The 55,589-nt window shown below is 60.8% G+C and carries 60 protein-coding genes and 2 tRNA genes (2 of these 62 cut by a window edge); 26 read left to right on the top strand and 36 right to left on the bottom strand.

Translation table 11 applies throughout. From position 1 onward, the window contains the following. The 7 genes from MGEO_RS06140 to tgt form a co-directional block, all read right to left on the bottom strand. Positions 1-473: the beginning of an aspartate aminotransferase family protein gene (locus MGEO_RS06140; RefSeq protein WP_085635825.1), read on the bottom strand. It extends 895 nt beyond the left edge of the window; 473 of the gene's 1,368 nt are visible here — the first part of the coding sequence; its start codon is at positions 471-473; the stop codon falls past the left edge of the window. A gap of 140 nt (positions 474-613) precedes the next feature. Further along, positions 614-689: transfer RNA gene (locus MGEO_RS06135), tRNA-Val, on the bottom strand. A 115-nt stretch (positions 690-804) separates the two neighbouring features. Next, positions 805-879, bottom strand: a tRNA-Val gene (locus MGEO_RS06130). Between the two features lie 19 nt (positions 880-898). Then, positions 899-1,285 (bottom strand): HU family DNA-binding protein, encoded by a 387-nt coding sequence (locus tag MGEO_RS06125; RefSeq protein ID WP_233139700.1) that lies wholly within the window; start codon positions 1,283-1,285, stop codon positions 899-901. A gap of 190 nt (positions 1,286-1,475) precedes the next feature. Then, positions 1,476-3,881 (bottom strand): endopeptidase La, encoded by a 2,406-nt coding sequence (lon, locus tag MGEO_RS06120; RefSeq protein ID WP_085635824.1) that lies wholly within the window; start codon positions 3,879-3,881, stop codon positions 1,476-1,478. A gap of 204 nt (positions 3,882-4,085) precedes the next feature. After that, positions 4,086-4,640: a hypothetical protein gene (locus MGEO_RS06115; RefSeq protein ID WP_233139691.1), complete on the bottom strand. Its 555-nt coding sequence runs from the start codon at positions 4,638-4,640 to the stop codon at positions 4,086-4,088. Positions 4,641-4,775: 135 nt separating this feature from the next. Next, positions 4,776-5,906 carry a tRNA guanosine(34) transglycosylase Tgt gene (gene tgt / locus MGEO_RS06110; RefSeq protein WP_085635823.1) on the bottom strand — a complete coding sequence of 377 codons (1,131 nt, stop codon included), beginning with the start codon at positions 5,904-5,906 and terminating at the stop codon, positions 4,776-4,778. A 71-nt stretch (positions 5,907-5,977) separates the two neighbouring features. On the opposite strand from tgt, the gene rimK reads away from it, so the two are divergent. The 4 genes from rimK (at position 5,978) to MGEO_RS06090 (ending at position 8,625) form a co-directional block, all read left to right on the top strand. Then, positions 5,978-7,426 (top strand): 30S ribosomal protein S6--L-glutamate ligase, encoded by a 1,449-nt coding sequence (gene rimK, locus MGEO_RS06105; protein ID WP_085635822.1) that lies wholly within the window; start codon positions 5,978-5,980, stop codon positions 7,424-7,426. 72 nt (positions 7,427-7,498) lie between these two features. After that, on the top strand, positions 7,499-7,861 hold the full coding sequence (locus MGEO_RS06100) for an SUF system Fe-S cluster assembly protein (protein WP_085635821.1): 363 nt from the start codon (positions 7,499-7,501) through the stop codon (positions 7,859-7,861). A gap of 3 nt (positions 7,862-7,864) precedes the next feature. Continuing rightward, positions 7,865-8,191 carry a TfoX/Sxy family protein gene (locus MGEO_RS06095; protein WP_085635820.1) on the top strand — a complete coding sequence of 109 codons (327 nt, stop codon included), beginning with the start codon at positions 7,865-7,867 and terminating at the stop codon, positions 8,189-8,191. Between the two features lie 35 nt (positions 8,192-8,226). Next, positions 8,227-8,625 carry a HesB/IscA family protein gene (locus MGEO_RS06090; RefSeq protein WP_085635819.1) on the top strand — a complete coding sequence of 133 codons (399 nt, stop codon included), beginning with the start codon at positions 8,227-8,229 and terminating at the stop codon, positions 8,623-8,625. A gap of 29 nt (positions 8,626-8,654) precedes the next feature. On the opposite strand, the gene MGEO_RS06085 is transcribed toward MGEO_RS06090, so the two are convergent. Further along, the gene (locus tag MGEO_RS06085; protein WP_085635927.1) at positions 8,655-9,572 is read right to left on the bottom strand and encodes an isopenicillin N synthase family dioxygenase; all 918 of its coding nucleotides are present in this window, start codon (positions 9,570-9,572) and stop codon (positions 8,655-8,657) included. 129 nt (positions 9,573-9,701) lie between these two features. Between MGEO_RS06085 and tpiA the strand changes: the two genes are divergently transcribed. Continuing rightward, on the top strand, positions 9,702-10,439 hold the full coding sequence (gene tpiA / locus MGEO_RS06080) for a triose-phosphate isomerase (RefSeq protein ID WP_085635818.1): 738 nt from the start codon (positions 9,702-9,704) through the stop codon (positions 10,437-10,439). A 17-nt stretch (positions 10,440-10,456) separates the two neighbouring features. Continuing rightward, on the top strand, positions 10,457-11,626 hold the full coding sequence (locus MGEO_RS06075; protein ID WP_085635817.1) for a cytochrome P450: 1,170 nt from the start codon (positions 10,457-10,459) through the stop codon (positions 11,624-11,626). Positions 11,627-11,762: 136 nt separating this feature from the next. On the opposite strand, the gene MGEO_RS06070 is transcribed toward MGEO_RS06075, so the two are convergent. Continuing rightward, positions 11,763-12,218: an Lrp/AsnC family transcriptional regulator gene (locus tag MGEO_RS06070; protein ID WP_085635926.1), complete on the bottom strand. Its 456-nt coding sequence runs from the start codon at positions 12,216-12,218 to the stop codon at positions 11,763-11,765. Between the two features lie 150 nt (positions 12,219-12,368). Between MGEO_RS06070 and cobA the strand changes: the two genes are divergently transcribed. The 7 genes from cobA (at position 12,369) to infC (ending at position 18,108) form a co-directional block, all read left to right on the top strand. Next, the gene (cobA, locus tag MGEO_RS06065) at positions 12,369-13,145 is read left to right on the top strand and encodes a uroporphyrinogen-III C-methyltransferase (protein ID WP_332908306.1); all 777 of its coding nucleotides are present in this window, start codon (positions 12,369-12,371) and stop codon (positions 13,143-13,145) included. Beyond that, a complete protein-coding gene (locus MGEO_RS06060) occupies positions 13,145-13,447 on the top strand; it encodes a DUF2849 domain-containing protein (RefSeq protein ID WP_085635816.1) in 303 nt (100 codons plus the stop codon). Before cobA ends, MGEO_RS06060 begins: the two co-directional genes overlap by 1 nt. After that, entirely contained in the window at positions 13,447-15,120 is a 1,674-nt protein-coding gene (locus MGEO_RS06055) for a nitrite/sulfite reductase (protein WP_085635815.1), read from the top strand. Before MGEO_RS06060 ends, MGEO_RS06055 begins: the two co-directional genes overlap by 1 nt. After that, positions 15,120-15,890: a phosphoadenylyl-sulfate reductase gene (locus tag MGEO_RS06050; protein ID WP_085635814.1), complete on the top strand. Its 771-nt coding sequence runs from the start codon at positions 15,120-15,122 to the stop codon at positions 15,888-15,890. Before MGEO_RS06055 ends, MGEO_RS06050 begins: the two co-directional genes overlap by 1 nt. After that, the gene (locus MGEO_RS06045; protein ID WP_085635813.1) at positions 15,887-16,282 is read left to right on the top strand and encodes a DUF934 domain-containing protein; all 396 of its coding nucleotides are present in this window, start codon (positions 15,887-15,889) and stop codon (positions 16,280-16,282) included. Before MGEO_RS06050 ends, MGEO_RS06045 begins: the two co-directional genes overlap by 4 nt. A gap of 116 nt (positions 16,283-16,398) precedes the next feature. After that, positions 16,399-17,256 (top strand): ferredoxin--NADP reductase, encoded by an 858-nt coding sequence (locus MGEO_RS06040; RefSeq protein ID WP_085635812.1) that lies wholly within the window; start codon positions 16,399-16,401, stop codon positions 17,254-17,256. Between the two features lie 285 nt (positions 17,257-17,541). Next, positions 17,542-18,108, top strand: coding sequence for a translation initiation factor IF-3 (infC, locus tag MGEO_RS06035; RefSeq protein WP_332908309.1), 567 nt, complete (start codon positions 17,542-17,544; stop codon positions 18,106-18,108). Positions 18,109-18,165: 57 nt separating this feature from the next. On the opposite strand, the gene MGEO_RS06030 is transcribed toward infC, so the two are convergent. The 5 genes from MGEO_RS06030 to dksA form a co-directional block, all read right to left on the bottom strand. Then, positions 18,166-18,582 carry an Hsp20/alpha crystallin family protein gene (locus MGEO_RS06030; RefSeq protein ID WP_085635810.1) on the bottom strand — a complete coding sequence of 139 codons (417 nt, stop codon included), beginning with the start codon at positions 18,580-18,582 and terminating at the stop codon, positions 18,166-18,168. Between the two features lie 97 nt (positions 18,583-18,679). Beyond that, positions 18,680-19,678: a molybdopterin-binding protein gene (locus MGEO_RS06025; RefSeq protein WP_085635809.1), complete on the bottom strand. Its 999-nt coding sequence runs from the start codon at positions 19,676-19,678 to the stop codon at positions 18,680-18,682. Continuing rightward, a complete protein-coding gene (locus MGEO_RS06020; RefSeq protein ID WP_085635808.1) occupies positions 19,675-20,643 on the bottom strand; it encodes an XdhC family protein in 969 nt (322 codons plus the stop codon). Before MGEO_RS06020 ends, MGEO_RS06025 begins: the two co-directional genes overlap by 4 nt. Positions 20,644-20,721: 78 nt before the next feature. Further along, complete coding sequence (locus MGEO_RS06015) at positions 20,722-21,903, bottom strand: FAD-dependent oxidoreductase (RefSeq protein ID WP_233139689.1); 1,182 nt, start codon at positions 21,901-21,903, stop codon at positions 20,722-20,724. 71 nt (positions 21,904-21,974) lie between these two features. Beyond that, positions 21,975-22,397, bottom strand: coding sequence for an RNA polymerase-binding protein DksA (gene dksA, locus MGEO_RS06010; protein ID WP_085635923.1), 423 nt, complete (start codon positions 22,395-22,397; stop codon positions 21,975-21,977). A 167-nt stretch (positions 22,398-22,564) separates the two neighbouring features. On the opposite strand from dksA, the gene MGEO_RS06005 reads away from it, so the two are divergent. After that, a complete protein-coding gene (locus tag MGEO_RS06005) occupies positions 22,565-23,407 on the top strand; it encodes an AAA family ATPase (protein ID WP_085635807.1) in 843 nt (280 codons plus the stop codon). Positions 23,408-23,460: 53 nt separating this feature from the next. Here the strand turns inward: MGEO_RS06005 and MGEO_RS06000 are convergent, their stop codons facing one another. Further along, entirely contained in the window at positions 23,461-24,579 is a 1,119-nt protein-coding gene (locus MGEO_RS06000) for a THUMP domain-containing class I SAM-dependent RNA methyltransferase (protein ID WP_085635806.1), read from the bottom strand. Between the two features lie 286 nt (positions 24,580-24,865). Here MGEO_RS06000 and MGEO_RS05995 point away from each other — a divergent pair, with 286 nt between their 5' ends. The 8 genes from MGEO_RS05995 (at position 24,866) to MGEO_RS05960 (ending at position 30,322) form a co-directional block, all read left to right on the top strand. Beyond that, positions 24,866-25,318 (top strand): GNAT family N-acetyltransferase, encoded by a 453-nt coding sequence (locus MGEO_RS05995; RefSeq protein WP_085635805.1) that lies wholly within the window; start codon positions 24,866-24,868, stop codon positions 25,316-25,318. 3 nt (positions 25,319-25,321) lie between these two features. Beyond that, positions 25,322-26,692, top strand: a complete 1,371-nt coding sequence (locus MGEO_RS05990) for a DUF2927 domain-containing protein (protein ID WP_085635804.1) — start codon at positions 25,322-25,324, stop codon at positions 26,690-26,692. Beyond that, positions 26,689-26,856, top strand: coding sequence for an apolipoprotein acyltransferase (locus MGEO_RS05985; RefSeq protein WP_085635803.1), 168 nt, complete (start codon positions 26,689-26,691; stop codon positions 26,854-26,856). The genes MGEO_RS05990 and MGEO_RS05985 overlap by 4 nt, the downstream gene beginning before the upstream one ends. A 49-nt stretch (positions 26,857-26,905) precedes the next feature. Beyond that, a complete protein-coding gene (locus MGEO_RS05980) occupies positions 26,906-28,090 on the top strand; it encodes a vWA domain-containing protein (RefSeq protein ID WP_085635802.1) in 1,185 nt (394 codons plus the stop codon). Positions 28,091-28,107: 17 nt separating this feature from the next. Continuing rightward, a complete protein-coding gene (locus MGEO_RS05975; protein ID WP_143746236.1) occupies positions 28,108-28,446 on the top strand; it encodes a hypothetical protein in 339 nt (112 codons plus the stop codon). Then, positions 28,443-29,039 (top strand): DedA family protein, encoded by a 597-nt coding sequence (locus MGEO_RS05970; RefSeq protein WP_085635800.1) that lies wholly within the window; start codon positions 28,443-28,445, stop codon positions 29,037-29,039. Before MGEO_RS05975 ends, MGEO_RS05970 begins: the two co-directional genes overlap by 4 nt. Before the next feature lie 74 nt (positions 29,040-29,113). Further along, the gene (locus MGEO_RS05965; RefSeq protein WP_085635799.1) at positions 29,114-29,545 is read left to right on the top strand and encodes an OsmC family protein; all 432 of its coding nucleotides are present in this window, start codon (positions 29,114-29,116) and stop codon (positions 29,543-29,545) included. An 84-nt stretch (positions 29,546-29,629) separates the two neighbouring features. Further along, positions 29,630-30,322: a M48 family metalloprotease gene (locus tag MGEO_RS05960; protein ID WP_085635798.1), complete on the top strand. Its 693-nt coding sequence runs from the start codon at positions 29,630-29,632 to the stop codon at positions 30,320-30,322. Between the two features lie 45 nt (positions 30,323-30,367). On the opposite strand, the gene MGEO_RS05955 is transcribed toward MGEO_RS05960, so the two are convergent. Beyond that, entirely contained in the window at positions 30,368-31,510 is a 1,143-nt protein-coding gene (locus MGEO_RS05955; protein ID WP_085635797.1) for a hypothetical protein, read from the bottom strand. A 3-nt stretch (positions 31,511-31,513) separates the two neighbouring features. After that, positions 31,514-32,293 carry an SDR family oxidoreductase gene (locus MGEO_RS05950; RefSeq protein WP_085635796.1) on the bottom strand — a complete coding sequence of 260 codons (780 nt, stop codon included), beginning with the start codon at positions 32,291-32,293 and terminating at the stop codon, positions 31,514-31,516. A 138-nt stretch (positions 32,294-32,431) separates the two neighbouring features. Between MGEO_RS05950 and MGEO_RS05945 the strand changes: the two genes are divergently transcribed. From MGEO_RS05945 to MGEO_RS05930, 4 genes are all read left to right on the top strand, one after another. Next, positions 32,432-32,905, top strand: coding sequence for a hypothetical protein (locus MGEO_RS05945; RefSeq protein WP_085635795.1), 474 nt, complete (start codon positions 32,432-32,434; stop codon positions 32,903-32,905). A 70-nt stretch (positions 32,906-32,975) separates the two neighbouring features. Beyond that, a complete protein-coding gene (locus MGEO_RS05940) occupies positions 32,976-34,583 on the top strand; it encodes a peptide chain release factor 3 (protein ID WP_085635794.1) in 1,608 nt (535 codons plus the stop codon). 82 nt (positions 34,584-34,665) lie between these two features. Further along, on the top strand, positions 34,666-36,420 hold the full coding sequence (locus tag MGEO_RS05935; RefSeq protein ID WP_085635793.1) for a glycosyltransferase family 2 protein: 1,755 nt from the start codon (positions 34,666-34,668) through the stop codon (positions 36,418-36,420). A 226-nt stretch (positions 36,421-36,646) separates the two neighbouring features. Then, positions 36,647-38,125 (top strand): DEAD/DEAH box helicase, encoded by a 1,479-nt coding sequence (locus tag MGEO_RS05930; RefSeq protein WP_085635792.1) that lies wholly within the window; start codon positions 36,647-36,649, stop codon positions 38,123-38,125. Positions 38,126-38,173: 48 nt separating this feature from the next. On the opposite strand, the gene gph is transcribed toward MGEO_RS05930, so the two are convergent. The 19 genes from gph to MGEO_RS05835 form a co-directional block, all read right to left on the bottom strand. Then, on the bottom strand, positions 38,174-38,830 hold the full coding sequence (gph, locus tag MGEO_RS05925; RefSeq protein WP_085635791.1) for a phosphoglycolate phosphatase: 657 nt from the start codon (positions 38,828-38,830) through the stop codon (positions 38,174-38,176). Continuing rightward, the gene (locus MGEO_RS05920; protein ID WP_085635790.1) at positions 38,827-40,494 is read right to left on the bottom strand and encodes a ribonuclease J; all 1,668 of its coding nucleotides are present in this window, start codon (positions 40,492-40,494) and stop codon (positions 38,827-38,829) included. The genes gph and MGEO_RS05920 overlap by 4 nt, the downstream gene beginning before the upstream one ends. Positions 40,495-40,497: 3 nt before the next feature. After that, a complete protein-coding gene (locus tag MGEO_RS05915; RefSeq protein ID WP_085635789.1) occupies positions 40,498-41,271 on the bottom strand; it encodes a type III pantothenate kinase in 774 nt (257 codons plus the stop codon). An 11-nt stretch (positions 41,272-41,282) separates the two neighbouring features. Further along, a complete protein-coding gene (locus MGEO_RS05910; protein ID WP_233139687.1) occupies positions 41,283-42,017 on the bottom strand; it encodes a biotin--[acetyl-CoA-carboxylase] ligase in 735 nt (244 codons plus the stop codon). Between the two features lie 125 nt (positions 42,018-42,142). Next, positions 42,143-43,585 (bottom strand): NADH-quinone oxidoreductase subunit NuoN, encoded by a 1,443-nt coding sequence (gene nuoN, locus MGEO_RS05905; protein ID WP_085635787.1) that lies wholly within the window; start codon positions 43,583-43,585, stop codon positions 42,143-42,145. 12 nt (positions 43,586-43,597) lie between these two features. Beyond that, positions 43,598-45,142 carry an NADH-quinone oxidoreductase subunit M gene (locus tag MGEO_RS05900; RefSeq protein WP_085635786.1) on the bottom strand — a complete coding sequence of 515 codons (1,545 nt, stop codon included), beginning with the start codon at positions 45,140-45,142 and terminating at the stop codon, positions 43,598-43,600. After that, the gene (gene nuoL, locus MGEO_RS05895; protein ID WP_085635785.1) at positions 45,142-47,277 is read right to left on the bottom strand and encodes an NADH-quinone oxidoreductase subunit L; all 2,136 of its coding nucleotides are present in this window, start codon (positions 47,275-47,277) and stop codon (positions 45,142-45,144) included. Before nuoL ends, MGEO_RS05900 begins: the two co-directional genes overlap by 1 nt. 5 nt (positions 47,278-47,282) lie before the next feature. Next, positions 47,283-47,588: an NADH-quinone oxidoreductase subunit NuoK gene (nuoK, locus tag MGEO_RS05890; protein WP_072777106.1), complete on the bottom strand. Its 306-nt coding sequence runs from the start codon at positions 47,586-47,588 to the stop codon at positions 47,283-47,285. 71 nt (positions 47,589-47,659) lie between these two features. Next, on the bottom strand, positions 47,660-48,262 hold the full coding sequence (locus tag MGEO_RS05885) for an NADH-quinone oxidoreductase subunit J (RefSeq protein ID WP_085635784.1): 603 nt from the start codon (positions 48,260-48,262) through the stop codon (positions 47,660-47,662). Beyond that, a complete protein-coding gene (locus MGEO_RS05880; protein ID WP_085635783.1) occupies positions 48,259-48,669 on the bottom strand; it encodes a carboxymuconolactone decarboxylase family protein in 411 nt (136 codons plus the stop codon). The genes MGEO_RS05885 and MGEO_RS05880 overlap by 4 nt, the downstream gene beginning before the upstream one ends. Next, positions 48,666-49,160 carry an NADH-quinone oxidoreductase subunit NuoI gene (gene nuoI, locus MGEO_RS05875; RefSeq protein ID WP_085635782.1) on the bottom strand — a complete coding sequence of 165 codons (495 nt, stop codon included), beginning with the start codon at positions 49,158-49,160 and terminating at the stop codon, positions 48,666-48,668. The genes MGEO_RS05880 and nuoI overlap by 4 nt, the downstream gene beginning before the upstream one ends. A gap of 12 nt (positions 49,161-49,172) precedes the next feature. Next, positions 49,173-50,201 (bottom strand): NADH-quinone oxidoreductase subunit NuoH, encoded by a 1,029-nt coding sequence (gene nuoH / locus MGEO_RS05870; protein ID WP_085635781.1) that lies wholly within the window; start codon positions 50,199-50,201, stop codon positions 49,173-49,175. Between the two features lie 7 nt (positions 50,202-50,208). Further along, a complete protein-coding gene (locus MGEO_RS05865) occupies positions 50,209-50,610 on the bottom strand; it encodes a hypothetical protein (protein ID WP_106299115.1) in 402 nt (133 codons plus the stop codon). A 5-nt stretch (positions 50,611-50,615) separates the two neighbouring features. Further along, complete coding sequence (gene nuoG, locus MGEO_RS05860) at positions 50,616-52,634, bottom strand: NADH-quinone oxidoreductase subunit NuoG (RefSeq protein ID WP_085635779.1); 2,019 nt, start codon at positions 52,632-52,634, stop codon at positions 50,616-50,618. A gap of 196 nt (positions 52,635-52,830) precedes the next feature. Further along, positions 52,831-53,226, bottom strand: a complete 396-nt coding sequence (locus MGEO_RS05855; RefSeq protein WP_085635778.1) for a DUF5333 domain-containing protein — start codon at positions 53,224-53,226, stop codon at positions 52,831-52,833. Between the two features lie 91 nt (positions 53,227-53,317). Then, positions 53,318-53,650, bottom strand: a complete 333-nt coding sequence (locus MGEO_RS05850) for a hypothetical protein (RefSeq protein ID WP_085635777.1) — start codon at positions 53,648-53,650, stop codon at positions 53,318-53,320. Between the two features lie 190 nt (positions 53,651-53,840). Next, positions 53,841-55,139: an NADH-quinone oxidoreductase subunit NuoF gene (gene nuoF, locus MGEO_RS05845; protein WP_085635776.1), complete on the bottom strand. Its 1,299-nt coding sequence runs from the start codon at positions 55,137-55,139 to the stop codon at positions 53,841-53,843. A gap of 3 nt (positions 55,140-55,142) precedes the next feature. Beyond that, positions 55,143-55,361: a DUF5337 domain-containing protein gene (locus MGEO_RS05840; protein WP_085635775.1), complete on the bottom strand. Its 219-nt coding sequence runs from the start codon at positions 55,359-55,361 to the stop codon at positions 55,143-55,145. A gap of 19 nt (positions 55,362-55,380) precedes the next feature. Beyond that, positions 55,381-55,589, bottom strand: partial view of a hypothetical protein gene (locus MGEO_RS05835; RefSeq protein ID WP_085635774.1) — the final stretch only. The gene runs 709 nt beyond the window's last position; 209 of the gene's 918 nt are visible here — the last part of the coding sequence; its start codon lies off the right edge, out of view; it ends in the stop codon at positions 55,381-55,383.

The raw sequence follows: 55,589 nt of genomic DNA, 5'->3' as shown, positions 1-55,589 counted from the left end.
GAGGCAATCGTCACTCCGTGGTAGCCCCGGATGCGCGAGATCACTTTCTTCTTCTCGGGTTTGCCAAGGCTGTTTGAGCGATACCAGAGCATCTTGAGAATCGTATCATTCGCCTCTGACCCGGAATTGGTGAAGAACACCTTGCTCATTGGCACCGGGGCCATGCTGATCAGCTTCTCCGCCAGATCAATCGCCGGTCCGTGCGAGCGGTGCGCGAAGTTGTGGTAATACGGCAGCTTTTGCATCTGGCGGGTCGCCGCATCGATCAAACGCTGTTCGTTGAAACCGACCGCGACGCTCCAGAGACCGGACATGCCCTCGATATACTTGTTGCCGTGGTTGTCGAACACATGCACCCCGTCGCCCCGGTCCATGATCAGCGGTCCCACCTGCTCGTGCACGCGGGCGTTGGTGTAGCTGTGGAAGTGATAGGCGATATCGCGGGCTTCGTCGGAATTCGGGCGCAGGTCCATGGGACGTGTCTTTCGCTATGTCGGTGAGTCTTTCTCAACAGCTATCGGGTGCAGGGATACGGTGGCAAGGGGGTTTCCGCACAAACGCAGAAACGCCACGCGCTAAGCACATGAACACAGTCCGCTAACTGTCTGAAAAATGGTGGGTGATGAGAGACTCGAACTCCCGACATCTTCGGTGTAAACGAAGCGCTCTACCAACTGAGCTAATCACCCGCTGGCGTGTCGTTTAGCCAAGCCCTCGGCCGCGCGCAAGCGCTTTTTCCCATTCTGTGGCGCGGGCTTCAAACGAAAAACACGCAGCCCAATCTGGACTGCGTGTCGGAAATCATGGTGGGTGATAAGAGATTCGAACTCCTGACATCTTCGATGTGAACGAAGCGCTCTACCACTGAGCTAATCACCCGTTGGGGCGCGTCTTAGCGTCACTCAGCAGCCTGTGCAAGAGGGTCCGGGGCGTCCTCTGTTGAGGTTTGATCGTTCCGGCGCAAACGGGTCGTGATGATCTGCGCTTTGGTTGTCTTCTTCATCCGTGTGATCTTGAGCTTGCCCATCGGCGCAAGGTTCATCTCGCGACCATCCGCAATGGTCTCGCCCAGAATGGCCAGCATCGCTTCGACAACCGGTTTGGCATCGCGCTTTTTCACGCCGCTGCGCGCCACTACCGTGTCGATCAATTCCTTCTTCTTCAGTTCAGGAGCCGTCACCTTCGGCGTCTCATTCACGACCACCTCCGGATCAGGCGCTTTGGCCGCAGTCTTGCGGAGTGTCGTTTTGTTGCGCGTGGTCATCGACTTCTTACTCGTCGCCATCAGTGTCACCCTTCGTCTGCTCGATCTTCATTCTTGGCGAATATGGGCGCAGCATAACAGGGATGAGGACATTATCCAGTGTTTCGACGCGAAAGGCGCACAATATGAGCGATTGACCAAGCCTTCGAAGGACCAAAAGAAAATCGCCGCCCCGAACGGGACGGCGATTTCAAGGTTCGATACAGATTGGTCAGTGTGCGATCGCAGAGGCGCCGCCGCTTTCCTTGGCCAACGCCTGCGCCGCCGCTTCTTCTGCAGCCTCGTCCCATTCGATGGGCTCCGGCTGTTCGACCAGCGCAAGTTTCAGAACGTCCGATACGTGCTCGACCGGAATGATTTCCAACCCGGTTTTCACATTGTCCGGCAGTTCGGCCAGATCCTTCTCATTCTCCTTCGGGATCAGCACCGTTTTGATGCCGCCCCGCAGCGCTGCGAGCAGTTTCTCTTTCAGACCGCCAATCGGCATCGCGTTCCCACGAAGCGACACCTCACCCGTCATGGCGATGTCGCGCCGCACCGGGATCCCGGTCAGGACCGACACAATGGACGTCACCATAGCCAGACCGGCAGACGGACCATCCTTGGGCGTTGCACCGTCGGGCACGTGAACGTGGATGTCCATCTTGTCGAACTTCGGCGGCTTCACTCCGATCTGAGGAGAAATCGACCGGACATAGCTCGCTGCCGCATCGATGGATTCCTTCATCACGTCGCCCAGCTTGCCGGTGGTCTTCATCCGACCCTTGCCCGGCAGTTTAAGCGCCTCGATGTGCAGGAGATCGCCCCCGACCGAGGTATAGGCCAAACCCGTCACAACGCCGACCTGGTTCTCGTCTTCGGCCAGGCCATAGCGGTACTTCCGAACACCAAGGAAATCTCCGAGGTTATCGGAGGTGACGACCACCTTCTCCTCTTCCTTCTTGACGATCTTGGTCACTGCCTTGCGCGCGAGCTTTGAGATTTCACGCTCAAGGTTCCGCACGCCCGCTTCGCGGGTGTAGTAACGGATCACATCGGTGAGCGCCTCGTCCGTCAGTTCGAACTCGCCCTTCTTCAAGCCGTGGTTCTTGACCTGTTTCGACACGAGGTGACGTTTGGCGATCTCTGCCTTTTCGTCCTCGGTATAGCCGGCAAGCGGAATAATCTCCATCCGGTCAAGCAGCGGCCCAGGCATGTTGTAGCTGTTGGCCGTGGTCAGGAACATGACGTTCGACAGGTCGTATTCCACCTCAAGATAGTGGTCCACGAAGGTCGAGTTCTGTTCCGGATCGAGCACTTCGAGCATCGCAGACGCCGGGTCGCCCCGGAAATCCTGACCCATCTTGTCGATCTCATCGAGCAGGATCAGCGGGTTCGTCGTCTTGGCCTTTTTCAGCGCCTGAATGATCTTGCCGGGCATAGAGCCGATATAGGTCCGGCGGTGGCCGCGAATCTCGGACTCGTCACGAACGCCACCCAGCGAAATGCGGATGAACTCGCGGCCCGTCGCCTTCGCCACCGACTTGCCCAGCGAGGTCTTGCCGACGCCCGGAGGGCCGACAAGGCACATGATCGGGCCCTTCAGCTTTTTCGAGCGCTGCTGAACCGCCAGATATTCGACGATCCGTTCCTTGACCTTCTCAAGACCATAGTGATCCGCATCGAGGATCTTTTCGGCATTGCCGAGATCCTTTTTCACGCGCGACTTCACGCCCCATGGGATCGACAGCATCCAGTCGAGGTAATTGCGCACGACGGTCGCTTCGGCGCTCATCGGGCTCATGTTCTTGAGCTTCTTGATCTCAGCGTCGGCCTTTTCACGGGCTTCCTTGGACAGCTTGGTCTCGTTGACCTTCGCTTCAAGCTCCGCCACTTCGTTCTGGCCGTCCTCGCCGTCACCGAGCTCCTTCTGAATGGCCTTCATCTGCTCATTCAGATAGTACTCGCGCTGCGTCCGCTCCATCTGGGATTTGACGCGCGTCTTGATCTTCTTCTCGACCTGCAGAACGCTCATCTCGCCCTGCATCAGGCCATAGACTTTTTCAAGACGCTCACTGATCGAGAGTGTCTCCAGAAGCTCCTGCTTCTGCCCGACTTCGATACCCAGATGACCGGCTACGAGATCGGCCAGCTTGGCAGGCTCGTCCGCGTCGGAAACGGCGCCAAGCGCCTCTTCCGGGATGTTCTTCTTGACCTTGGCATAGCGCTCGAATTCTTCGGCCACCGTCCGAACAAGCGCTTCGATCGCGGCAGGATCGCCCGGCATCTCGGTCAGGTATTCCGCACTCGCTTCGAAGAAGTCAGGATTTTCTAGGTATTCGGTGATCCGTACACGCCGCTGACCTTCGACCAGCACCTTCACCGTGCCGTCCGGCAGTTTCAGCAGCTGGAGAACATTGGCCAGAACACCGGCGCGGTAAATTCCGTCGGTTTGCGGATCATCCTCCGCAGGGTCCATCTGGCTGGCAAGCAGGATCTGCTTGTCGTCCGCCATCACCTCTTCCAGCGCGCGCACCGATTTATCGCGCCCGACGAAAAGCGGCACGATCATATGCGGGAACACGACGATGTCCCGCAACGGAAGCACTGGGTAGGAGGCGTTGAGAAGCTCTTGCATGCTCGTATCCTTATCGTTGGCAAGATGGCACCGGCCCCGCTCGGCGGCAGCTCTGACCATCTCCGTTCAGGAGCATAAGGTGGGTCTCGACCCCTGAGGTTTCAACCTCGCTCCGTGTACCGACACCATATCTTGATGGCGCGCACCTGCAAGATGACAATTCGGGACAGGGTGAAGACCCGCAGTCGATCGGCATGACGCCGATCAGTTGCTCACGCGCTCCTGCATCATCATGTGAACGGCGTGCATCCCCTGTTCGACCATCGCACTGACCTCGGCGGCGTGCTTGTGCATCGCGGCAACCACCTCGGGATCGTCGGACGTCTGGATCACGATCAGTCCTTCGTCGGTCACGTCGATTTCTGACAGGATGCGCTCACCCCGTGCGAAAAATATGTCGAGCGTCGGACTTTGGATAAAGATCTTTGGATCGTCCTTCTGGCCAACCCGGTCGATCATGCCGACCGCATGGCTGACCAGTGCCTCCATGACCTCCGGATCGCTTGAGCGCGTTACGGTCCGAATGCCGTTGGGCAGGTTTTCGACCTCGCGGCTCATCGTCTGGAACCGCTGGAACATCAGCGCAAGCTCAGCGCTTTCTTCGGGCGTCGCATTTTCACCCTGCAGACCCGGCATGTTTGCCATGTCGTGGCCCATCCCACCGGCCCCGTGCATATGCCCGTGACCATGCATCTGCGCCAACAGAGGTGCCGAGAGCATCATTCCACCCAACAGCACCGCACCAAAAACCCGCCGCATCTCAGACCTCACAATTGTTGCTTGTCGAAACATATTCCACCGGCGAAATATGGCCAAGCGCCAAAAGCGCGCGGCCCATGGCTTGCGCGGGTCTGCGCCGGGGATCTCAGACGCCCATGGCCCCAGTTCCACCGATCACACGGGCTCAATGTCCCCTTCAGCCCGCAAGGCATGAAACTGGGCTTCGAAGGCCGCAAAAGTTCCGGAAGAAATGGCGTCCCGCATCGCCTGCATCAGTTCCTGATAGTAGTGGAGGTTGTGCCAGGTCAGGAGCATCCCCGAGATCATTTCCTGCGCCCGGAACACATGATGCAGATAGGCCCGGCTGTAATTCCGACACGCCGGACAAGTGCAGTTTTCGTCCAATGGGCGCGGATCGTCCTGATGACGCGCGTTCTTGATGTTGACCTGTCCGCGCCGAGTCCACGCCTGCCCGGTCCGACCGGATCGGGATGGCAGCACGCAATCCATCATGTCGATCCCGCGACGGACGGCCCCCACGATATCATCGGGTTTGCCAACGCCCATCAGATAGCGCGGTTTGTCCTGCGGCAGTTGTCCGGGCGCAAAGTCCAGACATTGGAACATCGCGGCCTGCCCTTCGCCAACGGCAAGTCCACCCACAGCATACCCATCGAATCCGATCGCTTTAAGCGCTTCAGCCGATTCTTCGCGGAAATCCTGCTCCAACCCGCCCTGCTGAATACCGAAAAGCATGTGCCCCGGACGGTCACCAAACGCGTCTTTGGACCGTTCGGCCCATCGCATCGACAACCGCATCGACTCTGCGATGCGGTCGCGGTCTGCCGGCAATGCGGGGCACTCATCGAAACACATCACGATGTCCGACCCCAGCAGGCGCTGGATTTCCATCGACCGTTCCGGCGTCAGTTCGTGTTTCGATCCGTCGATATGCGATTTGAAGGTAACGCCTTTCTCGGTCAGTTTGCGCAGATCAGACAAGCTCATCACCTGAAACCCACCCGAATCCGTCAGGATCGGCTTTGACCAGTTCATGAACCTGTGCAGCCCGCCCAGACGCGCAATGCGCTCCGCCGTCGGTCGCAGCATCAGGTGGTAGGTGTTGCCCAACAGAATGTCCGCCCCCGTAGCTGCCACGCTCTCGGGCATCATCGCTTTGACCGTCGCGGCCGTCCCCACCGGCATGAAGGCAGGTGTACGGATCGCTCCGCGGGGCGTCTCGATGACCCCGGTTCGTGCAGTGCCATCGGTGGCGTGCAGGGTGAAGAAAGAAGAAACTGTCATGGTCGGGCCTTACTTGCAGAGCGCGCCCTTGTGCGCCAAATCACCCGCATTGCCAAGGAGGCGCGATTCCAATGTCTGATAGCACATACTCCGATCCCGCGCGCAGGGGCGCGGGACCGAAAAGCGACGACACGCTGACATTTGGCTGGGAAGAATGGGTCAGCCTGCCGGATCTGGGCCTGCCCGCCATCCGCGCCAAGGTGGATACCGGCGCACGCACATCGGCACTGCACGCTGCGGACATCGAGGTTTTCGGCTCGGCCAGCAAACCGCGTGTCCGTTTCGCCGTCTATCCCATTCCCGGCCGCGATGATTTGATCATCCCCTGCTCCGCTCCGATCGTGGACCGTCGCGATGTGACTTCATCCAACGGTGAAACCGAAAGCCGTTACGTGATCTCGTCGCGACTGTCCGTAGGCAGCAAAGAATGGAACATCGAAATCACGCTGACAGACCGCGGCACCATGAGCAATCGCATGCTGCTGGGGCGTCAGGCGCTGAAGGATCATGTCAATATCGTTCCGAGCGAACGTTTTCAGCAGCCCGAGCTTGATTTCGACGTCTATCACACACCGAAAGTCCGGAGCATCGCTCCGAACCGCGCCCTTCGCATCGCGGTTCTGAGCCGCGAGAACAATTACTCGACAACGCGTCTGGTCGAGGAAGGCGAGAAACGCGGACACTCGGTCGAAGTGATCGACACGGCCCGCTGCTATATGGCCATCAATGCCATGGCGCCCGAAGTCTACTACGATGGAAAACGGCTGCCCCGCTACGATGCGGTCATCCCACGCATCGGTGCCTCCATCACTCCATACGGGACAGCCGTGGTCCGTCAGTTCGAATCCATCGGTACATTCGTCGTCAATGGCAGCGTAGGAATCACATCAAGCCGGGACAAACTGCACGCCCATCAGATCCTCGCCCGCCACCGGATCGGAATGCCGCCGACCGCGTTTGCCAATTCTCCCAAGGACACCTCCAACCTGATCGGTCTGGTCGGCACAGCGCCCCTGATCGTCAAGCTCCTCGAATCCACTCAGGGCAAAGGCGTTGTCTTGGCGGAAACCAAGAAAGCTGCTGAATCCGTTATCGACGCGTTCCGGGGTCTGAAAGCCAACTTCCTGGTTCAGGATTTCGTAAAGGAAGCAGCCGGCGAGGACATCCGTTGCCTTGTCGTGAACGGGAAAGTGGTCGCCTCTATGAAACGCACCGGGGTCGAGGGCGATTTCAGGTCCAACCTGCACCGGGGCGGAACCGCCGCCAAGGTGCGTATCAGCAAGGAAGAGCGTGACACAGCCGTGAGGGCCGCGCGTGTGTTCGGGCTTGGTTTGGCGGGTGTCGATCTTTTGCGTTCCAACAGCGGACCAAAGGTGCTCGAGGTCAATTCATCACCCGGACTGGAAGGAATCGAGGTCGCCAGCGGCAAGAATATTGCCGGTCTCCTCTACGACGCGATCGAGGAAAAAGTGCGCCCCGCACCTGTCCCGCGCCGTAAGGCGACGCGCAAGCGCGCCTGAGCATTTCCGCCCCTTTACCCCTTCAGACCCTTTCCCTATATATTTGGTCAGGAACCCACGGGAAGGACCGACATGAACGACGCCAGCCCCAAAATCGAAGGTGCGCCCCTCATTGCACCCTCCAGCACGGATCACCCGCTCTATGATCAGGTGGTCGAAGCGTGCCGGTCTGTGTACGACCCGGAAATTCCGGTCAACATCTACGACCTTGGGCTTGTCTACACGCTTGATATCAATGATGAAAACGAAGTCCGCGTGATCATGACACTGACTGCTCCGGGCTGCCCTGTGGCCGGTGAAATGCCGGGTTGGGTTGCCGAGGCGATTGAACCGATCCCGGGCGTCAAACAGGTCGATGTCGACCTGACATGGGAGCCGCCCTGGGGCATGGACATGATGTCCGACGAGGCCCGGCTGGAACTGGGCTTCATGTGAGCCATGGCGGTCAGCGACGAACAGATCGCGTTTGTCCATGACCTCTTCCGGGGGCTTCCCGGCATTACCACACGCAAGATGTTCGGCGGCTTGGGTATCTACAGCGAAGGCACCATATTTGCGGTCATCGGACCCGAAGAAACCCTTCTTCTGAAAGCACGCGGCACCTTGGCAGACGATCTGGCTTCGGAAGGTTCTGAGCAATGGTCCTATGAAGGCAAGTCGGGCAAAGCGTCCCGTATGCCTTACTGGACATTTCCCGATGCCGCGCTGGACGATCCTGAGGAAGCCTGCGCCTGGGCACGACGATCCTTGGCAGAAGCCACCTGAACGCCTACCTTAGAGGGAACGAAAGGACGATCCTCATGTTTGGCATCCCCGGCAAACAAGCCGTCACCCTGACCCCCAAAGCTGTCGCGCAGGTGCGCAAGCTGATGGAATCGAAAGGTCATGCGGGCCTGCGCATCGGCGTCAAGAAGGGCGGTTGCGCGGGCATGGAATACACGATGGATTACGTCGACACGCCCGATCCCCATGACGAGGTCGTCAAACAGGATGGCGCGGTGGTGATGATCGCACCGATGGCACAGATGTTCCTCTTCGGGACCGAGATCGACTACCAGACCTCGCTGCTCGAATCCGGTTTCCACTTCAACAACCCCAACGTCGCCGACGCCTGCGGCTGCGGTGAGTCGATCAAGTTCAAGGACGTCGAAGAACTTGCGGCAGAGCATGAAGGCGGCGTGCCGAACCTGAAGGCATGATCCGGCACTGACGTTACCCGCCCCGAGCACTAACCGGTCTGGGTACCCTGCAAGTGAACATAGGTTTCAGCGTAACGCTTTGACAGATGATCCCCGGCACGGATCACCTTTCCAGAACCTATGGGCGCGACATTGGTCTCTACATTCGGATTGAAGAACAGAGGGACGGAAATCCGTTCCTCCGGACCACCCCTGACCCGGTGCAGCGTCGCGACCACCCGCCCCGCTGTCCACATCTCGAGCATCTCGCCGAAGTTGATGATGAACTCTCCCGGAGGCGCCTGCACCGGCAGCCAGTCACTGTGCCCGCGTGGTTGCACCTCTAGGCCCGGCTGACCATCCGTCGCCAACAACGTCAGGCATCCGTAGTCGGTGTGCGCGCCAATTCCGAAGTCCTTCTCACCTGCCCAGTCCGGACGCGGCGGATAATAGTTGCCGCGCAAGAGCGCCATCGGACAATCGAACTTGTCTTCGAAGAAATCCGCATCCGAACCGATCGACATGGCAATTCCGCGCAGGATGCCGCGGGCGACGTCCAACGCATCACTGTAATAAGCGCGGATCACCTGCTCAAAACCTGCGGGCCGATCCGGCCAATGGTTTGGCGCGTAGACCGAGAGGGCCACACGCGGATCGCCATCGCGAAGCGTGTACCCGCAATCGAATACTTCTTTGTAATCGGGGTTCGCGTTCGGATCGACCTGCTCGGACTTCGGTGCGCCCCAACCGCGGTTGGATCCGGTACGGGCCATGTTCACCTTGTCCTTGATCTCGAACGGCAAGGCAAAGAACGCACGGTAGGCCGCCAGTACGAACCGCATCCGTGCCGAGGTGAAGACCGTGTTGTAAACGGTGGCAAAGCCCACCTCCTCAGCCGCCACGCGCATTTGCGCCAGTGCCTCAGGTTCACCTGCCGACAGGGCCGCCGCATCCAGTCTGGGGATCATATCCATACCCTCATGCACAAGTTTCGCGGCGTTTTGGCACCCTGCCCGCCACTTCGCAACCGGCCTTGACGTCGCTCCCCGTGCCGCGATGATGCGCGCAGCGGAAACCGCAGGAAAAGGAGCCTTCAGATGCGTCGCAAACTTGCCGCCGGAAACTGGAAGATGAACGGAACCACCGCCGCGCTGGAGGAGCTTGATGCATTGCAGGAGGTCGCCGAAGGCGCAGCCGAAGTCCTGATCTGCCCGCCATCCACACTGATCGCCCAGGCCGCCGTTCGGTCGGGCAAAGTGGCCATTGGTGGACAGGATTGTCATTCCGCCGCCTCGGGCGCACATACCGGCGACATTTCGGCACTGATGCTGCGCGATGCGGGCGCAACCCATGTGATCCTCGGCCACTCTGAACGCCGCGCCGACCACGGTGAGTCCGACGCGCTGGTGGCCTACAAAGCGCTGGCCGCGTGGGACGCCGGGCTGACCGCGATTGTGTGCGTCGGCGAGACGCTGGAGCAGCGCGAAAGCGGCAAGACCCTCGATGTGATCGGTAAACAACTCGCGGGGTCGCTGCCCGACGACGTCACCGCTTCGAACACCGTCATCGCCTACGAACCCGTCTGGGCCATCGGCACCGGCAAAGTGCCCACAACCGACCAGATTGCCGAGGTCCACACCTTCATGCGCGCGACGCTGGTGCAACGTTTCGGCAACGAAACCGCCACAGGCATCCGCCTGCTTTATGGCGGCAGCGTCAAAGCCACGAACGCGACCGAGATTTTTGCTGTGGTGGACGTTGACGGCGCGCTGGTGGGCGGCGCGAGCCTCAAGGCTTCCGACTTTGCTCCCATCGTCACCGCATTGAACGGGTGATCCCGGCGCCCCGAGACATGCAGCGCTTCCATCAATCCCCGACCGATCCGGAGTTCGTCCAGAACCCCTACCCGTTCTATGACCGCCTCTGCGCGGCAGGTGATCTGGCGTGGTGGGACGACTACGCCATGCCCTGCGCCGCCAGCCACCGCGCGGTACACGCCATTCTGCGCGACCGCCGCTTTGGCCGCGAGGTGCCGCCCGAAATGGCCCCCGCGATCCCCGATCACCTTGCCCCGTTCTACGCGGTCGAGGCCCATTCGATGCTTGAGCTGGAGCCCCCCCGCCACACCCGCCTGCGCGGCCTTGTCCTGCGCGCCTTCACCTCGCGCCGGATCAAGGCGCTGGAACCTGAAATAACAGCTCTAACCTACGAGAAAATCGACGCCTTCCCATCGGACACCCCCTTCGACATCCTCACCGCATTCTGCCAGCCGATCCCGGTGATCGTCATCGCGCGCCTGCTCGGAGTTCCCGACGACATGGCCCCGCAGCTCCTGCGCTGGTCGAACGCCATGGTCGCCATGTATCAGGCCAGCCGCACCCGAGCGACCGAGGATGCTGCAGCCCAGGCCGCCGCCGAGTTCTCAGACTTCCTGCGCCGCTACATCGACACCCGCCGCACGGATCCCCGCGATGACCTGATCACCCATCTGATCGCCGCCGAAGAGGAAGGTGAAAAGCTCTCCACCGACGAACTGATCACCACCTGCATCCTGCTCCTCAACGCAGGCCACGAGGCGACCGTCCACACGCTGGGCAACGGCATCAAAACACTTCTGGAGACCGGCACAGACAGGATCGACGAAAACGCGGTCGAGGAAATCCTCCGCTACGATCCGCCCCTGCATATGTTCACGCGCCATGCCTATGAAGAGGTCACGATCTACGGCCACACGTTCCAGCGCGGCGATCAGGTGGCGCTGCTGCTCGCATCAGCCAATCGCGACCCGGATCAATGGCCCGAGGCGCATCACTTCGACACATCCCGCCCGGTCACCCAGAACACCAGCTTCGGCGGTGGGCTGCATTTCTGCGTCGGCGCGCCGCTGGCTCGGCTGGAACTGCAGATCGCCCTCCCGATCCTCTGGGATCGATGCCCAAAGCTGCGCATTGCGGAACCGCCCGTCTACGCCAACACTTACCATTTCCACGGGCTGGAACGCCTGATGGTGCAACTCGACTGAGACGCGTAGCGGACACCGAAGCGCATGCATATTTTTGAAAAGAAGAAGCAGGATTCAGCACACCACCCGCTGCCTCTTCTCTTTGAAAATACGCAATGAAATTGCCCAAGGGTGCGCACGGCCCGACAGAGACACCTTACAGCGGCAGCGCCGTGGTCGACTTGATCTCTTCCATTGACAGAAGCGCCGTCACGTTGTGCACTTTCACCTCAGCGATCAGCGCCTGGTAAAACGCATCATAGGCCCGCGCGTTCTTCACACGCACTTTGAGGATGTAGTCGATATCCCCCGCCAGCCGGTGCGCCTCCTGCACCTCGGGTCGATCCTGCAACGCTTTGAGGAACGCGCGCTGCCAAGTCGCATCATGCTCGCTGGTGCGGATCAGGACAAAGAAACACGCCTCGAATCCCAGCGCATCAGCATCGAGCTGCACCACCTGAGCGCCGATGATTCCGGCCTCCTTCATCTTGCGAATCCGGTTCCACACAGGCGTCTTCGATGACCCCACCTTGCGGGCGATATCGTCCAAAGACTGCGCCGCATCCGTCTGCAACTCGACAAGAATTTTCCGGTCCGTGTCGTCAATCTTCATCGTCGTTCTGCTTTCTTCGTGTTTCGAGGACTCCCTGCCCCCGTTCGGCCACCACATAGAACATCTTTCCTTATTTTCGCAAGGCACTAGCAGAATACCGGAACAAAATTTTATTTTAGAGCCAAGAAACGCGGTGAAGAGGACAACCCGATGCCACGCGACCTGCACATGACCCAGACCCTGCCCGTCGCCTTTGTCGGTGCCGGCCCCGGCGATCCCGATCTGCTGACGGTCAAGGCCCTGCGCGCGTTGCAGGAGGCCGACGTGGTGATCCATGACCGTCTCGTCAGCGCCGAGATCCTCGCACTTGTCGGCTCGCAGACCCGACTGCGCAATGCAGGCAAGGAAGGCTTCGGCCCGTCAGTGACCCAAACCGACATCAACGCGATGATCGTCGAGGAAGCTCTGACCGGCGCGCGTGTCGTTCGCCTCAAATCCGGGGACCCGACCGTTTTTGGCCGTCTGGACGAAGAGCTGGATGCGGTAATCTTGGCGGGCCTCGACTATACCATCGTGCCGGGGCTCACCTCCGCCTCCGCCGCTGTCGCAGCCCTCGGCCAGTCGCTCACCAAACGTGGGCGCAACACCGCCGTGCGGCTGATCACCGGGCATGACATGCAGGGTTACGCCGATCACGACTGGCGCGCGCTGGCCCGCGAGGACGGGGTCGCCGCGATCTACATGGCCAAGAAAGCCGCGCGGTTCATTCAGGGCCGCCTGCTCATGCACGGCGCAACCCCGTCCACGCCCGTCACCATCGTCGAAAACGCCTCGCGCCCGGACCAGCGCATAGTCAGCGCCACACTGGCGACACTGCCGGCGGTTCTGGCGGAGTCCGGGTTCACCGGCCCCGCTTTGCTCATGTACGGGCTTGAACCGCGCGATGCGGTCGCCCATGCCCTGCCCCAAGTTCAGGAGTTGATCTGATGCCCGCGATCTTCACGCCGAAAGTCATCACCGCCAACGCGCTGCTCGAAGGCGATGTGGTGTACCTGACCCAGGACGATACATGGTCGCGGCACCTGAAGGATGCCGACGTCCTGACCGACGAGGCCGACGCGCAGATCCGCCTGATCGACGCCAGCGCCCGCACCTCCGAAGTGGTCGGCGTCTATCTGGCCGATGTGTCCGCTGACGCGAAAGGTCCTAAACCCACCCATTTCCGCGAGGCGTTCCGCATGCGCGGCCCCTCCAACTATCCCCACGGCAAACAGTCCGAGGTGTTCTGATGTACCGCTATACCGATTTCGACGCCGCCTTCGTGGCCGAGCGCAACGCCCAGTTCCGCGCACAGGTCGAACGCCGCATCGACGGCAGCCTGACCGAAGACGAATTCAAGCCGCTGCGCCTGATGAACGGGCTTTATCTGCAACTGCACGCCTACATGCTGCGCGTGGCGATCCCCTATGGCACGCTGTCGAGCGCCCAGATGCGGCAACTGGCCTATATCGCCGAGCGGTGGGACAAGGGCTACGGCCATTTCACCACCCGCCAGAACATCCAGTTCAACTGGCCGCAACTGCGTGATGTGCCCGATATGCTCGACGCGCTGGCCGAGGTGCAGATGCACGCGATCCAGACCTCCGGCAACACGATCCGCAACGTGACCGCCGACCATTTCGCCGGCGCTGCGGCGGACGAGATCGCCGATCCCCGTCCGGTGGCCGAGCTGATCCGGCAGTGGTCCACCGACCACCCGGAATTCCAGTTCCTGCCGCGCAAGTTCAAGATCGCCGTCACTGGATCCCCCAATGATCGCGCCGTGACCAAGGCTCACGACATCGGCCTGCGCATGGTGCGCAACGATGCGGGCGAACCGGGGTTCGAAGTGATCGTCGGCGGGGGCCTTGGCCGTACCCCGATGATCGGCAAGGTCGTCCGTGACTTCCTGCCCGAAGCGGACCTGCTGCCCTATCTCGAAGCCGTCGTCAGCGTCTGGAACCTGCTGGGCCGTCGCGACAACAAGTACAAGAGCCGCATCAAGATCACCGTGCATGAGCATGGCATCGACGACATCCGCGCGCGGGTCGAAGAGCGGTTCGCGCTTCTGCGCCCCGCCTTCATCGGTGTGGATCAGCAGCTTTTTGCGCAGATCAAACCCGACTTCGCGCCGCCCGCATTCAAGGATCGCGACACAGCGCCTTTCGATCAGGCCTATTCCAATGACCCCGTGTTCCGGTCCTGGGCCGACACCAATCTCAGCGCCCACCGCGCGCCGGGCCATGCCATCGCACAGATCAGCCTCAAGGCGCATGGCGCAACACCGGGTGACGCCACCGCTGATCAAATGCGCGTGATGGCCGATCTGGCCGAGCGCTACGGCTATGACGAATTGCGCATCAGCCACGAACAGAACGTCGTGCTGCCTCATGTGCACAAGGCCGACCTGCCCGCGATCCATGCGGCATTGAAGGCGGCGGGCCTCGCCACCGCCAATATCGGCAAAATCAGCGACATCATCGCCTGCCCCGGCATGGATTACTGCGCGCTCGCCACTGCGCGCTCGATCCCCATCGCGCAGGAGATCGCCACGCGGTTCGACCAGCTTAAGCTGGAACACGAGGTCGGCGACCTGAAGATCAAGATCTCGGGCTGCATCAACGCCTGCGGGCATCACCATGTCGGCCATATCGGTATCCTCGGCCTCGACCGTGCTGGGGTGGAGAACTACCAGATCACGCTGGGTGGCGATCACACGGAAACCGCAGCCATCGGTCAGCGGACCGGTCCCGGCTTTTCGGCCGACGAGATCGTGCCCGCCATCGAACGGATCGTGGATACCTACCTGTCCGAACGCGACAGCGCGGACGAGGCGTTCATAGACACGTTCCGCCGCGTTGGCATGACGCCGTTCAAGACCGCGCTCTATGGCGAAAGCGACAAGAAGCAAAAGGCTGCCTGATGCTGGACCTGTCACATCCCAGCCGCGCCACTGGCACGGTCCCGCTTGACGAGCGGATGGACGCGCAGGATCGCGTCGCCGATCTGAACGCGCGCTACCGGCATTTCGGCACGTCCTACCTGCTCGAAGCCGTTCTGACGCGCGGCCACTTCGACCGTGTTGCAATGGTATCGAGCTTTGGCGCGGATTCGGCGGTCCTTCTGCACCTCATCGCGCAGATCGACCGCACCCTGCCCGTGCTCTTCATCGACACGGCGCTTCTGTTTGAAGAAACGCTGGCCTACCAGCAGGACCTGGCCGACCATCTGGGCCTGACCAATGTTCAGGTGATCCGCGCGCCCAAGCGTACGGTTGACGCGGTCGATCCGTACGGTGCGCTGCGCTTCAGCAACCCGGACGCCTGCTGCGACCTGCGCAAGACACAGCCGCTCAACGCGGCGCTCACCGGCTATGACGCGTGGATCACCGGACGCAAACGGCATCAGGCGCAGACCCGTCAGGGATTGCGGTATTTCGACCTCGACGAAGGCACCGCCCGGATCAAGATCAACCCGCTGATCGACTGGAAACCCGCCCGCATCGCGGCGCATCTCGACATACACAACCTGCCCCGCCACCCGCTGGTGGCAAAGGGCTACCCGTCCATCGGCTGCGCTCCCTGCACCACCCGCGTGGCCGAAGGTGAAGATGCCCGCGCAGGCCGTTGGCGCGGAATGGAAAAAACCGAATGCGGCCTGCACCAGTCAGCCGCCAAAGGAGAGGCAGAATGACCGTACTCATCGACGACACCGGCTTTCTGACCGATGATCCGGCCCGCTGGGTCGATCCTGAGGCGCGCATCGACCTGCCCTCCGACACCGATCCAGTGCGGCTCAAATGCCTGCTGATCGGCAAGGAACTTGTGCGCATCGACTTCCCCAGCTTTGCCGACGGCCGCGGCTTCACCCTCGCCCGCCTGATCCGACAGCTGGGCTTCAAAGGCCGCCTGCGCGCTCAGGGACACGTCATTGCCGACCAGTACGCCATGGCCCGCCGCTCGGGCTTCGACGACGTGGAAATCAGTGACGACCTCGCGGCACGTCAGCCCGAAGACCAATGGTTGGCCCGTGCCGACTGGCGCGCGCATGACTACCAGTCGCGCCTGCGCGGCCTCGCCGCCTGACCAAAACTGCGACCGCAAGACCACCCGCCCGGTCCGTGCGACCATGGGCGGGTTTCGTCTGATGTAAATCAAAGATAAATGTAAGGGACCGGTTTACAAGAACCGGTAAGCAAAAGATGACAGAGTTGACACCCGTGACCGAAGCCACAGCCACCAAAGCGCCCGCCAAGACCCTTGCCGTACCCGACGCGCAGACCGTGACATCGGTCAAGCACTGGACAGACCGCCTGTTCTCGTTCCGCGTCACCCGGCCTGCATCGCTGCGGTTCCGCTCGGGCGAGTTTGTGATGATCGGTCTCATGCAGACGGACGAAAAGACGGGCAAGGAAAAGCCCTTGCTGCGCGCCTACTCCATCGCCTCGCCTGCCTGGGACGAGGAACTCGAATTCTATTCGATCAAGGTTCAGGACGGTCCTCTCACCAGCCGTCTCCAGCACATCCAGCCAGGCGATCAGATCATCCTGCGGCCAAAACCTGTGGGCACGCTGGTGCATGACGCGCTGCTTCCGGGCAAGCGGCTCTGGCTCTTTGCCACCGGCACCGGCATCGCGCCCTTCGCGTCGCTCCTGCGCGAGCCTCAGACCTACGAGGATTACGATGAGGTGATCCTCACCCACACCTGCCGCGAAGTCGGCGAACTGCAGTACGGCAAGGAGTTGATCGACACCATTCGGTCGGATGAATTGCTCGCCGAACTCATGGGCGAAGGGTTCCACGAAAAGCTGCGCTATTACCCGACCACAACCCGCGAAGAGAGTCCCAAGATGGGCCGGATCACCGACTTGATGCGCTCGGGCGACGTGTTCCGCGACCTCGGCGTGCCGGAGCTGTCCCCTGAAACCGACCGCGCGATGGTTTGCGGCAACCTCGCCTTCAACCTTGAAATCAAGGACATGCTCGAAGGCTACGGGCTCGAAGAAGGTGCGAACTCCGATCCTAAACAATACGTCGTGGAAAAGGCATTCCTCGACTGACCTTATCCCAACGTCAAAGACATCATCTTGGGGCTCTGGCCACGTAGCCGGACGGCCCCATTCTGACGATGCTGACAACCACAGGTTCGATGCGGTTTTCTTCGAATACCTGCCCCAGGCACCGTGCGGATGTCCATCCAGCGACAGCGGAGCGGGCGTCTGCACCGCACATGTAACCGCTGCAGCGCGGCAACACGGGGGAAACACACGATATTAGGCATCGTAGCGCTGAAATGCGGGTTGAAGCGAAACGGTATCGCGTTTACTTTACACGCCTGATTTGAACTGCATCAAAGGAGCAAAACCATAGCCCGCAGACCTCACAACGCGCCTCCAACGCGCGATACCGGCCCCCGTGTCAACGACCGCATTCGTTCCGCAGAAATCCGTCTGATCGGTCCGGACGGCGAAAATGTCGGGGTAGTCACACCAGAACGCGGCATGATGCTCGCCGAAGAAGCTGGCCTTGATCTTGTTGAGATTTCGCCCAACGCAAACCCGCCGGTTTGCAAGATCATGGATTTCGGCAAATTCAAATACGAACAGCAAAAGCGCGAATCCGAAGCGCGCAAGAAGCAGAAAATCATCGAGGTGAAAGAGGTCAAATTCCGGCCCAACACCGACACGCACGACTATGACGTCAAGATGCGCAACGTGTTCAAATTCCTCGAGAACGGCGACAAGGTAAAAGTGACCTTGCGCTTCCGCGGACGCGAAATGGCGCACCAGAACCTTGGTCGCGAACTGCTCGAACGCGTGGCCAATGACGTCCAGAACATCGGCAAGGTGGAAAACATGCCAAAGATGGAAGGCCGTCAGATGGTGATGATGATTGGACCCGTGTCCAAGTAAACCGGCGCCCTTTGCGGATACACGAAAGCGGCCTTTTGGGCCGCTTTCTTTTTTTCGTCAGGCTTTCCTGACCGGGATCGACTTTGCCGACCCGGTATCGGGCTTCTTGCGCGGAACCGAGATTTCCAGAACCCCGTCCTTCATATGCGCAACGATGCCGCCGTCATCGGCATCCGCAGGAAGCCGAAATGACCGCCGAAATGACCCGTACTGACGTTCCGAGAAGTACCAGGTGTCGCCCTTGTCTTCCCGTTCGGAAGACTTTTCTCCCGAAACGACGAGCGTACCCGCTTCTGCGGTCACGTTGATATCGGTCTCCGACACCCCCGGCAGTTCCATGGAAATCCGGTAGGCATCCTCGTCCGACGAAGCATCCGACGCCGGGGACAGCCAATCCGCGATGCGGCTGCCAACCCCGCGCAGCGGAGCGTAAAGGCTGGGCCAGAAGCCCGATGTCTGGTTCGTTTCCACCATGTCAACTCCTCCTGTTGCTGTAAGGCAGGAACAGAGCGACTCTAGGCGCAGAAAGTGATCAGCGCCTTGATACATCTCAAATCTGGCATTTGTTACGTCAGGATTCCCGGGGTCGCGGACGGCTGGGCGGTTCTTTCAGCAAACCGCCAACGCCCATTCCCATGATGTCTCCGGGGGACACGGGCACGTCGCACAGCATCCGCTCAAGCACCCAATCCGCACCGTTCATCGCCGGCGAGCGGGCACATCCCGGAAGTCCGATCACGGGTACGCCGTCCAGATGCCCCCAGAACAGCAGGTTTCCCGGATCCACAGGCATCCCGTAATGCACCACCTCCCCACCCGCAGCACGCAACGCCTGCGGCGCAACGTCGTACAGGTCAGAGGTGGCCGACCCAGTCAGGATGCACAGGATGTCATGATCCGGGCGGGCGGCAGCCAACGCATCACGCAACGCCTCAATCCGATGCGGGACAACAGTTTGATCATTCAGCGTGACACCCATGCGGTCAAACCGCATCGACATAGCCCGCACGCCCTTGTCTCCGACATCCTGCCCTCCCACGCTGGTCTGAATAAGAACCGTGCGTTTGCGCGTGACAGGGCGCAGGGCCAGCGCGTTCTGACCGACAGAGAAGGTCTGTTCGAGCGCTTCGCCCGGTGCCGCATAGGAAATGATCTTGACCGTGGCGACCATCCCGCGCGCGGCCATCCGTTGCCATTCCGGAACGGTGGCCACCGTGATCATCGGATGAACGGCATTGACCGCGTTGATCTTGTCTGCGTCGATTTCCGCAACACCATTGCCCGTGGAATATATATTGACCCGTCCGGTGCTGGCCGGGGCCACGCGAAGATTGACCGCCTTGGGATCCGGCACCAACGCTTGCGCCAGCCGTTCCGCCGCGCGGTCTTCATGCACGTCGCCGGGTTCCAGCCGTGCAACGGTGATTTCCTCGACCCCGGCCTTGCGCAGCTTCTCAAGTGCAGCTGCATCCAAAGCCAGCCCCTTGCGCAACCGCCCCTTGGGAAGTGCGACCGAATGCGCAAGGATCGCGCCTTCTGCCGCATCGAGTGTGACCGGCCCGAACTTCATGCGCCCTTCCGCAGAATGCGGGTCATTTCGGCAAGGATCGAAACGGCAATCTCTGCCGGACCAGAGGCGCCGATGTCGAGCCCAATGGGTCCATGGATCCTGGCGATCTCGCCTTCGGTGAAGCCGGACGCCGTAAGCCTGTCCACCCGTTTTGCATGGGTGCGGGTCGAGCCGAGTGCTCCGATGTAGAAACAGTTCGCCCGCAGCGCCTGTTCGAGCGCGGGATCGTCCAGTTTCGGGTCATGGGTCAGCAGCACCAGTGCAGTCCGCGTGTCCAGCCCCAGCTTCTGAACCGCTTCATCAGGCCAGTCATGCAGGATGGTTTCTCCGGGAAAGCGGCTGTCCGAGCCGAACGCTTCACGCGGATCGATCAGGGTCGGATCATAACCTGCGATCCGTGCCATCGGTACCAGCGCCTGCGCGATATGCACCGCCCCGACGATGATCAGGCGCAGGGGGGGATTGTGGATGGCCACAAAAGTCCGGCTGTCCTCCTTGAACCCCGAGCGGTCCATGCGAAAGGCATGCTCATGGCCGCTCTGATCAAGACGGCGTTCCCCGCTGTCGAGATCGACGACATAGGCAGCCGGGGTCCGCGCCATCCGAAATTTTACCAATTGGTCCAAAATGTCTTCCGACAGGACGGACCCAACCGGTTCGACCAGAATCCGGATCGTACCGCCGCAAGCCAGACCGACTGCAAACGCATCCTGATCGCTGACCCCGAATTCCAGCTCGCGCGGTTTTCCATCGGCCAGCGCGTCCATCGCTTCGACCACCACAGCGCCTTCGACACAGCCACCCGAGACCGAGCCTTCGATTTCGCCCTCGCCCGAAATGGCCAACTGCGATCCGACACGCCGCGGCGCGCTGCCCCAGGTTTCTATCACCGTCGCAAGGACCGCGCCCTTGCCGGCACGGTGCCAGTCGAGCGCTGTTTCAGGACACCTGTCGAACCGCTCCATAGTGATGACCTCCTCCCATCCTCGGGGCAACTCTAGCACGCGCGGCAGCGGTGTCGCCCCCTGCGATGGTGCTACATCTCAGACGGCCGCGGCGGCCGTCACATCATGACCATAAAGCCAGTCGAACCGCCGCAGCATCTGCCCCGGCGATACGCGGCTGAGCAGACCCAATGCGGTATGGGCGACAAACCGGAATGGACCCGGGGACAGGTGGTAATTCCGCGCGTTTTTGCTGGCCGCGTCGATCACGCGCGTCACGCGCGCCCGTCGCCGCTGCTGGTAGCTGGCCAATCCAGTCTGCAGGTCTGGCGCGGAAGCAAGGGAATCGGCCAGCACCCACGCATCCTCCATGGCCATGTTGGCCCCCTGCGCCAGAAACGGCAGCGTCGGGTGGGCCGAATCCCCAAGGATCGCGAGCCCCGGCCCGTGCCATGTCGCAGCGACCGGATGGCGGAACAGGCCCCAGACGCCCGGTGACTCGGCCTGCGACAGGATCTGATGAACCTCGGCATCGAATCCGGCAAAAGCCTTCCGCAGATTGTCGGCATCGTCGGTCTGGGACCAGCTTTCTGCCGCCCACTCAGAGCGCTCTTCGACGGCAACCACATTCAACACCGATCCATCACGCAGAGGATAGGTCACCATGTGCCGACCCGGCCCCATATGCACCCGGGCATGGGCAGGATGGCCCGTGACGTTCGGAACGATGCAGCGCCACGCGACCTGCCCGGTAAAGAAAGGTTTTTGCGCGGCATTGAGGACAGGGCGTACTGCAGAATGAATCCCATCGGCTCCGATGGCGAGGTCCGTGTCCCGGAAATCGCCTGTCGCCAACCGGATGCGCGGACGCTCGTTCGGCGTGACGGTGTCAACCCGCTGAAGCAGTCGGATGCACACACCCTGCGCACGTGCCGTCGCTGACAGAAGATCAACGAGATCGGCGCGATGAACGAAGAAATAGCGTTGCTCGGAAGACAGACGTGTGAGGTCCAGCCGCGCCACTTCGGCGCCGGTGCTGCCATTGCGCAAGGAAACCGCCCGCGCCTGGACCGACGCTGCGGCCAGTCCATCACCCAGCCCCAGCGCTTCAATGACCCGCAATCCGTTCGGGGACACCTGTATTCCGGCGCCAACCTCGGTGATGGCTTCGGCCTGTTCCAGTACCGTCACCTGCGCGCCGCGCTGCCGCAAGGCAAGAGCGCAGGTCAAACCGCCGATCCCGCCACCGATTACCGTAATGTCCAGAGCACCCAGGTCCACAGCCACCCCCTCAAAACAAACGCGCCAGAGCTGTTGCCCCGGCGCGTCCTGTCTTTTCGATACCTCGCGCGTCAGTCGTCGCGATGCACCTTTTCGCGCCGCTCATGGCGCTCCTGCGCCTCGAGGCTCAGCGTGGTCGTGGGACGCGCTACCAGCCGCTTGAGGGAGATCGGTTCACCCGTCGCCTGGCAGTAGCCGAACTCTCCTTCGTCGATCCGGCGCAGCGCCGCGTCGATCTTGGCCACGAGCTTGCGCTGCCGGTCACGGATTCGCAGCTCAAGCGCCCGATCTGTTTCCTCGGACGCGCGGTCGGCCACATCCGGAATGTTGCGTGTGCCGTCCTGCAGACCTGCGATTGTGGATTTACTGTCATTCAGAAGTTCGCTGCGCTGCTCAAGCAGTTCCCGACGGAACCACTCCAGCTGGCGTTCGTTCATGAAGGGCTCATCCTCAGCGGGCCTGTAATCATCGGGCAGGAAAGTTTCAGCTTTCATCTTGGTCCCCTTGTCTACGCCAGTATCTGTCATAGAAATTCCTTTAGATATCTGGCACCCCTACGCGCAGCACTTAACTGAAGGCCCAAGGGTTGTCACTACCGAATAGCAGCACAAAACAGTGATTTCCTTGCGTTGGAACAAAGACAGACGAAAGCAGGACACATATGAAATTTGAAGGCACGGACAGCTATGTGGCGACCGACGATCTGACGATTGCGGTGAACGCCGCCGTGACCCTTGAACGCCCCCTTCTGGTGAAAGGCGAACCCGGAACCGGAAAGACGGAACTGGCCCGTCAGGTGGCCGCCGGTCTGGGCCTGCGGATGATCGAATGGAACATCAAGTCCACCACCAAGGCGCAGCAGGGTCTCTATGAATATGACGCCGTGAGCCGCTTGCGGGACAGCCAGCTGGGCGACGAGCGTGTCAATGACGTGAAGAATTACATCCGCAAGGGCAAGCTGTGGCAGGCGTTCGAGGCGGATGAGAAAGTGGTGCTGCTGATCGACGAGATCGACAAGGCGGATATCGAGTTCCCGAACGACCTGTTGCAGGAGCTCGATAAGATGGAGTTCCATGTCTACGAGACCGGCGAGACCATTCGCGCCCGCCAGCGTCCCATCGTGATCATCACATCGAACAACGAAAAAGAGCTGCCCGACGCGTTCCTGCGGCGGTGTTTCTTCCACTACATCCGCTTCCCCGACCCGGACACGCTGCGCCAGATCGTCGAGGTGCATCATCCCGGCCTGAAAGAGGCGCTGCTGACCACCGCTCTGACCCAATTCTACGAGCTGCGCGAACAACCCGGGTTGAAGAAGAAGCCGTCGACATCCGAAGTGCTGGATTGGCTGAAGCTTTTGCTGGCCGAGGATATGACCGCAGACGACCTGAAGCGTGACGGAGTGAATGCCCTGCCGAAGCTGCATGGCGCACTGCTCAAGAACGAGCAGGATGTGCACCTGTTTGAACGGCTGGCCTTTATGGCGCGGCGCGAACGGCGGTAGATTTGGGCGTCAGATGCGTCGACGCATCTGCCCTTTTCCGTTGACGGAAGCGGTTATTTCAGCGGGTCGGTCTGGAACAGCTGAACCTTGAGCCCGCCATGGGGAATCGGCGCGCTGACATTTCGGAAGTGCAGCCCGGTGGCGCGGGCCAGCCCCTTGTCGGAGGTGACGATGCCCACGCGCCAGCCCTTGAACCGTTCCTTCATCACCGTGCCGAACGCCCCGTGAAGCGCAAAGAGCAGTTTCCGGTTGCCGATCCGCGCGCCATAGGGCGGGTTGACGATGACAAGACCCGGAGGGCCATCGGGCGGCGTCAGATCGGCCACCGCCTGATGGGTGAACGTCGTCATCTCTGCCACCCCAGCCCGTTCGGCGTTTGCTGTGGCATTGGCAACGGCACCGGCGTCGCGATCCGAGCCGAAAAAGCGCAGGCCGGTCTGGTTTGGTTCTGGCAGGTCGGACTTGAGAGCCGCCCAGGCATCCGCATCAAAGGAGGCGAGATCCTCGAACCCGAAGCGGCGGGCGCGACCGGGGGCGAGGCCAAGCGCCATCTCGGCAGCTTCGATCACGAAAGTTCCGGAGCCGCACATCGGATCGAGCACCGGCTCTGACCCGTCATAGCTGCACGCCCGCAGAAACAGCGCGGCCAAGGTTTCGCGCATTGGGGCCTTGCCGATGGCCTGTTTGTGGCCGCGTTTGTGCAGCCCCTCGCCGGAGGTGTCGAGGCTGATCTCGCACAGGTCATCTTCGATCCGCACACGCACCGTCAGACCGGCCTTGTCGCTGGGTTTGACCCCGAGCGCATCGGCGATGGCCGTCTCGACCCGTTCGGTGGCGGCACCGGCGTGATAGATGCGGGATTTGCGGCAGGTCGCCTCGACCCGGTAGGGAACATCGGCGCGCAGGAGTGCGGGCCAGTCGACTTTGCGCGCGCGCTTGTCGAGTTGCGCCAGGTGCATGGCCCGGAAGCGGGCCACCCGCGCCAGGACGCGCCCTGCCCCGCGCAGCATCAGGTTGGCGCGCCAGACCTCGGGCCAATCGCCGGTGCAGATCACTCCGCCCGGCACGGTGGTGGCATCGGCAAAGCCAAGCGCGGCGGCCTCGTCGCGCAGCAGGTGTTCAAGACCGGGCGTGCCGGAAAGAAAGATTTCGAGGGGCGCGGTGTCTGTCATGCTGTGGCCATAACGTGATTTCCCGGTCTCTGACAGACAAAGCTGCGCCCTGGCCGGAGCTTATGTGCGACCGCGTACCGGAGCGGTCGGGCCTGTTGCTTCTTTGCACTGGTTAACCATCTGAAATTAAATGATTCTCCGGTTACCGATTCGCAGAGTCGAAAAAATGATTCGCCCGATTCGTTCTGCCTAGGCAAAAAACACCGTTTCACCGTAAGCTGTTCGCACAGAGGACAAAAAAACCGCGGAGCAACAAGCATCCGCAACGAGCAGGCAGGCTTCATACGTGTCCCAAACCGAACTGACCGTGCGCTTTCTGCGCGCGACCGATTATGACTCGTGGTGCGCGTTGTGGCGCGGATATCTGACGTTTTACGAAACGTCGGTGCCGGAGGCCGTATTTGAAACGACCTTTGCGCGGCTGCTGGGAGATGATCCGCAGGATTACAGCGGACTGGTGGCCGAGCGGGATGGCACGCCGATCGGCCTCGCGCACTACCTGTTCCACAGACATTGCTGGAAGATCGAAAACGTCTGCTATCTGCAGGACCTGTATGCCGATCCGTCTGCGCGCGGCATGGGTGTGGGACGGGCTCTGATCGAAGCGGTTTACGCGCAGGCTGACGCGGCCGGCGCGCCGTCGGTCTATTGGACCACGCAGGAGTTCAACCACACCGCACGCCAGCTTTATGACCGCATCGGGCAACTGACCCCGTTCATCAAGTACCAGCGAGGCTGAAGGATGCGTCGTTTCCTGTTGCCGCTCTACCTGCTTCTGGGGGCCTGTATGCCGGTGTCGCAGAGCGAACCTGCGACGCGGGCCGCCTTTGTCGACACGAGCCTGCCGCCGATGAAAGTGTTCTCGGTGCCGCGCCCGCAGCCTGCGGCGACCTCGAATGCGGATCTTTCGCGCGATTTTATGGACCTCGCCATGGGTCTGGAGTCGGGTCGGGCGCTGGATGTGTTCACGCGGTTCGAAGGGCCGATCACCGTGCGCCTGATCGGCAGCGTGCAGAACACCGTCCCGAGCGATCTGGACCGCCTGCTGCACCGTTTGCGCAACGAGGCCGGGATCGACATCCGGTCGACCGCCGCGCCGGACGCAAACATCACCATCAATGCGGTGAGCCGCGCCGAGATTCAGCGTTTCCTGCCGCACGCGGCTTGCTTTGTCGTGCCCAACGTTTCGACCCTGTCTGAGTACCGGCAGGCCCGACGGTCGAACCGGGTGAACTGGGGCAAGATCACCAGCCGCACACGGCTCGCCATCTTCCTCCCCAACGACTCCAGCCCGCAAGAGGCCCGTGACTGTCTGCACGAAGAGTTGGCGCAGGCGCTGGGGCCACTCAACGATCTTTATCGCTTGCCGAATTCCGTGTTCAACGATGACAATGTCCACACGGTTCTGACCGGCTATGACATGCTGATCCTCCGGGCCTATTACGATCCCGCCCTGCACAATGGCATGTCCAGATCCGAAGTGATGAACCGGATCCCGGGCATTTTTGCGCGGCTCAATCCACAAGGGGAATACCTGCCCGCCCGCCGCCCTGCCCGGACACCACGCCCATGGATCGAAGCGATCCAGACGGCACTTGGACCCGGGGCGTCGCCGATCACACGTCGCAACGCGGCCACCGAGGCCCTGAGCATCGCGTCGGCCATGGGATGGCAGGACCACCGGCGCGGGTTCACCCATTTCGCCATGGGCCGCATCCTTCAGGCGACAGATCCAGCGGCCGCCCGTGAACAGTTCCTGGCCGCGGACAGGTATTTCGCAGCCACACCGCAAACCAGCCTGCATCGCGCCTATGTGGCCTCGCAGCTTGCAGCCTTCGCACTGACCGAAAACAATCCCGACGCCGCGATGACACTGACAGGTCTGTCGGTCGATCTGGCCGTCCAGCACGAAAATGCGGCGCTGCTCTCGACCCTCCTGATGTTGCGCGCCGAGGCACTTGATCTGGCAGGCCGCGCGTCCGCCGGGGCGGAGGTTCGTCTGGACAGTCTGGGATGGGCACGGTACGGGTTCGGCTCGGACTGGTCGGTGCGGGCGAAACTTCGCGAGATCGGTTCACTGAACCCACTCAACAGGGCCAGAGACAGGTTATGATCGTAATTGCAGGCGCGATTCTGGGGGCGATCCTCGGAGCGATGACGGCTAAGAAACGCAAGGGCAACCGTGCCGATATGTGGCAGTACGGGACTGTCTACGCCATCGCGTTTTCGCTGGCCGGGCTTATTCTGACGATCATCATCGAAAAGATCATCACCTGATCACAGGCGACGTCTGGTCAGACGCCACCGCTCTTGCTAGATCGGGACTATGTTCGTCCCGTTTTTCGAAACCCTGCGTACTACCGGCGTTCCCGTTTCGCTGCGGGAATATCTGAGTTTTCTCGAAGCGATGCGCGCGGGTCTGGCGACCTATGACCCCGAGGCGTTCTATTATCTGGCGCGCAGCGCGATGGTGAAGGACGAGCGCCATCTTGACAGGTTCGACCGGGCTTTTTCCGAAGCGTTCAAGGGTCTTGAGAATATCAGCGCAGACGGCGTGCTTGACGCCCTTGACCTGCCCGAGGACTGGCTGCGCAAGATGGCCGAAAAGCACCTGAGCGAAGAGGAAAAGGCCGAGATCGAGGCGCTTGGCGGGTTCGACAAGCTGATGGAAACGCTCAAGGAGCGCCTTAAGGAACAGAAGGGCCGGCATCAGGGCGGCAGCAAATGGATCGGCACAGCGGGCACCTCCCCTTTTGGCGCTTATGGCTACAACCCCGAAGGCGTCCGCATCGGGCAGGACGAGTCGCGGCACCAGCGTGCAGTCAAGGTCTGGGACAAACGCGAGTTCCGCAATCTGGATGACAGCGTTGAACTGGGTACGCGCAACATCAAGGTGGCGCTCAAGCGTCTGCGCCGCTGGGCGCGCGATGGCGCGGCAGAGGAGCTTGATCTGGATGGCACGATCCGGGCCACCGCAGAACATGGTTACCTTGATGTTCAGACCCGGCCGGAAAAGCGCAACGCGGTCAAGGTGATCCTGTTTCTGGATGTGGGCGGATCAATGGACCCGCATGTGAAAGTGGTGGAAGAGCTGTTTTCCGCAGCACGCGCCGAGTTCAAGCATCTTGAACATTATTACTTCCACAATTGCCTTTATGAAGGTGTGTGGAAGGACAACCGTCGCCGTTGGGACGCGCAGACGCCTACCATGGAGGTGCTCAACACCTACGGGCCGGACTACAAGTGCATCTTTGTAGGCGATGCGAGCATGTCGCCTTACGAAATCGCCTATGCGGGTGGTGCAAACGAGCACTGGAACGCAGAGGCCGGACAGGTCTGGCTGCAGCGCGCACGGCAGCAATGGCCGTCGAACCTTTGGATCAACCCGACGCCCGAGCGCCATTGGCAGTATACCCAATCGATCCAGATGATCCGCGAGATCTTTGAGAATGCCATGGTCCCGATGACGCTCGAAGGGATCGGGCGCGGTATCAAGGCATTGGCGAAATGACGGCCGGCCTCAGAGCGGTGTGGCGGGATCACAAGCTCTTGCTTGCCGGGTTTGTTCTGGCCGTGGCGGTGATGCTGTTCTTTGCCGTGCGCTCGGTGATGTTCTGGATCTACTGGGCCGACCCTGCGCATCGGGAAGAACCCATCGCGGGCTGGATGACGCCACGCTATGTTGCCCATTCTTGGGCCATTCCCCCCGAAGTGCTCCGCGATGCGCTGGCGGTTCCACCGGATACGCGGCGCATGACCATCAATGCGCTGGCCGAAAGTCGCGGGGTAACACCCGAAGAGATCATCCGACAGATCGAAGCGGTCATCGCAGAGCATCGGTCGAATGGAACGGTGACGCGACCTTGACCGACGCGCTGTTTGGACTTGTCGCTGATTACGGTGTCTGGGTTCTGGCGGCCTCGTGCTACCTGTCCTGCCTTCTGGTTCCCATTCCCACCTCGCTTCTTATGCTTGCCGGCGGAGCCTTTGTCGCCGCTGGCGATCTTGACGGAAGCACCGCATTTGCGGGTGCGTGGCTTGGGGCGGTGCTGGGCGATCAGACCGGATATGCAGTCGGGCGTCGGTTCGGACCGCTTTTGGAACGCTTTGCTGACCAGAGAGCATCACGGCAAAAACTGTATCGCCGGGCGACGGAAACCGTGCGCCACAAGGGCGAGATCGGCGTGTTCTTCAGCACATGGCTGTTTGCGCCACTGGGGCCGTGGGTCAACATGGCAGCAGGCGCTTCTGGTCTGGCGTGGCACCGGTTTTCGCTCTGGGATGCCGCCGGAGAGGCGATCTGGGTCTTTGGCTATATCGCCCTCGGCTACAGTTTCGCAGGTCAACTGACCCTGATCGGAGACCTCACGTCGAGCCTGTCCGGCTTTCTTGCTGCCGCCGCGATCACCGCCCTGCTGGGTTGGATGCTGCTCAGAAGGATGCGCAAGCAAGGCCGTTAAGCGGTCCGGGATTGGAACCCACCTGCCCCGCGTTTCGTTTGTCCTGACATCACAAGCGAATACGGGAGACACGCATGATCACCAAGACGGCAACCGCTCATTGGACCGGGGGATTGAAGGACGGCAAAGGCCAGATCTCAACACAGTCCGGCGCATTGAAGGATCAACCCTATGGCTTCAACACCCGGTACGAGGACAAGCCCGGAACAAACCCGGAGGAGCTGATCGGCGCCGCACATGCCGGATGTTTTTCCATGGCGCTGTCGATGATCCTTGGCACCTACGACGCCGAGGCCGATGACATCGACACGAAGGCGACCGTGGGTCTGGAAGACGCAGACGGCGGGTTTGCGATTACCAAAATCCACCTTGATCTGACAGCAAAGGTTCCCGGGATCAGCGAAAACGATTTTCTTGAAGCAGCGAACACGGCCAAGGAGAACTGCCCGGTGTCAAAGGTGCTTGTGGCTGCGGAAATCACACTGGATGCCAAACTGGTTGGCTGAGCTTCGTCGCGGACAGGCCTTTAGGGCGCGACCCGCGTCGTGTCCTGCTTGCCCTTGGAAGAAGGACAACCCATATCCCCTGATATGCTGAAGTTTACGCCCATCCTTCTCGCCATCCTTTACGCGCTTGCCATGTACCATTTTTCGGTCTGGCGGACGAAGCGCGAGTTGGACGCGCGGTCAACCGAGCTGGCGGACCCACGCCTGAAAGCGCTGACGGACAGGCTGGCAGCGGCGTTGGATCTGGAGCGGATCCGCGTCCACATCTACGAGATCGACCCGGTGAACGGGCTGGCTGCGCCCGACGGGCGTATCTTCATCACCCGCGGCTTCTATCGCAAATATCAGAACGGCGAAGTTACAGGCGAGGAACTCGCCAGCGTCATCGCGCACGAGTTGGGCCATGTCGCCCTTGGCCACACGCGCCGGCGGATGATCGATTTCTCGGGCCAGAATGCGCTGCGCACGGCTCTGGCAATGGTTCTGTCGCGGTTTCTGCCGGGCGTGGGCGTCTGGATCGCCAACATGCTGGCAACTCTGCTTGCTGCGCGCCTGTCCCGTGGAGACGAGTACGAAGCCGACGCCTATGCGGCAGCGCTGCTGCACAAGGCGGGGATCGGTATTGAGGCGCAGAAATCGCTCTTTGCCAAACTTGATGCCCTGACCCAGTCGCGCGCCGGCGTTATGCCAGCGTGGCTCATGTCGCATCCTAAAACGACCGAGCGGATTGCCGCTCTGGAAAAGCTGGAAACGCGCTGGACGGATGGGGTGAGCTGAACCAAGCAGCGCACGAAACCGAGCGCCGCCAACCTTTGCCCTACGTCAAAGGAACTCCACCACACGATCCGCCCGATCCTGACCATTGACCTGCACGACGATCCGATGCGGTCCGGGGTGGAGGGTAAAGGTCGAGGCTGAAGCTTTCAGTCTGTGGCTCTTGGACACCGTCACCGGCGTTCCGGCACGCAGTTTCACTGATTTGAGCTTGAAGACCTTTTCGCTGCTCCGGCCGTTCGGTCGATGAAATGCAATCCGGTAGTCGATCATCGCATCCAGATCCTCGTCCGCTTTCAGCGTCACCGCAACATCCAGCACATCGCCGATGGCCACGGGATCGGGAGACAGATCCAGCGCGACGGTCATCGGACGATCCTGCGCATACCCAAGCAAGGCCAGCGCGGCGGGCTCTCCGCGTTTGACTGCCGTGCGCAGCGCATGGCGGGTCATCCAGTTCAGTTCTCTTGGTTCCTGCTTTCCTGCCGACGCCCAGCCCCGAAGCTGATTCACAACCCTATCCGGCGCATGTCGGGTCAGATCGTTCATGTGATTGGCGACCGAACGGGTCACATAGCGCGTGGGATCGGCGTGCAGCGCGTCAAGGAACCTGAGCGGAACAAGGGGATCGAGGTTGATATTCGCAGCCCAGGGCAGACGTGGCCGGGTGCCTTCACTCACCAGCCGCCGCACATGGTAGTTTTGATGCTCAACCCAGCGATCCAGACGCTTTAGCGTTTCTTCGGGCCATCGGTTGAGAAATGGCCGGATGTAGAATTCCATCGAGAACCGTTGCGTCGCCTCTTCCAGCAGATCGAGCGCCCGGTCTCGGTGGTTCTCAAGCCCGTGCCGCACAGCGAGTATTCCTGGCACCGCATGGATGAAGCGCCCGAAATCATCGTCGGTTCTGTTCTGGTCCAGCTTGGGCGGCATCGCGGCTTCGAGAGCGTCGGCCATGTCTGGGAAACGCGTCGGAAGCTGCGCCTCTATGCAATCCGCCAACCAGTACAAACGCTCCAGAAGCCCCCGCGAGGACAGACCCGCGACGGCTTTGGTCTGAAAATGCGCGGCATCGAAACCCGGCAGTACCGAATACTCTGCCGCCAGGTCCCCGATGGTGCGGGCATTGAACAATTCGTCCTTCAGGGAAAACCCCTGAGCCTGCCCTTTGCCATCGGGTCCGCGTGCCATGAATCAGATCGTGGCGTTGGTGCCGCCACCGTCGATCAGGATGTTCTGACCCACGATGAAGCCCGCGTGCTGCGAACAGAGATAGGCGCAGGTCGCGCCGAATTCCTGTCGTGTTCCGTAGCGCCGCGCGGGAATTGTTGCCTCGCGGTTCTTGCGGGCCTCTTCCATCGTGATCCCCTGCGCTTTGGACACACCTCCATCAAGCTGCTGCGCACGATCGGTGTCGTGGATGCCCGGCAACAGGTTGTTGACGATCACGCCGCTGGCTGCCACCTGACGTGCCGTGCCTGCGACATACCCCGTCAGACCCGTGCGCGCAGCGTTCGACAGACCCAGTGCAGGAATGGGTGCCTTGACGGATTGCGAGGTGATGTTGACCACCCTGCCCCAACCCTTGTCGATCATACCCGGCATGAGCGCCGTCATGAGTGCAATCGGCGTCAGCATGTTGGCGTCCAGTGCCTTGATGAAGTCTTCGCGACCCCAGTCCGACCACAGCCCCGGCGGTGGGCCGCCCGCATTGGTCACGAGGATATCGACATGCCCGGCGACATCGAGGACCTTCGCGCGGCCTTCTTCGCTCACGATGTCTGCTGCGACGGTCACAACCTCAACGCCATAAGCCGATCTGATCTCTTCGGCGGTGGCCTCAAGCGCCTCGGACCCGCGCGCGTTCATGACGAGGGAAACACCGGCTTCGGCCAGTGCTTCGGCACAACCACGCCCCAAACCTTTACTCGACGCGCAGACAAGCGCACGCTTACCGCTGATCCCCAGATCCATTAGCTCACTCCCCATTTTGCCTAAATTCGTCCGTGAAAAGACACGGACCATCCAAAGAAGTGCCACATTTGAGTTCGATCTTAAAGCCAAGCTGCAAATGTATTTTCCGGCGAAGTCTGCCAAACGAGTTCACGAGTTATGATCAACGCGAAACGAATTGCCAAATTCAAAGCCTGCTCAGCGGATGATGTCCGAACAGAGTTTGGCGTCGGCCACGGCACCCCACTGCGGCACATAGAAGACTTTGTTAACGGGGATGTCTACCTTGCAAAACGCGACATCAACTGGCTGTCGGTCTGCTCTGCGGATGATCACAATTCAGACTTCACCCTGTCCATGGCGGCAAACCTGCCGGACGAGACCCTGACCACACTTGCACAGTTCGTGTTCATGACAACGACCGGACGCCGCTTCGACATGTTTGCGGCCTCGTGCAACGGAGAATTGTTCCTGGTTGCAGAGGACATGCTTCAGCAGGGTCAGGAATACGTGCTTATCGACGTGATAGAGCGTGATGTCGACTTCGTTCCGCGCGCTGTTCCGGCGGCTCCGGCTCCGGCGTTGCCAGCCGCAGCGACACCGCATGTCACCGCGCTTCGCCTCTTTGGCTGATCCCTGTCACATGGGCGTCTGATCGCAAGTCTTATGGACAAGGCTTCGCGCTGCACCTATATGCGCGGCCATGCTGGACACCGTTTCAAATCGCCCTGAATTGCCCCCGGAAATTGCACGGAGGCGCACCTTTGCCATCATCTCGCATCCGGATGCGGGCAAGACCACGCTGACCGAAAAGTTCCTGCTCTACGGCGGCGCGATCCAGATGGCCGGACAGGTGCGTGCCAAGGGTGAAGCGCGCCGTACGCGGTCGGATTTCATGAAGATGGAACAGGATCGGGGTATCTCGGTCTCGGCCTCGGCCATGTCCTTCGATTTCAAGAACTACCGGTTCAATCTGGTCGACACACCGGGCCACTCGGACTTTTCCGAAGACACCTACCGCACGCTGACGGCGGTGGATGCGGCCGTGATGGTGATTGACGGCGCGAAGGGTGTGGAAAGCCAGACGCAAAAGCTGTTCGAAGTGTGCCGTCTGCGCGATCTGCCGATCCTGACCTTCTGCAACAAGATGGATCGGGAAAGCCGTGATACATTTGATATCATTGACGAAATTCAGGAAAACCTCGCCATCGACGTGACGCCGGCAAGCTGGCCCATCGGCATGGGTCGGGATTTCCTTGGCTGTTACGATCTTCTGCGCGACCGGCTTGAGTTGATGGACCGCGCAGACCGCAACAAGGTTGCGGAAAGCATCGAAATCAACGGGCTGGATGACCCCAAGCTGGCCGAACACGTCCCGGCCGCGCTTCTTGAACAGTTGCGCGAAGAAGTCGAGATGGCGCGCGAACTGCTGCCAGCACTCGATCCTCAGGCCGTGCTCGAGGGGCATATGACCCCGATCTGGTTCGGCTCGGCCATCAACTCGTTTGGCGTCAAGGAACTGATGAATGGCATCGGCACCTATGGCCCGGAACCGCAGCCGCAATCAGCGTCACCAAGGCAGATTTCCCCCGAAGAAACAAAGGTTTCCGGGTTTGTCTTCAAAGTGCAGGCCAATATGGACCCCAAACACCGAGACCGCGTGGCGTTTGTGCGTCTGGCATCCGGGCACTTCAACCGTGGTATGAAGCTGACCCATGTCCGGTCGAAAAAGCCGATGTCGATCACGAACCCGGTGCTTTTCCTCGCCTCCGACCGCGAATTGGCGGAAGAGGCCTGGGCAGGTGATATCATCGGCATCCCGAACCACGGACAATTGCGGATCGGAGACACCCTGACCGAAGGCGAGGCGCTCAAGGTGACGGGTATCCCGTCCTTTGCGCCGGAACTGCTTCAGACCGTGCGTGCGGGAGATCCGCTTAAGGCGAAACACCTCGAAAAAGCGCTGATGCAGTTTGCCGAGGAAGGCGCGGCCAAAGTGTTCAAGCCGATGATCGGGTCCGGTTTCATCGTCGGCGTCGTCGGCGCGCTGCAATTCGAAGTGCTGGGCAGCCGGATCGAGTTGGAATACGGCCTGCCCGTGCGCTTCGAGGCGTCGCAATTCACATCGGCCCGTTGGGTGCATGGCAACAAAGCCGCTGTGGACAAACTGGTCAACGCCAACAAGCAGCATATGGCGGAAGACAATGACGGCGACATGGTCTACCTGACCCGCCTTCAATGGGATATTGACCGCGTCATTCGGGACTACCCCGATGTGACACTGTCCGCGACCAAGGAAATGATGGTGTAAGACAGGCCCACCGCAGAGGGCTTGTCAGCAACGCATGAAATGCCGTGTTGATCGTCTGGCGGCAACACGGCACTCTGCGCGCATGAGCAGTGAAACCAAGCCGCATAATCCCGCCTATCCGAGGGGGATGATTGGCATACTCGAGCAGATGAACGCACGTCGCGATCCGCTTGGCTTTGCCAAGGACGAAGCATTGCCGCCGCTCGACTGCGATCTCGATGCGCTGTCGAAAACCAAAGTTGCCGTTCCTGACGCTGAGACCAAATCCCGCTCGGAAAACAGCCGCAAGAGTTGGGAAATTGCAAATGAACTCAAGGGACAAAACGGCCTTCTTCATCTGAACGCTCTGCTTATTGCGCATCTGCGCAAACGCAGTCAGCCCAAGCATACCGCCGATCTTTTCATTCGCTTGTGGACGGAACACGCTGATCTCTTGGTCGAGGAAATGGACCTCCGCTGGAAAGTCTCCAGTTTGACCACGTTTGGCGATCACGGCAAAACGCATGAACAACGCAGCGCAGGCCTCGGACTTTCCACACTTTTCGGTGCGATGAAGCTCTATGAGAGCGAACGTCTCTATTCCGAGCGGGAACCCGATCGCCCCTTCACGCTCGATGGTCGCGCGTCCGGCCCGCTGGCGCTCGATATGAATGCCTTTACGCTCGTCGATGGCGGTTTGGACGCCAACATGATCGGGCGGTTGTGGGAAGAAGCCGACAAAGACCCAGTCATCCGGCCACTGGCCCATGACATGCTGCAACGACTGATCGATGATCCACGCACCGTGTTTCGGCGCCTCCACCGACTGCGCGCACGCAAGTTGCGCCGGAAGGAACAGACGGACCCTGACAGCGGCGATGCGGGCATTGTTGTCCCCGTCCCCAAGCCTGCCCGGGCAACGCCAAAATGGGGTGTCGTCTGCACCACAAATGCGCCAGTTCACGAGATCGCCCGCTTCGTGGCACATCACCTCGAAATCGGAGCAAGCCGCATCTACCTCTACCTCGACGCGCCTGACGACAGCGCCCAGGAGTTGCTTTCGGACCATCCCAAAGTCGACCTAACACTGTGCGATGCCGAATATTGGCAATCGGTCGGCAAAGACCGCCCGGACGCTCACCAACTGCGGCAGACATTCAATGCGACACGGGCATTGCGGCTTGCGGCCGACGATCTGGACTGGCTGGGACATATCGACACCGACGAATTCATTCTGAGCGAGAGGAAGCTCTCGACTGCTCTGAAATCGGTTCCTGCCGACATGGCCGGCGCCCGCCTTTTCCCGGCTGAGGCTCTTGCCAGCACCAGTTCTGACAAGACGCCAAAGCACTTCAAGCTGCGCACGACCTCGGATGGCGTTCCATCCGAAGCGATCACCGAGATCTACCCTACCTTCGGATCCTACGTGCGCGGCGGCTTCCTGAGCCACCTGGCCGGCAAAGTCTTTGCCCGCACGGGTCTGGGCGATCTGCGCCTCGCCATTCACCGACTGCGGGTCAAGGGCGAAGATGTGCTGAACACGGCCATTCTGGACGATGTGTTTATCGGCCATCTTCACGCCCCCGACTGGGACAGCTTCGTCGGTAAGCTCGAATTTCGGCAAAACAAGGGATCCTACCGGATCAAGTCCGACGACGAGCTCAAGTCCATCGGACGCCTGTTGCAGTATCTCAAGGACGAGGAAGGCGAAGCCGGGCTGCGCGCCTTTTTCGAGGAACTGTGTCTCGACAGTGCCGATCTGCGCAAAAGGCTGAAGGCGCATGATCTTCTGCTCACACCCCGGTTCGACCCGGACGCAGCCGTGCAGCGCGTGTTCGGACGAAAGATCGCGCCCTAGACTGCGGAAACAATACTCGATCCATCAGTATTATTGTTGCCGGTCCGACACCATATGTGCCCTCACAGACGCGTATCCGCGCAGTCCGCCGCCTGCAGATTGACCCCACAGCCATTGAGGAGTAAACACGCGCGCAGATCGAGACTGTGGATAACCACAACAGGGCCATACGGGCCGGATCGCAACAGACGCACGGGCGCAGTCAGTCCGTGAATAACGGATACACATGACAAAATTCTCTGAGTTGAACCTCAACCCGAAAGTCCTGAAAGCTATTGAAGAGGCGGGATACGACACGCCTACCCCCATTCAGGCAGGCGCCATTCCCCCGGCACTCGAAGGACGCGATGTCCTTGGCATCGCCCAGACCGGAACAGGCAAGACAGCAAGCTTTACGCTTCCCATGATCACGCTTCTGGCTCGTGGCCGCGCCCGCGCCCGGATGCCGCGCAGCCTTGTGCTCTGCCCGACCCGCGAATTGGCGGCACAGGTGGCCGAGAACTTCGACATCTACGCCAAGAACGTGAAGCTGACGAAAGCGCTGCTGATCGGTGGCGTGAGCTTCAAGGAACAGGACGCGCTGATCGACAAGGGTGTGGACGTTCTGATCGCCACGCCGGGCCGGCTGCTCGACCATTTCGAGCGCGGCAAGCTGTTGCTTACTGGCGTTCAGGTCATGGTGGTCGACGAGGCGGACCGTATGCTCGACATGGGGTTCATCCCCGATATCGAGCGCATTTTCTCGCTTACGCCCTTTACGCGGCAGACACTGTTCTTCTCGGCCACGATGGCACCCGAGATCGAACGCATCACAAACACCTTCCTGTCGGCCCCGGCGCGGATCGAAGTGGCCCGTCAGGCCACGGCCTCCGAGACCATCACGCAAGGCGTCGTGATGTTCAAAGCCTCGCGCCGCGACCGCGAAGGCACCGAAAAGCGTGCGCTTCTGCGCAAACTGATCGAACTGGAAGGCGATGCCTGTTCGAACGCGATCATCTTCTGCAACCGCAAGTCCGACGTGGATATCGTTGCGAAGTCGCTCAAGAAATACGGCTTTGACGCCGCGCCGATCCATGGCGATCTGGACCAATCGCAGCGGATGAAGACGCTGGACGGGTTCCGCGAAGGTACATTGCGGTTCCTCGTGGCCTCGGATGTGGCCGCGCGCGGGCTCGACGTGCCGGCGGTGAGCCATGTGTTCAACTTCGACGTCCCCAGCCATGCCGAGGATTACGTGCACCGCATCGGCCGTACCGGCCGCGCCGGGCGCAAAGGCAAGGCGATGATGATCTGCGGACCGAAGGACGAAAAGAACTTCGACGCGATCGAAAAGCTGATCCAGAAAGAAATCCCCCGCGTCGAGAACCCGCTGGGCCATGTCGAAACCGAAGCGACGACAGACGCATCGGACGAGAAAAAAGAGAACAAATCGCGCCGGTCGCGTGGCGGACGGGGTCGCTCCAAGTCCTCTGACAAGCCGCAGGAGACCAAGGTCGAAGCGCAGGAGCAGGTTCAGACAGAGGCCCCGAAAGAGACCTCAAAGCGTGACGACGACCAGAAGCCGGAGCAGGACCGATCCCGCAACCGCCGCAACGATCGCGGTGGGCGCAATGATCGTGGTGGGCGCGACAGCAATGTCGTGGGCATGGGCGATCACATGCCGTCCTTCATCGCGCTCAGCTTCGACGAACGCCGCGCAGGCTGATCAAAGGTCCGCGTTTCCGTCAATGGAAACGCGGCGCATCGCCCGGCTCTAGAGCGGGCGCAGAATCTCCCGACAAATTGACGGCAGGTCTTCGAACCGTTCAAAAGCCCGGTCATGCGGGATTTCTTCGATCGGTTTGGTTCGGATGCCTTCGGTGAAGAACGCAAACGCCACCCCTGCCCGCTGTGCGGTCTCTGCATCCACGTCGCTGTCTCCGACATACACACCCTGCGTGGCCTCCATCCGCTCGAATGCAAGACGCAGCGGGGCGGGATCGGGTTTGCGCACCGGCAGAGTATCTCCGGCAATGATCACGTCGAACCATTTGGCAAGATCAATCGCCTCCAGCACCGCCGCCAAGGGCCCGCCGGGTTTGTTGGTGCAGATGCCAAGTTTGTAGCCCTCGGCTTTCAAAGCTTGAATCACCTCAAGAACACGCGGGAACACAGTGGTCAGCCCAGTGCTGGCTTTGTAATGGGTGATGAATTCCACCATCAGCGCGTCATAGTCAGCCGCATCGAGCGCCGTTGCCGCGATCAGACGGTCGAGGAACACCCGCTCCCCCATCCCGACAAAGCTGCCAATCTGTTTTTGCGGCAACGGATCAAGCCCATGATCCGCCAACAGCGCATTTGCCGCCGCCGCGATGTCCGGCAGGCTGTCGATCAGCGTACCGTCCAGATCGAACACGACGCCCCGTGTCATGCGAGCCTGCTGATCACGACAGTGACTTCGGGTTTTTTGCCGATCTCATTCTGCGTGGTCTGACGGGCAATCCGGCGCAGCCCTTCTTCCAGCTTGTCGTCGTCGGTGATCGTCTTGTCCCCGGCCCGCCCGATGAATTGCGACAGGTCTTCTTCCAGCGCATCGACCAGCGGCGCATTGTTTCGGCCCATCTCGGGCAGGCCCATGATCTCGCACCACGGTTCGCCCAGCAGTTCGTCTTCCTCGTCCAGAATGACGGTGACGATCACGTGCCCGTTCAGCGCCATGCGGATACGATCGCGCACAATGCCGTCCAGCGCGCCGATCTTGACGGAGCCGTCCAGATAGGTGCGCCCGGTCTCTACATATTCGACCACGGTCGGCTCGTTTCCGCTGAGGTCCATCATCATGCCGTTGACGGCCAGCACACCCTTGCGGCCTGCCGCACCGGCCACTTTCACATGTTCGCGCAGATGGCGGTGTTCGCCGTGCATCGGTACCAACAGTTGCGGATTGACAAGCGCGTGCATGGTTTCCAGATCAGGGCGGTTTGCGTGACCGGACACGTGGTATTTGCCCGAACTGTCATCGACAACATCCACCCCCTGTTCGGAGAATGCGTTCATGATCTGGATGACACCGCGCTCATTGCCCGGAATGGTCTTCGACGAAAAGAGGAACAGATCGCCCTCGGCCATGGTCAGCCCCTGATACTTGCCACGGGCAAGCTGGGCCGAGGCGGCACGCCGCTCGCCCTGGCTTCCGGTGACGATCAGCATCAGGTTCTCACGCGGAATCTGCGTCGCCTCCTCCGGGCTGACCACTGTCGGGAAATCCGCCAACACGCCGGTCTTGATCGAGGCCTCGATCATCCGCCGCATCGCGCGCCCCAACAGACAGACAGACCGCCCGGCCCGCACCGCCGCTTCGGCCAGTGTCTTCACCCGTGCCACATTGGAGGCAAAGGTGGTTGCCACCACCATACCGGTGGCCTCTCGCACCAGCGTTTCGATTTCGGGGCCCACTGTTGCTTCGGACCGGCCAGCATGCCCCGAGAAGACGTTGGTGGAATCGCAGATCAACGCTTTGACGCCGGGTTTGCCAACCTCTTCCCAGAGGGCTCGGTCGAACGGTTCACCCACAACGGGGGTTTCGTCGATTTTGAAATCGCCGGAATGAACCACCCGCCCCTTGGGCGTGTCGATGACCAGACCCGAACTTTCCGGGATGGAATGCGAAATCGGCACGAACCCGATTTTGAACGGCCCCACCTCTACCGTTTCCGGCCAGGGCGACACGGTGCGCACGATTTCCGGCGACAGTCCCGCATCCTCCATTTTCAACCGGGCGATATGAGCGGTGAAGGCCCGCGCATAGACCGGCGCACCAAGCTCTTCCCAGCAATGACCAATCGCGCCGACATGGTCCTCATGCGCATGGGTGATGAAAATCGCGTCCAGCCGGTTGCGCCGTTCCTTCAGCCAACTGATGTCCGGCAGGATCAGATCCACCCCCGGCGTTCCGTCCATATCCGGGAAGGTAACGCCCAAATCGACAAGGATCAGCCGCTCTTCCCCCGGTTTGCCGTAGCCATAGACGTAGGCATTCATGCCAATTTCGCCGGCCCCGCCAAGAGGCAGGTAGATGATCCGTTCACCGCTCATGATTTATCCGTTTTCTTTGTTATAGGCGTGGATGACCGTCAGACCGTGCATGGTGAGATCATCCTCAATCGTGTCAAATAGCAGCTCACCCTGTGCGAACAAGGGCGCGAGCCCGCCAGTGCCGATAACCTTCATCGGCTTGCCGTATTCTGCCTTGATCCGGTCGGTGATCCCTTGGATCAGCCCGACATAGCCCCAGAACACACCCGACTGGATACAGGCCACCGTGTTGGTACCGATCACCCGCTCCGGCTGCGAAATGTCCACATGCGGCAGCGCGGCAGCACCTTGATGGAGTGCTTCGAGGCTCAGGTTGACCCCCGGTGCGATCACGCCACCGACATAGGCGCCATCCTCGGCCACCACATCGAAATTGGTCGCCGTGCCGAAATCGACCACAACACAATCGCCGCCGTGGCGATTGAATGCGCCTGCCGCATTGGCGAGACGGTCCGGCCCCACGCCGGTGCCGACATCGACCCGAGGAGGGTGTGGCAGCTTGCATTCCGGCTTGCCCACGACGATCGGACGAACGCCAAAGAACCGGTCCGAGAACACCCGCAGGTTCCAGACCACCCGTGGTACCGTGGACGAGATGATCACATCCGTGATGTTGGGGTCGATCCTGTAATGCGCAATCAGCGTTGAAAACCATGTGAAATAGGCATCCGCCGTACGCCCATGATGGGTCGACGTGCGCAGGGTGCACAGGAAACGCTCCCCGTCCCAGATCGAGAACACGGTGTTGGTATTGCCGCAGTCGATACACAGAAGCATGGCCCTGCCCCTCAGAAGAAGATATCCGCCGCCGCAATGGCTTGGCGGCCTGATGCGGTGTTTAGGACGATCCGCCCCTCGGCGTCCACCGTCTCGAAGCTGCCCGTCACTTCACGATCCCCCATCCGCGCCGTAACAACCTCGCCAAGCCGCGCCGCGCGCGTAAGCCAGGCCTCTCGGATCGGCGCGAAGCCGTAGGTGGCGAATTGCGCTTCGTGCCGGGCATAGGCTTCAGCGAGAATGTCGAGAAAAACCTCCGGCCCAACCTCGACGCCCAGAGCAGACAGGACAGAGACCGGCGCGACTGCGCGCTCTTCCACCTCGGAAGACGCTGGCGCCGCGATCAGATTGACCCCGATTCCGATTGCCAGATGCGCCCCGATGCTCTCCAGCAGGATACCGGCGACCTTGCCCCCGGTCAGCAGCACATCGTTCGGCCACTTGAGCGTCAACCCGTCAACCCTGCCCGACACCGCGACAAGCGCATCGAACAGCGCCAGCGCGGCCACGAAACTGCGCAAAGCGCGTTTCTCGGACGCGTCAGACGTTGGCAACACCAAAGTGGCGGCGAAATTCCCTTCCGGGTTCACCCAGGCACGCCCGCGCCGCCCCCGTGCTGCCGTCTGGCGCAGCGCACAGATCCAGGTCGGCCCCGCCAGACCCTTGGCCTGCCGTGCGGCCTCGGCCATGGTGCTGTCCACTTCGGTAAGCACCTGCCGCCCATATCCCATCGGCCACTCAGACAAAACGACAGGCTCCTTCATCTTGCCGGATAAACTCCCGCCGGAGGCATCGCGCCCCGCGCAGCTGGGTGCACAAAACAAAGCGACGCGCCATTGGCGCGTCACGATGTTTCAACGGTGTGGACCGCTTAGTTGACAAGGGTCGCCGCCGCGGCTGCTGCTGCCCCTTCGATGCCGAAGAGGTTGACGACACCAACCACCATGATGATGGCGCTTGCCATGAGCATCCCCCAGAGAACCGGGGACCGGCTCTTGTCCAGCGCGTCGTCCCGCTCCTGCCCGAAATACATGTAGAAGACGATCCGCAGGTAGTAGAACGCACCGATCACCGACGCGATCACACCGGCGATCGCCAGCCATGCCAGACCAGCCTCATAGGCGGCGCGCAGCACGTAGAGTTTGCCGAAGAAGCCGACCAACGGCGGCACACCTGCGAGCGAGAAGAGCAGCACCAGCATCGCCAGCGCCTTGCCCGGTTCACGCTTGGAATACATGTTCAGGGACGCGATGTTCGACACGGGCTGACCATCGCGGCTCATCGACAGGATGAAGGCGAATGTGCCGACGTTCATCGTTACGTAGATCGCCATGTAGATCAGCATCGCCTGCACGCCGAACGCAGTCCCCGCTGCGAGCCCCATCAGGGCATAGCCCATATGCGCGATCGACGAGAACGCCATAAGACGTTTGATGTCGGTCTGGCCGATGGCCGCGATGGCGCCAAGGAACATCGACAGCACGGACAGGAGTGCGATCACCTGGCTCCAGTCGCTGACGGCGGCGCCGAATGCGTCGTGCATCACGCGGGCGAACAGGCCCATCGCCGCCACTTTCGGCGCGGTGGCGAAGAACGCGGTCACCGGAGTGGGCGATCCTTCGTAAACGTCCGGCGTCCACATGTGAAACGGCACGGCCGAGACCTTGAACGCGAGGCCCGAGATCAGGAACACAAGACCGAAAAGCAGGCCCAGCGACAGGTCGCCGTGCACCGCCGTCTGGATGATGCCCGAGAAAAGCGTGGTGCCGGCATAGCCATAAACCAGCGACGTACCGTAGAGCAGCAGACCCGAGGACAGCGCGCCCAGCACGAAGTACTTCAGACCCGCTTCGGTCGATTTCAGGCTATCACGGCGCAGCGAGGCCACCACGTAAAGCGACAGCGACTGCAACTCGAGGCCCATATAGAGCGCCATCAGGTCGCCAGCGGACACCATCATCATCATGCCGACCACGGCCAGCGCGATCAGCAGCGGATATTCGAACCGCAACAGACCGCGGCGGGTCATGTAGGCTTCGGACATCAGCAGAACGGCGGCAGCCGAGACAAGGATCACGATCTTGGCGAAGCGCGCGAACCCGTCATCGACGAACATGCCGTTGAAGGCGACATTGGTCCCTGCCCCGTTCAGCCCGATCCACACCGCGATGGCGAGGAAGAGACCGCTTGTCGCCCAGACCAGCAGCGACGCAGCCCCGTCCTTTACGGTATAGACCGCGCCAAGAAGCGCCAGCATCGCATAGATGGCCAGGATGATTTCGGGAAGGATGATACTCAGATCAGCCGAGAGCATAGCCTCGCCCCCTTAATGGTTCACGGCGACTTGCGTGGCGGTTTCCGCCGCAGCAAGTGCAGTTTGGTAATTGGTCACAAGCGCCTCCACCGACGGCCCGATCGTGTCGAGGATCGGGGCCGGATAGACACCAAAGAGGATCGTCGCGATCACCAGCGGGGCAAAGATTGCCCGCTCGCGGCGTGTCATGTCGGTGATGGTCTTGAGGCTTTCCTTGATCAGGTCGCCCATCACCACCCGGCGATAGAGCCAGAGCGCATAGGCGGCCGACAGGATCACACCAGATGTGGCCACCGCCGCAATCCATGTGTTGACCTGGAAGATGCCCATCAGCGTCAGGAATTCCCCGATGAAGCCCGAGGTACCCGGCAGGCCGACATTGGCCATGGTGAAGAGCATGAAGATCAGCGCATAGGCCGGCATCCGGTTCACCAGACCGCCATAGGCGTCGATGTCACGGGTGTGCATCCGGTCATAGATCACGCCGACGCACAGGAAGAGCGCGCCCGAGATGAAGCCGTGGCTGATCATCTGGAAGATCGCGCCGTCGATCCCCTGCTGGTTGCCCGCGAAGATGCCCATGGTCACATAGCCCATGTGGGCGACCGACGAATAGGCGATCAGCTTTTTCATGTCTTCCTGCACCAGCGCCACCAGCGAGGTGTACACGATGGCGATGGCGGACATCCAAAGCACCAGCGGCGTCAGCACGTCTGCCCCCACCGGGAACATCGGCAGGCTGAACCGCAGGAAGCCGTAGCCACCCATCTTCAGCAGGATCGCCGCCAGAACAACCGAACCTGCGGTCGGCGCCTGAACGTGCGCGTCGGGCAACCAGGTGTGCACCGGCCACATCGGCATCTTCACCGCAAAAGAGGCGAAGAAGGCAAGGAACAGCAGTGTCTGCATACCGCCGACGATATGAACACCCAGAACGCTGAAGGTCTCGGACCCGAACTGGTGTGTCAGCAGCTGCTCGATATCGGTTGTGCCCGCATCGGCGAACATTCCGACCATCGCGACCAGCATGAGAACCGAGCCGAGGAAGGTGTAGAGGAAGAACTTGAAGGACGCATAGATGCGGTTCTTACCGCCCCAGATGCCGATGATGAGGAACATCGGAATGAGGCCCGCTTCGAAGAAGAGGTAGAACAGCACCAGGTCCAGCGCCATGAACACGCCAAGCATCAGCGTTTCCAGAAGCAGGAACGCGATCATGTATTCCTTGACGCGGTGGCTCACATCCCAGCTCGCCGCAATGACCAGCGGCATCATGAAGGTGGTCAGCATCACGAAGAGAACCGAGATGCCGTCCACACCCATCTTGTACTGAAGGCCAAGCAGCCACTCACCCTGCTCCACCATCTGGAAGCCAGTGTTCTGAGAGTCGAACTGCGCCAGAATGAACAGCGAGATCAGGAAGGTGGCCGATGTCGCGATCAGCGACAGCCACTTTGCGTTCCGGCTCGCCGCTTCATCCTCGCCCCGGAGGAAGACCAGCAGGATCAGCGCTGCCAGCGCGGGCAGGAACGTGACAATGGAAAGAAGGTTATCCATCAGTGTGCTCCTCCGCTCAGCGTCATCCAGGTGATAAGGGCTGCAATGCCGATCACCATGAAGAAGGCATATGTGAAGATGTATCCGGACTGTGCCTTACCAGCGAGGCGCGTCAGCATCGGGATGAAACCCATGGCCACGCCGTTGATCGACCCGTCGATGACATTGCCATCGCCACGCTTCCACAACAGACGCCCCAGCGCCTTTGCGGGTTGTACGAAGAGGAAGTCGTAAATCTCGTCGAAATACCACTTATTCAGAAGGAAGAGGTACAGCGGACGCTGGCTCTCGGCCAGACGCTTGGGCAGCTTCGGGTTCACGATATAGAACCAGTAAGCGGTACCCAGACCCAACAGCATCGCGATGAACGGGCTAACCTTGACCCATTTCGGAACTTCATGCGCCTCGTTCAGGATGTCGTTGTCGGGACCCACATAGATGGCACCCTCGCCCGGCTGACCTGCAAAGACATAGTGGTGCTCACCACCCTTGGCTTCTTCACCATGAGCTGCGTCTTCACCATGACCCGCATCAGCCGCCTCACCATGTGCGGCCTCTTCGCCGTGGCCGTCACCTTCGGCAGAGTGTTCACCCGCCTCGGCATAGGGCACGCCGAAGAACTTGGCGACGCTGTCCGTGTGACCGAAGAAGCTGTTGTACCAGATGGCACCAGCAAAGACCGCGCCGAGGCTCAGCACTCCGAGCGGGATCAGCATGACCATCGGGCTTTCATGCGCGTGTTCATGCGTGTGCTTGTCGCCGCGCGGCTTGCCGTAGAACGTCAGGAACATCAGACGCCAGGAATAGAAACTGGTGAACAGTGCCGCGATGACCAGCATCCAGAAGGCATAGCCCATCGGGCCAGCGGCATAGGCGCTTTCGATCACCGCGTCCTTTGAGGCAAAGCCAGCAAAGCCGATCCAGCCGGTCAGCGGGATACCAACACCGGTGATTGCCAGAGTGCCGATCATCATCGCGCCAAAGGTATAGGGGATCTTCTTCCGCAGGCCGCCATAGCTCCGCATGTCCTGCTCGTGGTGCATCGCATGGATGACCGAACCGGCGCCAAGGAACAGCATTGCCTTGAAGAACGCGTGTGTGAAGAGATGGAACATCGCCACCGAGTAGACACCGACGCCCGCGGCCACGAACATGTAGCCCAACTGCGAACAGGTCGAATACGCGATCACGCGCTTGATGTCGTTCTGCACGAGGCCGACCGTGGCCGCGAAGAACGCGGTGGTCGCACCAAGGAAGACGATGAAGGACTGCGCTTCGGGCGCGAATTCCATCAGCGGCGACATGCGGCAGACAAGGTAAACGCCTGCGGTCACCATGGTTGCCGCGTGGATCAGAGCTGACACCGGGGTCGGACCTTCCATCGCGTCCGGCAACCACGTGTGCAGGATCAGCTGCGCCGATTTCCCCATCGCCCCGATGAACAGAAGGAAGGCGATCAGGTTGGCCGCGTTCCATTCGATCCAGAGGAAGGTCAGCTGCGTTTCTGCCAGCGTCGGCGCGGCTGCGAAGATGTCATCAAAGCGGATGCTGTCCACGAGGAAGAACAGCGCAAAGATGCCCAGTGCGAAGCCGAAGTCGCCCACACGGTTGACCACGAAGGCCTTGATGGCTGCGGCGTTGGCGGACGGCTTGCGATAGTAGAAGCCGATCAGCAGGTAGGACGCGACGCCCACGCCTTCCCAGCCAAAGAACATCTGAACAAGGTTGTCCGATGTCACCAGCATGAGCATGGCGAAGGTGAAGAACGACAGGTAGGCAAAGAAGCGCGGCTTATAGCTTTCGCCTTCTTTCCACTGCGGGTCGTGATCCATGTAGCCGAAGGAATACAGGTGCACGAGCGCCGAAACCGTGGTCACGACGATCAGCATCGTCGCGGTCAGGCGGTCCAGACGGATCGCCCATTCGGTGCTGAGCGTGCCGGATTCGATCCAGCGCAGGATGTTGATGGTCTCGGTGACGCCGTCTTGGCTCAGGAAGACGATCCAGGAGAGCGCACAGGCGAAGAACAAAAGGCCCGTGGCGATCCATTGCGCGGCGGTCTCACCGATGAACTTCCAGCCAAAGCCACACAGAATGGCACCGACCAGCGGGGAAAACAGGATAAGCGTTTCCATGATCGTCAGCCCTTCATCACGTTGACGTCTTCAACCGCGATGGAGCCACGGTTGCGGAAGAAACAGACGAGGATGGCAAGGCCAATCGCGGCTTCGGCGGCGGCGACGGTGAGAACGAACAAGGTGAACACCTGCCCCACCAGATCGCCAAGGAAGCTCGAGAACGCGACAAGGTTGATGTTCACCGCCAACAGCATCAGTTCGATGCTCATCAGCAGGATGATCACGTTCTTGCGGTTCAGGAACAGTCCGAAAATCCCGATCACGAACAGCACCGCTGCCACTGTCAGGTAATGCTCAAGTCCTATCATCACGTCCCTCCGGGGTGTGCCCCGTCGTTTTCTTTGTCAAAGCGCCCCAATTGGATCGGGGCTGCGAATCTTTACAGGCCCTGTCCGGGCTTCACGTCTTTCAGTTCCATCGCCTTGGCCGGATCGCGGTACATCTGCGCCAGCACGTTCTGGCGCTTGATGTCCGAGCGGTGCCGCAGCGTGAGGACAATCGCGCCGATCATGGCGACCAGCAGGATCAGCCCGGCAAGCTGGAAGAGCAGGAAATACTGGTCATACAGGATCAGGCCCAAGGCTTCGGTATTGTGCCGGTCGACCGGCATCACCTGGGCGCGCAGCCCTTCGGCTGCCGCGTTGCTTTCCCACGCGCCGAAGGCCAGCGCGAATTGCATCAGGATGACCACGCCGATAAGCAGCGCCAGCGGCATGTAGCGGGCCATTTCAGCCTTCAGTTCCGAGAAATCCACGTCGAGCATCATCACGACGAAGAGGAACAGAACCGCCACTGCGCCCACGTAGACGATCACCAGAAGCATCGCCACGAATTCCGCGCCCAGAAGCACGAACAGGCCCGCCGAGGACAGGAAGGCGAGGATCAGCCACAGGACCGAATGCACCGGGTTGCGGCTCACCACCGTGAACAGACCGCCCGCGATCACCGACAGGGCAAAGAGGTAGAAGGCAAAGACAGTCATGTCTCGTCATCCTTTTTCTCGTCTTCCATCACCTCGCGCGCAAGTTCCATGGCGCGGGTCATGGCAGGGATACCGGCGAACATCGACATCTGGGCGATGGTCTCGGCAATTTCGTCTTTCGTGGCACCGGCCTCAGTCGCGTGGCGCACGGTCATGCGGAACGGCGTTTCCGCCTGCGCGCCCTGCATGGTCATGCCTGCGAGGGTCAGCAGCAGCCGCGTCTTGGCGTCCAGACCGTCCTTGCTGATGCCCTTGCCGAACCACATCTCCATGGCGTCCTTCGGCATGGTCGGCCACAGCTTTTCGAACCCCTTGGGGTCGAACGACGAGAGCGCAGGATTGAAGGCACGCGCCATCTCCTGCGCCTGCTGCATCATCAACTCGAAAGGGGTTTTCGTATCGCTCATCGGTACGGCGCATCCAGTTCGAGGTTGCGCGCGATCTCGGCTTCCCAGCGTTCGCCGTTGTCCAAGAGCTTGGCCTTGTCGTAGTAAAGCTCTTCGCGGGTCTCGGTCGAAAACTCGAAGTTCGGACCTTCGACAATTGCATCCACCGGGCAGGCTTCCTGGCAGAAGCCGCAGTAGATGCACTTGGTCATGTCGATGTCATAGCGCGTGGTGCGGCGCGAGCCGTCGTCGCGGGGTTCCGCGTCGATGGTGATCGCCTGCGCCGGGCAGATCGCCTCGCACAGTTTGCAGGCGATGCAGCGCTCTTCACCGTTCGGGTAGCGGCGCAGCGCATGTTCACCGCGGAAGCGCGGGGACAGCGGGCCTTTTTCGTGCGGGTAGTTCACGGTTGCCTTGGGCGCAAAGAAGTACTTGAAGCCCAGTTTCATGCCGACCCAGAAATCCTGAAGAAGGAAGTACTTGGCAGCGCGTCCGTAGTCGATATTCGCCATCTTGACCTCTCCTTATACCCAGCGCGCGAAAGCGCCCCAGAACCAGTCGAACTTTGCCGCGAAGGCCACGAAGACCACCCAGATCAGCGAGAACGGCAGGAACACTTTCCAACCGATCCGCATCAGCTGGTCATAGCGGTAGCGGGGGGTGATCGCCTTCACCATCGCGAAGATGAAGAAGAAGAATGCCATCTTGCCGACCATCCACAGCGCGCCGTCCGGGATACCCGGAATGGGCGACAGCCAGCCGCCAAAGAACAGCAGCGAGGTCAGCGCGCACATCAGGAAGATCGCGATGTATTCGCCCGCCATGAACAGCAGGAACGGTGTCGACGAGTATTCCACCTGGTAGCCTGCCACGAGTTCCGATTCCGCTTCGGGAAGGTCGAAGGGTGGGCGGTTGGTTTCGGCCAGCGCCGAGATGAAGAACAGGAACACCATCGGGAAGTGCGGCAGCCAGTACCACGAGAAGAATCCGAAATCGCCGTCCTGTGCCCGGACGATGTCGCCAAAGTTCATTGATCCGGTCGAAATGATGATGCCGATGATGATCAGGCCCAGCGACACTTCGTAGGAAATCATCTGCGCGGCAGAGCGCAGCGAGCCAAGGAACGGGTATTTCGAGTTCGACGCCCAGCCACCCATGATCACGCCGTAAACCTCGAGCGAGGAGACGGCGAAGACATAGAGGATCGCGACGTTGATATCCGACAGAACCCAAGTGTCGTTGAAGGGGATCACCGCCCAGGCGATCATCGCAAGAACAAAGCTGGTCATCGGCGCCAGCATGAACACCGGCTTGTCGGCGCCGGCCGGCACGACCACTTCCTTGACAACGTATTTCAGCGCATCAGCTACGGTCTGAAGCAGTCCGTAAGCGCCCACGACGTTCGGACCTCGCCGCATCTGGACCGCGGCCCAGATTTTCCGGTCACCATAGACGAGGAACAGAAGGCTCACCATCACAAAGCCCAGTACCGCAAGACACTGTGCGACGATGATCACGCCGATCCCTAGGGGGGTGGTAAAGAAGTCAGCCATCACGTCCTCAAACCATCGGTATTCCGTTTTCTACGCATGAGGCGGTCACGACTTCGGCGTCGATGGTCCGCACCCCACGGGGCAGCGCCGGCGAGATGGTGTAAACCGCATCTCCTCGCCAGAGGCCAGCCTCTTCGTATACATTTGTGCGCAAATGCCGCGCAAAACCGTAGCCACGGATCAACGCATACTGCGCTGCGGCGCATTCGGCGTAGTTTTCCACGTCCACAGGGCCGCGCGCACCCTGCATGGCCACGTCAAACTTGACCAGATCACCGTCAAGCAACGTGGTCTCCACGCCTTGGTAGTCCGGAGCAAAGCGCGAGTCGGTCGGTTGTGCCGCATCGCATCCCGACAAACCGCCCACCATCACCATCGCAACGGGTGCTATGACCGCCATTTGGCGCATCAGGCTTACTCCGCTGCGATCTTTGTGTCCTTGCGGGCTTTCACACCCGCAGAAAGCTCGGCCATCAAGGTACTGGCACGCGCAATCGGGTTGGTCAGGTAGAAATCCTGGATCGCATTGCGGAAATCCGCATTGCCCAGCTTGCCCGCCGCTTCCGCCTGCCACTCGTTTTCCGGCACCTGATCGATCATCGCCAGATGCGGCACGTCCTTGACCAAAGCCTGACGCAGCTGCGCAAGGCTGTCGAAGGGCAATGTCGCGCCCAGTTCCGCAGACAGCGCCCGCAGGATCGCCCAGTTTTCCTTGGCCTCGCCCGGTGCGAACCCGGCACGCAGCGCCAGTTGCGGACGGCCCTCGGTGTTGACGAAGAGCCCCTGCTCTTCCGTATAGGCTGCACCCGGCAGGATGATGTCGGCGCGGTGTGCGCCCCGGTCGCCATGGCTGCCCTGATAGATCACGAAAGGCCCGGCGGCGATTTCGACTTCGTCTGCACCAAGGTTGTAAATCACCTCTGCGCCGTCGATGGCTTTTTCCATGCCGCCTTCGGTCGTGCAGCCCGCGTCCATCGCACCCACGCGGCCTGCAGCCGTGTGCAGGACAAGGAACTTCGACTGGCCCGCCTCTGCGGTTTTCATCGCGGTCCCGAGAACAGCCGCGCCATCGGCCTCGCGCAGTGCGCCCTGCCCGATGATCATGACGCCCGGCACGCCGTGTTTGTCGGAATGATCCATCTCAGTCAGCTTGGCCAGCGCGTCGCGGCCCGTACCAAGGTGGATGTAATCATAGGTCAGATCGACCGGTTCCCCTATAAGCGCAACCTTGGCGCCTGCGGCCCAGGCCTTGCGAATCCGTGCGTTCAGCACCGGCGCTTCGTCGCGCGGGTTGGTGCCGATCAGCAGGATCATCTTAGCGGTGTCGATATCTTCGATGGCGGCATTGCCAACATAGCCAGACCGGTTGCCCGCCGGCAGTTTGGCGCCATCGGTGCGGCATTCGACGCTGCCGCCCTGCCCCTCGATCAACTGCTTCAGCGCATAGGCCGCTTCGGTCGGAGCGAGATCGCCCACAAGACCGGCAACCTTCTTGCCCTTCATGGCTTCGGCGGCTTTGCTCAGGGCTTCGCCCCAGCTTGCCGGCCGCAGCTTGCCGTTCTCACGGATATACGGCCTGTCCAGACGTTGACGGCGCAGGCCATCCCAGACAAAGCGTGTCTTGTCGGAAATCCACTCTTCGTTCACGCCGTCATGGTTGCGCGGCAGGAAGCGCATGACTTCGCGGCCCTTGGTATCGACGCGGATGTTCGAGCCAAGCGCATCCATCACGTCGATGGATTCGGTCTTGGTCAATTCCCACGGACGGGCGGTGAAGGCGTAGGGCTTCGACACCAGCGCACCCACCGGGCACAGGTCGATGATATTGCCCTGCATGTTGGAATTGAGCGTTTCGCCCAGATAGGACGTGATCTCGGCATCCTCACCCCGGCCTGTCTGGCCCATCTGGGTGATTCCGGCCACTTCGGTGGTGAAGCGCACGCAGCGGGTGCAGGAGATGCAGCGCGTCATGTGGGTTTCGACAAGCGGACCCAGGTCCAGATCCTCGACCGCGCGCTTGGGTTCGCGGAAACGGCTGAAATCGACGCCGTAGGCCATGGCCTGATCCTGAAGGTCGCACTCGCCGCCCTGGTCGCAGATCGGACAATCCAGCGGGTGGTTGATGAGCAAGAACTCCATCACCCCTTCGCGGGCCTTCTTGACCATCGGGCTGTTGGTCTTGACCACAGGCGGCTGGCCTTCCGGTCCGGGGCGCAAATCGCGAACCTGCATCGCGCAGGAGGCTGCCGGTTTGGGCGGGCCACCGACCACTTCGACAAGACACATCCGGCAGTTGCCGGCGATGGAAAGACGTTCGTGATAACAGAAGCGCGGCACTTCGATCCCGGCCTGTTCACAGGCCTGGATCAGTGTCATCGCACCGTCCACTTCAATCTCGTTCCCATCAATGATGATTTTGCGCAAGTCAGACATGCCCGAGCCCTTTGTTCCCATTTGGCTGGCGCAGTCGATGCCGCGGCAAACGGCGATCGGCTGACGTCGCCCGCCTTCTAGCGCGGCTCTCCCAAATAGGCCAGATGTTCAGGCAAAAAGAAAACGGGAAATATCGACGCGGGTACGGTAACTTGCGGGTTTTTGAATATGACGGAAAGTCCGCCCGAATTGGCGCTTATTTCAGCAGTTCGCCGATCTCGGTCTGTGCCTGGATCTGCATCTTGCCGAAGCGACACAGCGCCGCGCGGTCGTCTGCCCGAACACCGTTGGCCAGCAGGAACGACTCGGCTTTTTCGCGCATCCGCGCTTTTTCGTCTTTCGACGTCACATACCGCTCGATCTCTTCGTCGCTGTAGCCCTTTTCTCGGGCCAGCGCCTTGAGACCGTTCAGAGTGGAATAGGCTCGTATCAATCGCGCGCCGATGTCGTCGCAGGACTTGCGGATTTCATCCGCAATCGCGACCACCATGACCATATCATCGATCTCGGCGACCTCGCGCAGCGGTGGCTTTGCTGATGCAACTGTTCCGGTGATGGCCAAAACGGCCACCAAAGATGTCAGGATCCGCATAACTCGCCTCAATGCATCGTCTGGCTTCAATATGGGTTCTGCGCCAGGTGTTATTCAATATCCAAAGGAAAATCGGCCGACATTCAGCAGCTTATGGCTCAGAACAGCGACCTGTGAGAACAACTTCATCGTCGATGATCGTTAATTGGTCATCGGCGACATCCGGACCGTTGATCCAAGCGATGTCGGAACTGCCGAGATAGCCAATGCAGTGCTGAACTGCCTGATACGCCGCCGCCTGCCGTGAACCTTCGAGGCTGACCGACGCAGGGCCCCCGGTCGCCACAAACGCCTCGCGGTCGCTGCGCTCTGAGCGCAGATCGCCCGAAAAGCGCGCGCCGTCTAAGGTGATGGTGTCCATATCCCCATCGCCACATGCTGCAAGTACCAGAAGAAGCGTGCCCGAGACCCATGCTGATTTCATGGTTGTATTCCTATTAAACTCTTGAGGGCACAATGCGCTCAGACGCGGCAGGCTTGCAACCCCCGAGCGGGTCGATGACGCCTGAATCGAAAAAAGGCGCCTTAAGGCGCCTTTATCAAAGGCCGGTTCACCGGCCTTGGAAAAAGGTTTCCAAACCGCGTGGAGAAGGCGTTTCGAAACGGCTTCCGGCCTACTCTGCCGCGACGGCGCTGACCCGACCGGTTTTCTGCGCCTTGATGCGGTCCTCGATCTCGTCGCGGAAGTTCTTGATAAGACCCTGGATCGGCCAGGCCGCTGCATCACCAAGCGCGCAGATGGTGTGGCCTTCAACCTGCTTGGTGACGTCGAACAGCATGTCGATTTCCTCGACCTCGGCTTCGCCGCGCACCAGACGGTCCATCACGCGCATCATCCAGCCGGTGCCTTCGCGGCACGGCGTGCACTGGCCGCAGCTTTCGTGCTTGTAGAACTTGGACAGACGCCAGATCGCTTTAATGATGTCGGTCGACTGATCCATCACGATCACAGCCGCCGTGCCGAGGCCCGAACCCAGTTCACCGCGCAGGTAATCGAAATCCATGATCGCATCGCGCATGTTTTCGCCACGCACACATGGCACGGAGGACCCACCTGGGATCACCGCCTTGAGGTTGTCCCAACCGCCGCGAATGCCGCCGCAATGCTTTTCGATCAGTTCCTCGAACGAGATCGACATCGCCTCTTCAACCACACAGGGGTTGTTCACATGGCCCGAGATGGCAAACAGCTTGGTGCCCGCGTTGTTCTGACGGCCAAAGCCCGAGAACCATTCCCCGCCACGCCGCAGGATCGTCGGCACAACAGCGATGGATTCCACATTGTTTACCGTCGTCGGGCAGCCATAAAGACCCGCCCCCGCCGGGAATGGCGGCTTCATGCGCGGCATGCCCTTCTTGCCTTCAAGGCTTTCGAGCAGCGCGGTTTCCTCACCGCAGATATAGGCGCCCGCGCCATGATGCAGGTAGAGATCGAAATCCCAGCCCGATCCGGCGGCGTTCTTGCCCAGAAGGCCCGCGTCATAGGCCTCGTCGATGGCGTTCTGAAGCGCCTCTTTCTCGCGGATGTATTCGCCGCGAATGTAGATGTAGCAGGCATGTGCCTGCATTGCGAAGGACGCGATCAGGCAGCCTTCGATCAGCGTATGCGGATCGTGGCGCATGATTTCGCGGTCTTTACAGGTGCCCGGCTCGGATTCGTCGGCGTTCACGACAAGGTAGCTGGGACGCCCGTCGCTTTCCTTGGGCATGAACGACCACTTGAGACCCGTCGGAAAGCCCGCACCGCCCCGACCACGCAGACCCGAGGCTTTCATCTCGTCGATGATCCAGTCACGGCCTTTCTTGATGATGTCTGCCGTGCCATCCCAATGGCCGCGCGCCTGCGCCCCTTTGAGGGTCCGGTCATGCATCCCGTAGATATTGGTAAAGATCCGGTCCTGATCGCTCAGCATTGCTCAATCCTTGTCAGCCTGGCGCACACGCCAGAGTTGGTATGTCATCCATAACCCTGCCCCGAACCCCGCCAAAGCGGCGAGGTCGAACAGAGCCCGGGTCCGTTGGCTCCAGCCATATTCAGACCCGATGGCCGTCACCAGGATCCAGAAGAGGCCAACTGCGGCGATGAACAGCGCAATCCGCCGTCCTTTTCGCGCCTCGTCTGAATCCCGGCTCATGGTGTGGTCTCAACCCCCGTCAGTACACGTCGCCCTTGTCAACGCGCTTGGAGAATTCGGTTTCCCCGCCGGAGGCGAGGATTTTAGCCTGCTCCACCCAGTTGTCTCGCGACACGCGGCCCTTGAACCCCACGAGGTTGGCATTGACCCATGCCACCTCGTCTGCCGTCCAGTTCGCGATCTGGTCGAAATGGTAGAACCCCATCGAGTGCAGCAGCTTTTCAAGCT

It is taken from the genome of Marivita geojedonensis (assembly GCF_002115805.1).
Classification (GTDB): Bacteria; Pseudomonadota; Alphaproteobacteria; order Rhodobacterales; family Rhodobacteraceae; genus Marivita; species Marivita geojedonensis.
This window is presented reverse-complemented; position numbering and strand designations above follow the sequence as displayed.

Excerpts from the sequence above, each read along its gene's own strand:
- nuoG (WP_085635779.1), bottom strand. The coding sequence starts at position 52,634 with ATGTCTGACTTGCGCAAAATCATCATTGATGGGAACGAGATTGAAGTG.
- MGEO_RS06075 (WP_085635817.1), top strand. The coding sequence starts at position 10,457 with ATGCAGCGCTTCCATCAATCCCCGACCGATCCGGAGTTCGTCCAGAAC.
- MGEO_RS05900 (WP_085635786.1), bottom strand. The coding sequence starts at position 45,142 with ATGGATAACCTTCTTTCCATTGTCACGTTCCTGCCCGCGCTGGCAGCG.
- MGEO_RS06050 (WP_085635814.1), top strand. The coding sequence starts at position 15,120 with ATGCTGGACCTGTCACATCCCAGCCGCGCCACTGGCACGGTCCCGCTT.
- MGEO_RS05990 (WP_085635804.1), top strand. The coding sequence starts at position 25,322 with ATGCGTCGTTTCCTGTTGCCGCTCTACCTGCTTCTGGGGGCCTGTATG.
- MGEO_RS05885 (WP_085635784.1), bottom strand. The coding sequence starts at position 48,262 with ATGACTGTCTTTGCCTTCTACCTCTTTGCCCTGTCGGTGATCGCGGGC.
- tpiA (WP_085635818.1), top strand. The coding sequence starts at position 9,702 with ATGCGTCGCAAACTTGCCGCCGGAAACTGGAAGATGAACGGAACCACC.
- MGEO_RS06115 (WP_233139691.1), bottom strand. The coding sequence starts at position 4,640 with ATGCGGCGGGTTTTTGGTGCGGTGCTGTTGGGTGGAATGATGCTCTCG.
- MGEO_RS06055 (WP_085635815.1), top strand. The coding sequence starts at position 13,447 with ATGTACCGCTATACCGATTTCGACGCCGCCTTCGTGGCCGAGCGCAAC.
- MGEO_RS06020 (WP_085635808.1), bottom strand. The coding sequence starts at position 20,643 with ATGGAGCGGTTCGACAGGTGTCCTGAAACAGCGCTCGACTGGCACCGT.
- MGEO_RS05955 (WP_085635797.1), bottom strand. The coding sequence starts at position 31,510 with ATGGCACGCGGACCCGATGGCAAAGGGCAGGCTCAGGGGTTTTCCCTG.
- MGEO_RS05855 (WP_085635778.1), bottom strand. The coding sequence starts at position 53,226 with ATGCGGATCCTGACATCTTTGGTGGCCGTTTTGGCCATCACCGGAACA.
- gph (WP_085635791.1), bottom strand. The coding sequence starts at position 38,830 with ATGACACGGGGCGTCGTGTTCGATCTGGACGGTACGCTGATCGACAGC.
- MGEO_RS05935 (WP_085635793.1), top strand. The coding sequence starts at position 34,666 with ATGAGCAGTGAAACCAAGCCGCATAATCCCGCCTATCCGAGGGGGATG.
- MGEO_RS05850 (WP_085635777.1), bottom strand. The coding sequence starts at position 53,650 with ATGAAATCAGCATGGGTCTCGGGCACGCTTCTTCTGGTACTTGCAGCA.
- MGEO_RS05915 (WP_085635789.1), bottom strand. The coding sequence starts at position 41,271 with ATGCTTCTGTGTATCGACTGCGGCAATACCAACACCGTGTTCTCGATC.
- MGEO_RS06125 (WP_233139700.1), bottom strand. The coding sequence starts at position 1,285 with ATGGCGACGAGTAAGAAGTCGATGACCACGCGCAACAAAACGACACTC.
- MGEO_RS06090 (WP_085635819.1), top strand. The coding sequence starts at position 8,227 with ATGTTTGGCATCCCCGGCAAACAAGCCGTCACCCTGACCCCCAAAGCT.
- cobA (WP_332908306.1), top strand. The coding sequence starts at position 12,369 with ATGCCACGCGACCTGCACATGACCCAGACCCTGCCCGTCGCCTTTGTC.
- MGEO_RS06045 (WP_085635813.1), top strand. The coding sequence starts at position 15,887 with ATGACCGTACTCATCGACGACACCGGCTTTCTGACCGATGATCCGGCC.
- dksA (WP_085635923.1), bottom strand. The coding sequence starts at position 22,397 with ATGAAAGCTGAAACTTTCCTGCCCGATGATTACAGGCCCGCTGAGGAT.
- MGEO_RS05865 (WP_106299115.1), bottom strand. The coding sequence starts at position 50,610 with ATGCGCCAAATGGCGGTCATAGCACCCGTTGCGATGGTGATGGTGGGC.
- nuoN (WP_085635787.1), bottom strand. The coding sequence starts at position 43,585 with ATGCTCTCGGCTGATCTGAGTATCATCCTTCCCGAAATCATCCTGGCC.
- MGEO_RS06095 (WP_085635820.1), top strand. The coding sequence starts at position 7,865 with ATGGCGGTCAGCGACGAACAGATCGCGTTTGTCCATGACCTCTTCCGG.
- MGEO_RS06060 (WP_085635816.1), top strand. The coding sequence starts at position 13,145 with ATGCCCGCGATCTTCACGCCGAAAGTCATCACCGCCAACGCGCTGCTC.
- nuoK (WP_072777106.1), bottom strand. The coding sequence starts at position 47,588 with ATGATAGGACTTGAGCATTACCTGACAGTGGCAGCGGTGCTGTTCGTG.
- nuoL (WP_085635785.1), bottom strand. The coding sequence starts at position 47,277 with ATGGAAACGCTTATCCTGTTTTCCCCGCTGGTCGGTGCCATTCTGTGT.
- MGEO_RS05940 (WP_085635794.1), top strand. The coding sequence starts at position 32,976 with ATGCTGGACACCGTTTCAAATCGCCCTGAATTGCCCCCGGAAATTGCA.
- MGEO_RS05950 (WP_085635796.1), bottom strand. The coding sequence starts at position 32,293 with ATGGATCTGGGGATCAGCGGTAAGCGTGCGCTTGTCTGCGCGTCGAGT.
- rimK (WP_085635822.1), top strand. The coding sequence starts at position 5,978 with ATGTCTGATAGCACATACTCCGATCCCGCGCGCAGGGGCGCGGGACCG.
- MGEO_RS06085 (WP_085635927.1), bottom strand. The coding sequence starts at position 9,572 with ATGATCCCCAGACTGGATGCGGCGGCCCTGTCGGCAGGTGAACCTGAG.
- MGEO_RS05965 (WP_085635799.1), top strand. The coding sequence starts at position 29,114 with ATGATCACCAAGACGGCAACCGCTCATTGGACCGGGGGATTGAAGGAC.
- MGEO_RS06040 (WP_085635812.1), top strand. The coding sequence starts at position 16,399 with ATGACAGAGTTGACACCCGTGACCGAAGCCACAGCCACCAAAGCGCCC.
- MGEO_RS06025 (WP_085635809.1), bottom strand. The coding sequence starts at position 19,678 with ATGAAGTTCGGGCCGGTCACACTCGATGCGGCAGAAGGCGCGATCCTT.
- MGEO_RS05945 (WP_085635795.1), top strand. The coding sequence starts at position 32,432 with ATGATCAACGCGAAACGAATTGCCAAATTCAAAGCCTGCTCAGCGGAT.
- MGEO_RS05980 (WP_085635802.1), top strand. The coding sequence starts at position 26,906 with ATGTTCGTCCCGTTTTTCGAAACCCTGCGTACTACCGGCGTTCCCGTT.
- nuoF (WP_085635776.1), bottom strand. The coding sequence starts at position 55,139 with ATGCTGAGCGATCAGGACCGGATCTTTACCAATATCTACGGGATGCAT.
- MGEO_RS05840 (WP_085635775.1), bottom strand. The coding sequence starts at position 55,361 with ATGAGCCGGGATTCAGACGAGGCGCGAAAAGGACGGCGGATTGCGCTG.
- MGEO_RS05930 (WP_085635792.1), top strand. The coding sequence starts at position 36,647 with ATGACAAAATTCTCTGAGTTGAACCTCAACCCGAAAGTCCTGAAAGCT.
- MGEO_RS05920 (WP_085635790.1), bottom strand. The coding sequence starts at position 40,494 with ATGAGCGGTGAACGGATCATCTACCTGCCTCTTGGCGGGGCCGGCGAA.
- lon (WP_085635824.1), bottom strand. The coding sequence starts at position 3,881 with ATGCAAGAGCTTCTCAACGCCTCCTACCCAGTGCTTCCGTTGCGGGAC.
- MGEO_RS06000 (WP_085635806.1), bottom strand. The coding sequence starts at position 24,579 with ATGACAGACACCGCGCCCCTCGAAATCTTTCTTTCCGGCACGCCCGGT.
- MGEO_RS05960 (WP_085635798.1), top strand. The coding sequence starts at position 29,630 with ATGCTGAAGTTTACGCCCATCCTTCTCGCCATCCTTTACGCGCTTGCC.
- MGEO_RS06070 (WP_085635926.1), bottom strand. The coding sequence starts at position 12,218 with ATGAAGATTGACGACACGGACCGGAAAATTCTTGTCGAGTTGCAGACG.
- MGEO_RS05880 (WP_085635783.1), bottom strand. The coding sequence starts at position 48,669 with ATGAGCGATACGAAAACCCCTTTCGAGTTGATGATGCAGCAGGCGCAG.
- nuoI (WP_085635782.1), bottom strand. The coding sequence starts at position 49,160 with ATGGCGAATATCGACTACGGACGCGCTGCCAAGTACTTCCTTCTTCAG.
- nuoH (WP_085635781.1), bottom strand. The coding sequence starts at position 50,201 with ATGGCTGACTTCTTTACCACCCCCCTAGGGATCGGCGTGATCATCGTC.
- MGEO_RS06005 (WP_085635807.1), top strand. The coding sequence starts at position 22,565 with ATGAAATTTGAAGGCACGGACAGCTATGTGGCGACCGACGATCTGACG.
- tgt (WP_085635823.1), bottom strand. The coding sequence starts at position 5,906 with ATGACAGTTTCTTCTTTCTTCACCCTGCACGCCACCGATGGCACTGCA.
- MGEO_RS06030 (WP_085635810.1), bottom strand. The coding sequence starts at position 18,582 with ATGGTGGAAACGAACCAGACATCGGGCTTCTGGCCCAGCCTTTACGCT.
- MGEO_RS06100 (WP_085635821.1), top strand. The coding sequence starts at position 7,499 with ATGAACGACGCCAGCCCCAAAATCGAAGGTGCGCCCCTCATTGCACCC.
- MGEO_RS05985 (WP_085635803.1), top strand. The coding sequence starts at position 26,689 with ATGATCGTAATTGCAGGCGCGATTCTGGGGGCGATCCTCGGAGCGATG.